General features: G+C 73.9%; 48 protein-coding genes and 1 riboswitch (1 of these 49 cut by a window edge). Of the genes, 23 read left to right on the top strand and 25 right to left on the bottom strand.

Annotation, left to right across the window (positions count from 1 at the left end):
- The 3 genes in view from ABZ885_RS01595 to ABZ885_RS01585 are tightly spaced (each overlapping or abutting the next) and all read right to left on the bottom strand, a layout consistent with a single transcriptional unit that may run on beyond the window.
- A protein-coding gene (locus ABZ885_RS01595) for a methyltransferase domain-containing protein (protein ID WP_360181956.1) crosses the window boundary here: on the bottom strand, positions 1 to 605 show its 5' portion. 334 nt of this gene lie to the left of the window's left edge; 605 of the gene's 939 nt are visible here — the first part of the coding sequence; the start codon lies at positions 603 to 605; the stop codon falls past the left edge of the window.
- The gene (locus tag ABZ885_RS01590) at positions 602 to 1243 is read right to left on the bottom strand and encodes a hypothetical protein (RefSeq protein ID WP_360181953.1); all 642 of its coding nucleotides are present in this window, start codon (positions 1241 to 1243) and stop codon (positions 602 to 604) included. The genes ABZ885_RS01595 and ABZ885_RS01590 overlap by 4 nt, the downstream gene beginning before the upstream one ends.
- The gene (locus ABZ885_RS01585) at positions 1240 to 2439 is read right to left on the bottom strand and encodes an aminotransferase class I/II-fold pyridoxal phosphate-dependent enzyme (protein WP_360181950.1); all 1200 of its coding nucleotides are present in this window, start codon (positions 2437 to 2439) and stop codon (positions 1240 to 1242) included. Before ABZ885_RS01585 ends, ABZ885_RS01590 begins: the two co-directional genes overlap by 4 nt.
- A 645-nt stretch (positions 2440 to 3084) precedes the next feature.
- On the opposite strand from ABZ885_RS01585, the gene ABZ885_RS01580 reads away from it, so the two are divergent.
- Genes ABZ885_RS01580 through ABZ885_RS01570 form a run of 3 tightly spaced genes read left to right on the top strand, consistent with a single transcriptional unit; the run spans position 3085 to position 4449 of the window.
- Positions 3085 to 3615 (top strand): TetR/AcrR family transcriptional regulator, encoded by a 531-nt coding sequence (locus tag ABZ885_RS01580; protein WP_360181947.1) that lies wholly within the window; start codon positions 3085 to 3087, stop codon positions 3613 to 3615.
- A gap of 24 nt (positions 3616 to 3639) precedes the next feature.
- Complete coding sequence (locus tag ABZ885_RS01575; RefSeq protein ID WP_360181944.1) at positions 3640 to 3972, top strand: multidrug efflux SMR transporter; 333 nt, start codon at positions 3640 to 3642, stop codon at positions 3970 to 3972.
- Positions 3973 to 3993: 21 nt separating this feature from the next.
- A complete protein-coding gene (locus ABZ885_RS01570; protein WP_360181941.1) occupies positions 3994 to 4449 on the top strand; it encodes a DUF5360 family protein in 456 nt (151 codons plus the stop codon).
- Positions 4450 to 4497: 48 nt separating this feature from the next.
- Here the strand turns inward: ABZ885_RS01570 and ABZ885_RS01565 are convergent, their stop codons facing one another.
- Positions 4498 to 5571 (bottom strand): hypothetical protein, encoded by a 1074-nt coding sequence (locus ABZ885_RS01565; RefSeq protein WP_360181938.1) that lies wholly within the window; start codon positions 5569 to 5571, stop codon positions 4498 to 4500.
- A 242-nt stretch (positions 5572 to 5813) separates the two neighbouring features.
- Positions 5814 to 7976 carry a protease pro-enzyme activation domain-containing protein gene (locus ABZ885_RS01560; protein WP_360181935.1) on the bottom strand — a complete coding sequence of 721 codons (2163 nt, stop codon included), beginning with the start codon at positions 7974 to 7976 and terminating at the stop codon, positions 5814 to 5816.
- Positions 7977 to 8278: 302 nt separating this feature from the next.
- Here ABZ885_RS01560 and ABZ885_RS01555 point away from each other — a divergent pair, with 302 nt between their 5' ends.
- Complete coding sequence (locus ABZ885_RS01555) at positions 8279 to 8845, top strand: CGNR zinc finger domain-containing protein (RefSeq protein WP_360181932.1); 567 nt, start codon at positions 8279 to 8281, stop codon at positions 8843 to 8845.
- Between the two features lie 99 nt (positions 8846 to 8944).
- On the opposite strand, the gene ABZ885_RS01550 is transcribed toward ABZ885_RS01555, so the two are convergent.
- The 3 genes from ABZ885_RS01550 to ABZ885_RS01540 all read right to left on the bottom strand — a co-directional run bounded on the left by ABZ885_RS01550 (position 8945) and on the right by ABZ885_RS01540 (position 13733).
- Entirely contained in the window at positions 8945 to 10447 is a 1503-nt protein-coding gene (locus ABZ885_RS01550) for an FAD-dependent monooxygenase (protein ID WP_360181929.1), read from the bottom strand.
- Positions 10448 to 10593: 146 nt separating this feature from the next.
- Complete coding sequence (gene paaN, locus ABZ885_RS01545; RefSeq protein WP_360181926.1) at positions 10594 to 12294, bottom strand: phenylacetic acid degradation protein PaaN; 1701 nt, start codon at positions 12292 to 12294, stop codon at positions 10594 to 10596.
- Positions 12295 to 12464: 170 nt separating this feature from the next.
- On the bottom strand, positions 12465 to 13733 hold the full coding sequence (locus ABZ885_RS01540) for a hypothetical protein (protein WP_360181923.1): 1269 nt from the start codon (positions 13731 to 13733) through the stop codon (positions 12465 to 12467).
- 143 nt (positions 13734 to 13876) lie between these two features.
- On the opposite strand from ABZ885_RS01540, the gene ABZ885_RS01535 reads away from it, so the two are divergent.
- Positions 13877 to 14458 carry a TetR/AcrR family transcriptional regulator gene (locus tag ABZ885_RS01535; RefSeq protein WP_360181920.1) on the top strand — a complete coding sequence of 194 codons (582 nt, stop codon included), beginning with the start codon at positions 13877 to 13879 and terminating at the stop codon, positions 14456 to 14458.
- Positions 14459 to 14526: 68 nt separating this feature from the next.
- Here the strand turns inward: ABZ885_RS01535 and ABZ885_RS01530 are convergent, their stop codons facing one another.
- Positions 14527 to 14994 (bottom strand): Lrp/AsnC family transcriptional regulator, encoded by a 468-nt coding sequence (locus ABZ885_RS01530; protein WP_360181917.1) that lies wholly within the window; start codon positions 14992 to 14994, stop codon positions 14527 to 14529.
- Between the two features lie 149 nt (positions 14995 to 15143).
- Here ABZ885_RS01530 and pdhA point away from each other — a divergent pair, with 149 nt between their 5' ends.
- From pdhA to ABZ885_RS01510, 4 genes are all read left to right on the top strand, one after another.
- Complete coding sequence (gene pdhA, locus ABZ885_RS01525) at positions 15144 to 16283, top strand: pyruvate dehydrogenase (acetyl-transferring) E1 component subunit alpha (protein ID WP_360181914.1); 1140 nt, start codon at positions 15144 to 15146, stop codon at positions 16281 to 16283.
- Positions 16283 to 17281 (top strand): alpha-ketoacid dehydrogenase subunit beta, encoded by a 999-nt coding sequence (locus tag ABZ885_RS01520; protein ID WP_360181911.1) that lies wholly within the window; start codon positions 16283 to 16285, stop codon positions 17279 to 17281. Before pdhA ends, ABZ885_RS01520 begins: the two co-directional genes overlap by 1 nt.
- A gap of 5 nt (positions 17282 to 17286) precedes the next feature.
- Positions 17287 to 18624, top strand: a complete 1338-nt coding sequence (locus ABZ885_RS01515) for a dihydrolipoamide acetyltransferase family protein (protein WP_360181908.1) — start codon at positions 17287 to 17289, stop codon at positions 18622 to 18624.
- A gap of 288 nt (positions 18625 to 18912) precedes the next feature.
- Positions 18913 to 20586: a globin domain-containing protein gene (locus tag ABZ885_RS01510; protein WP_360181995.1), complete on the top strand. Its 1674-nt coding sequence runs from the start codon at positions 18913 to 18915 to the stop codon at positions 20584 to 20586.
- A gap of 23 nt (positions 20587 to 20609) precedes the next feature.
- On the opposite strand, the gene ABZ885_RS01505 is transcribed toward ABZ885_RS01510, so the two are convergent.
- Complete coding sequence (locus ABZ885_RS01505; RefSeq protein ID WP_360181905.1) at positions 20610 to 21161, bottom strand: NUDIX hydrolase; 552 nt, start codon at positions 21159 to 21161, stop codon at positions 20610 to 20612.
- Between the two features lie 458 nt (positions 21162 to 21619).
- Here ABZ885_RS01505 and ABZ885_RS01500 point away from each other — a divergent pair, with 458 nt between their 5' ends.
- A complete protein-coding gene (locus ABZ885_RS01500; RefSeq protein ID WP_360181902.1) occupies positions 21620 to 22039 on the top strand; it encodes an SsgA family sporulation/cell division regulator in 420 nt (139 codons plus the stop codon).
- A 91-nt stretch (positions 22040 to 22130) separates the two neighbouring features.
- On the opposite strand, the gene ABZ885_RS01495 is transcribed toward ABZ885_RS01500, so the two are convergent.
- The gene (locus ABZ885_RS01495) at positions 22131 to 22508 is read right to left on the bottom strand and encodes a phage holin family protein (RefSeq protein ID WP_360181899.1); all 378 of its coding nucleotides are present in this window, start codon (positions 22506 to 22508) and stop codon (positions 22131 to 22133) included.
- Between the two features lie 121 nt (positions 22509 to 22629).
- Between ABZ885_RS01495 and ABZ885_RS01490 the strand changes: the two genes are divergently transcribed.
- From ABZ885_RS01490 to ABZ885_RS01480, 3 genes are all read left to right on the top strand, one after another.
- The gene (locus ABZ885_RS01490; RefSeq protein WP_360181992.1) at positions 22630 to 22947 is read left to right on the top strand and encodes a cupin domain-containing protein; all 318 of its coding nucleotides are present in this window, start codon (positions 22630 to 22632) and stop codon (positions 22945 to 22947) included.
- A 67-nt stretch (positions 22948 to 23014) separates the two neighbouring features.
- Positions 23015 to 23683 carry a thiaminase II gene (gene tenA / locus ABZ885_RS01485; RefSeq protein WP_360181896.1) on the top strand — a complete coding sequence of 223 codons (669 nt, stop codon included), beginning with the start codon at positions 23015 to 23017 and terminating at the stop codon, positions 23681 to 23683.
- A gap of 214 nt (positions 23684 to 23897) precedes the next feature.
- Complete coding sequence (locus ABZ885_RS01480; protein ID WP_360181893.1) at positions 23898 to 24098, top strand: DUF5326 family protein; 201 nt, start codon at positions 23898 to 23900, stop codon at positions 24096 to 24098.
- Between the two features lie 78 nt (positions 24099 to 24176).
- On the opposite strand, the gene ABZ885_RS01475 is transcribed toward ABZ885_RS01480, so the two are convergent.
- A complete protein-coding gene (locus ABZ885_RS01475; protein WP_360181890.1) occupies positions 24177 to 25643 on the bottom strand; it encodes an SPFH domain-containing protein in 1467 nt (488 codons plus the stop codon).
- Positions 25644 to 25760: 117 nt separating this feature from the next.
- Positions 25761 to 25967 (bottom strand): hypothetical protein, encoded by a 207-nt coding sequence (locus ABZ885_RS01470; protein WP_360181887.1) that lies wholly within the window; start codon positions 25965 to 25967, stop codon positions 25761 to 25763.
- Positions 25968 to 26148: 181 nt separating this feature from the next.
- Positions 26149 to 26283, top strand: a riboswitch (TPP riboswitch).
- On the opposite strand from ABZ885_RS01470, the gene thiC reads away from it, so the two are divergent.
- On the top strand, positions 26279 to 28096 hold the full coding sequence (gene thiC, locus ABZ885_RS01465; protein ID WP_360181884.1) for a phosphomethylpyrimidine synthase ThiC: 1818 nt from the start codon (positions 26279 to 26281) through the stop codon (positions 28094 to 28096). Its footprint overlaps the riboswitch before it by 5 nt.
- A 91-nt stretch (positions 28097 to 28187) precedes the next feature.
- Here the strand turns inward: thiC and ABZ885_RS01460 are convergent, their stop codons facing one another.
- The 4 genes from ABZ885_RS01460 to ABZ885_RS01445 all read right to left on the bottom strand — a co-directional run bounded on the left by ABZ885_RS01460 (position 28188) and on the right by ABZ885_RS01445 (position 32315).
- Entirely contained in the window at positions 28188 to 28580 is a 393-nt protein-coding gene (locus ABZ885_RS01460; RefSeq protein WP_360181881.1) for a VOC family protein, read from the bottom strand.
- Positions 28581 to 28684: 104 nt separating this feature from the next.
- Positions 28685 to 29557, bottom strand: coding sequence for a hypothetical protein (locus tag ABZ885_RS01455; protein WP_360181878.1), 873 nt, complete (start codon positions 29555 to 29557; stop codon positions 28685 to 28687).
- Between the two features lie 234 nt (positions 29558 to 29791).
- Positions 29792 to 30991 carry a metallophosphoesterase gene (locus ABZ885_RS01450; RefSeq protein WP_360181875.1) on the bottom strand — a complete coding sequence of 400 codons (1200 nt, stop codon included), beginning with the start codon at positions 30989 to 30991 and terminating at the stop codon, positions 29792 to 29794.
- Between the two features lie 166 nt (positions 30992 to 31157).
- Complete coding sequence (locus ABZ885_RS01445) at positions 31158 to 32315, bottom strand: LacI family DNA-binding transcriptional regulator (protein WP_360181872.1); 1158 nt, start codon at positions 32313 to 32315, stop codon at positions 31158 to 31160.
- A 382-nt stretch (positions 32316 to 32697) separates the two neighbouring features.
- Here ABZ885_RS01445 and hisC point away from each other — a divergent pair, with 382 nt between their 5' ends.
- The gene (gene hisC, locus ABZ885_RS01440) at positions 32698 to 33774 is read left to right on the top strand and encodes a histidinol-phosphate transaminase (RefSeq protein WP_360181869.1); all 1077 of its coding nucleotides are present in this window, start codon (positions 32698 to 32700) and stop codon (positions 33772 to 33774) included.
- A gap of 148 nt (positions 33775 to 33922) precedes the next feature.
- Here the strand turns inward: hisC and ABZ885_RS01435 are convergent, their stop codons facing one another.
- Complete coding sequence (locus ABZ885_RS01435) at positions 33923 to 35305, bottom strand: MFS transporter (protein WP_360181866.1); 1383 nt, start codon at positions 35303 to 35305, stop codon at positions 33923 to 33925.
- A 219-nt stretch (positions 35306 to 35524) separates the two neighbouring features.
- Here ABZ885_RS01435 and ABZ885_RS01430 point away from each other — a divergent pair, with 219 nt between their 5' ends.
- Positions 35525 to 36445, top strand: coding sequence for a helix-turn-helix transcriptional regulator (locus tag ABZ885_RS01430; RefSeq protein WP_360181863.1), 921 nt, complete (start codon positions 35525 to 35527; stop codon positions 36443 to 36445).
- On the opposite strand, the gene ABZ885_RS01425 is transcribed toward ABZ885_RS01430, so the two are convergent.
- The 4 genes from ABZ885_RS01425 to ABZ885_RS01410 form a co-directional block, all read right to left on the bottom strand.
- Complete coding sequence (locus ABZ885_RS01425; RefSeq protein ID WP_360181860.1) at positions 36435 to 37736, bottom strand: HAMP domain-containing sensor histidine kinase; 1302 nt, start codon at positions 37734 to 37736, stop codon at positions 36435 to 36437. The genes ABZ885_RS01430 and ABZ885_RS01425 overlap by 11 nt on opposite strands.
- Before the next feature lie 143 nt (positions 37737 to 37879).
- Complete coding sequence (locus ABZ885_RS01420) at positions 37880 to 38716, bottom strand: response regulator transcription factor (protein ID WP_360181857.1); 837 nt, start codon at positions 38714 to 38716, stop codon at positions 37880 to 37882.
- Positions 38713 to 39663, bottom strand: a complete 951-nt coding sequence (locus tag ABZ885_RS01415; protein WP_360181854.1) for a hypothetical protein — start codon at positions 39661 to 39663, stop codon at positions 38713 to 38715. Before ABZ885_RS01415 ends, ABZ885_RS01420 begins: the two co-directional genes overlap by 4 nt.
- Before the next feature lie 214 nt (positions 39664 to 39877).
- Positions 39878 to 40525, bottom strand: coding sequence for a class F sortase (locus tag ABZ885_RS01410; protein ID WP_360181851.1), 648 nt, complete (start codon positions 40523 to 40525; stop codon positions 39878 to 39880).
- A 135-nt stretch (positions 40526 to 40660) separates the two neighbouring features.
- On the opposite strand from ABZ885_RS01410, the gene ABZ885_RS01405 reads away from it, so the two are divergent.
- Both ABZ885_RS01405 and ABZ885_RS01400 read left to right on the top strand, forming a co-directional pair.
- Entirely contained in the window at positions 40661 to 43477 is a 2817-nt protein-coding gene (locus ABZ885_RS01405) for an alpha/beta fold hydrolase (protein WP_360181848.1), read from the top strand.
- Positions 43474 to 44331, top strand: a complete 858-nt coding sequence (locus ABZ885_RS01400; RefSeq protein ID WP_360181845.1) for an ABC transporter permease subunit — start codon at positions 43474 to 43476, stop codon at positions 44329 to 44331. The genes ABZ885_RS01405 and ABZ885_RS01400 overlap by 4 nt, the downstream gene beginning before the upstream one ends.
- 57 nt (positions 44332 to 44388) lie before the next feature.
- On the opposite strand, the gene ABZ885_RS01395 is transcribed toward ABZ885_RS01400, so the two are convergent.
- Positions 44389 to 46023 carry an alkaline phosphatase D family protein gene (locus ABZ885_RS01395; protein ID WP_360181989.1) on the bottom strand — a complete coding sequence of 545 codons (1635 nt, stop codon included), beginning with the start codon at positions 46021 to 46023 and terminating at the stop codon, positions 44389 to 44391.
- A 151-nt stretch (positions 46024 to 46174) separates the two neighbouring features.
- Between ABZ885_RS01395 and ABZ885_RS01390 the strand changes: the two genes are divergently transcribed.
- The gene (locus ABZ885_RS01390; RefSeq protein ID WP_360181986.1) at positions 46175 to 46804 is read left to right on the top strand and encodes a dienelactone hydrolase family protein; all 630 of its coding nucleotides are present in this window, start codon (positions 46175 to 46177) and stop codon (positions 46802 to 46804) included.
- Positions 46805 to 46903: 99 nt separating this feature from the next.
- Positions 46904 to 48172 (top strand): hypothetical protein, encoded by a 1269-nt coding sequence (locus tag ABZ885_RS01385; RefSeq protein WP_360181842.1) that lies wholly within the window; start codon positions 46904 to 46906, stop codon positions 48170 to 48172.
- On the opposite strand, the gene ABZ885_RS01380 is transcribed toward ABZ885_RS01385, so the two are convergent.
- Positions 48142 to 49470, bottom strand: a complete 1329-nt coding sequence (locus ABZ885_RS01380; RefSeq protein WP_360181839.1) for a DUF2252 domain-containing protein — start codon at positions 49468 to 49470, stop codon at positions 48142 to 48144. The genes ABZ885_RS01385 and ABZ885_RS01380 overlap by 31 nt on opposite strands.
- A gap of 180 nt (positions 49471 to 49650) precedes the next feature.
- Between ABZ885_RS01380 and dnaE the strand changes: the two genes are divergently transcribed.
- Positions 49651 to 53187, top strand: a complete 3537-nt coding sequence (gene dnaE / locus ABZ885_RS01375; RefSeq protein WP_360181836.1) for a DNA polymerase III subunit alpha — start codon at positions 49651 to 49653, stop codon at positions 53185 to 53187.
- Positions 53188 to 53281: 94 nt separating this feature from the next.
- Here the strand turns inward: dnaE and ABZ885_RS01370 are convergent, their stop codons facing one another.
- Complete coding sequence (locus ABZ885_RS01370) at positions 53282 to 54169, bottom strand: LysR substrate-binding domain-containing protein (RefSeq protein ID WP_360181833.1); 888 nt, start codon at positions 54167 to 54169, stop codon at positions 53282 to 53284.
- A 71-nt stretch (positions 54170 to 54240) separates the two neighbouring features.
- Between ABZ885_RS01370 and ABZ885_RS01365 the strand changes: the two genes are divergently transcribed.
- Complete coding sequence (locus tag ABZ885_RS01365; protein ID WP_360181825.1) at positions 54241 to 55131, top strand: dihydrodipicolinate synthase family protein; 891 nt, start codon at positions 54241 to 54243, stop codon at positions 55129 to 55131.
- Positions 55132 to 55240: 109 nt separating this feature from the next.
- Entirely contained in the window at positions 55241 to 56287 is a 1047-nt protein-coding gene (locus ABZ885_RS01360) for an aspartate-semialdehyde dehydrogenase (RefSeq protein ID WP_360181822.1), read from the top strand.
- The last annotated feature ends 12 nt before the right edge of the window (positions 56288 to 56299 follow it).

Here is a 56299-nt window from a genome sequence, read left to right as displayed (position 1 = left end):
TCCTTCGGCAGGTTCACCCGGACCAGGCCGGTGAGCAGCGACGGGTCGGCGGCGAAGACCTTCTCCAGCTGGTCGATCAGGGTCTTGAGGGCGTCGCCGCGGGTCTCGATCACCATCACCCGGCCGCCGGGGCGCAGCACCCGCTTGACCTGCTCCAGCAGCTTGACCGGCTTGCTGTAGCAGATCGCCCAGCCGACCACGACCAGGTCGGCGGAGGCGGTCCCCCGGCTGCGCAGGAACTCCTCCATGTCCCCCTCCCGCAGGGACACTTCGAGCTCCGCCGAGCGCAGCGCCACGGGCTGGACCTTGGCCTGGGCGACGGCCAGCATGCCGGGCGACTTGTCCACCGCGTGCACCGACCCGCGGCCCTCCAGCCGGCGGACGATCTCGTAGGTCAGGTGCCCGGTGCCGCAGGCGAGTTCGAGCACGTCGTCGCCGGGGTTGATGACCACCTGGTCGAGTGCCGCGATCGAGTGGACCCCCATCACCGGGCTGAAGTACGTGTCGTAGCTGGAACTCGCGGCGTCGTAGTCGGGGGTCGGGTCGGCGTGGGTGCGGCTCAGGTGGAGGCGCAGGGCACGCGCGGCGAGTCCGAGGCGACTCATGGCTGGCTCCTTCGGGAGTGGTCGGTTTCCGGGCTCTCCGCGGCCGGTGCCGCGGAGGCGACGAGCAGGAGGCCGGCCAGGCCGGCCAGGGCGCCGAGGACGGCGGCGGACACCGAGGGGGCGGCCGCGCCGACGACGGTCCCGCCGGCCAGGGCGGCCAGGGCGGCCAGGGCGGTGGCTCCGGTGGGCGCCCGGAGGCCGGCGGGACCGGCCGGTCCGGGAGCCACCGCGGCGGTGAGCGCCGCGAGGGCGGTGACGAGCGCCGCCAGGACGGGGTTGGCGGCGGTGGCGGAGGCGGGCAGGGCGGCGCCGAGCAGCAGCAGCCCGGCGGCGGGGGCCCGGTGGGACGGGCCCGGCGGCAGCAGCCGGCCGGCGAGGGGCCGGCCGGTGCGGGGGCGGCGGAGCAGGCCGGCCGCGAGCGCCAGCCCCGCCCCGGTGGCGGCGGCCGCGCACCAGGGCCAGTCGGGCGTGCCGCCGCCGGCGGGGGGCAGGCCCGCGCCGAGGACGGCGCCGGCCGATCCGCCGGCCAGTGCGGCGACGGCCAGGGCGACCGGCGGCGCGACCGGTCCGGCGGCCGGTCCGGCGGCCGGGGTGGCGGCCGCCGGGGTGACCGGCGCGGGGCCGGGTGGGCGGTTCACGGGCGGGCGGCGGCCGAGTCGGCGAGCTCGGCCAGCTCGGCGAGGCCGGTGACCTCGTCGGTGGCGTCCGGCTCGTCGTCCCGCAGGAACATGTCCGCCTCGGCGCTCAGCTCGGCGATGACCCGGTCCAGGTGCTCGGTGGTGTGGGTGGCCATCACGCTGAGCCGCAGCCGGGGCGAGGCGGCGGGCGGCACCACCGGGTTGGTGTAGACGCCCCTGTCGATGAGCCGCCGCCAGAGCAGCAGGGTGTCGATGACCCCCCGGGTGCGCAGCGGGACGACCGGGGTGCTGCTCTCGCCCGGGCTGATGCCGGCCGCGCGCAGGCCGGCCCGCAGGTGGTCGGCGTTCTGCTGGGCCCGCTCGGGCCGCCAGGGCTCCTCGCGCAGGATGCGCAGCGCGGTCAGCGCGGCGGCCATGCTGGCCGGGGTGGCGGAGGCACTGAAGATCAGGCTCCGGGCGTGGTGCTTGACGTAGTGGATGACGTCCTCGTCGCCGAGCACGGCGCCGCCGAGCGAGGCCAGCGACTTGCTGAAGGTCACCGTGATCAGGTCGACCTGGTCGGTGAGGCCGAAGTACGAGCAGGTGCCGCGGCCCTGGTCGAGGACGCCGAGGCCGTGCGCGTCGTCGACGATCAGGCGGGCGCCGTGGCGCTTGCAGACCTCGACGATCTCCGGCAGGGCGCACAGGTCGCCCTCCATGGAGTAGACGCCGTCGACCACGACCAGCGTGCCCATCCCGGCGGGGACGGCGGCCAGCCCGCGGTCCAGCGAGCGCGCGTCGTTGTGCCGGAAGCGGCGGTGCTTGGCGCCGCTGAGCACGCAGCCGTCGACGACGGACGCGTGGGCGTCGCGGTCGGCGAAGACGACGTCGCCGCGGCCGGCCAGGGCGCTGATGGTGCCGAGATTGGCCTGGTAGCCGGTGGAGATCACGGCCGCCGCGGGCTTGCCGTAGAAGTCGGCGAGTTCGCTCTCCAACTGGTCGTGGAGCGCCAGGTTGCCGTTGAGGAAGCGGGAGCCCGTGCAGGACGGGCCGTAGCGGTCGAGTGCCTCGGCGGCGGCCTTTCTGACCCGGGGGTCGGAGGTCAGGCCGAGGTAGTTGTTCGAGCCGCACATCACCAGCTCGCGGTCACCCAGGGTGACGGTCGTGCCCTCGTGGCCGGTGAGCGGGAGGAAGTAGGGATAGATCCCCGCTGCCATGGCATCCCGGGCGGCGGTATAGCCGGATACCTTGGAGAAAATGTCCACCAGAGTCCCTCAAATTCGATGATCGGTGTATTCGGCGCATCGGTTCACACGAATTTTGATCCTGGTTCGAAAAGCAGCGCCCGTTGTGCGGCAGGGCGGGCCGGGTGAATGGGGGTGCGGACGTGCGGAGGCGTGCCGGAGGCGGGCGCGTCGTTGCGCAACGTGCCCCGGGCGCGGAAGGGTGTCGGGCCGGGGCGGCGTGGACGGGCCTGCGTTGAGGTTGACGTGGCCCGATCATTGCCTGCTGTGGCCTTGTTGACGAACTGTCAGCTGCGGCTCGGAGTGGCCGGCGTACGCGGACATCGTCGAATCCGTACGTCTCGCATGATCCCCCGTGGATGTCGAGCAGCGTTCCCCCTGGCGCGGTGGAAAATCCCCGGCGCCGCTTCTTCGATCATCATGCACATGAATCCGTGGCCGCCGGCGATCCGTCGGGCCTCCCCGGTTTTCGGCCGAGGAAACGTAAGCACGGCTCATTCCAAACTGTCAACACCCTTCCCTATCGGGCAACTTGGATTTCCGGGCGGCTCCGCGGGCGCTCTGCTAGGGTGAGTTCCGACCGTCTGGACGGTCGGTAACACGGAGAGAGGGAAGACGGTGCGTGATCACCTGCTCGACGCCGTCGAGCGGCTGCTGGTGCGGGGAGGGCTCGACGCGGTGCGCCTGGACGCGGTGGCCGCGGAGGCCGGCGTCAGCAAGGGCGGGCTGCTCCACCACTTCCCCAGCAAGCGGGCGTTGGTCCAGGGGGTCGTCGAACGGCTGGCCGACCGGTTCGAGGCCGTCCTGCCGGGCCCGGACGCGCCGCCCGGTGCGTTCGCCCTCGCCTGGCTGGACGCCAGCATCCCGGCGGAGTCCCCGGCCGGGGACACCAGCGGCGTCGACCAGGTGCCGGCCGCCCTGCTCGCCGCCGCCGGCGGCCCGGAGGTGCTCGGGGTGCTGCGGGAGCGGTACGAGCGCTGGCAGCAGCGGCTCGCCGAGGACGGCCTGGACCCCGCCGTGGCCACGCTCGTCCGGATGGCCGTGGACGGCTGGTGGCACGCCCGGCTGCTCGACCTCAGCCCGCCGCACGACGAACTGCACCGTGGACTTCGCGACCTGTTGGTCGAACTCATCGGCGGCAGACGCTAGCCGCCACAGGACGGGGGAACGGACATGACGGCGTACCTGCTGGTCGGCGCGGCCATCGCGGCCGAGGTGACCGCCACACTGGCCCTGCGGGCCTCGCACGGACTGACCAGGCTCGCCCCCAGCGCGGTCGTCGCGCTCGGGTACGTGGCGGCCTTCGTCCTGCTGGCGCAGGCGCTCAAGTCACTGAACGTCGGCCCGGTCTACGCCGTCTGGTCGGGGCTCGGCACGGTCGGCGCCCTGGCCGGCGGTGCGGTCCTCTTCGGCGAGCCGGTCAAGCCGGCCTCGCTGATCGGCGCGGCCCTGGTGGTCGGCGGGGTCGCCGTGATGTACCTCGGCGGGGGGCTGAGCCACGAGTGAGCACCTGACGGAGGAGAGGCCGTGAGCGACACTCCCGGCGCCCGGGGCAGGGTGCTGCGGTTCACCAAGGCGTCCATGGTGGCCACCGACGTCGGCTTCCTCGTGTACTGGGCGGTCACGCTGCTCGCGCTGATCCCGGCCGAGTACGCGTACAAGGACTACCTGAACCCGGTGCTCAGCGACTGGAACTACTCGTTCGTCCTGCTCGACGTGCTGGCCAGCGTCACGGGGCTCACCGCGCTGCGGCTGGGGCGTTGTGGGTCGGCGGGGACGGCGGGGCAGGCGCAGCCGCTGATGCTGCTCTCGCTGGCGCTGACCAGCACCGCGGGGCTGCAGGCGGTGGCGTTCTGGGCGCTGCGGGGCGACTTCTCGCCGGCCTGGTGGCTGCCCAACCTGTTCCTGCTGCTGTTCCCGATCCCGGGGATCGTCACCCTGGTCCGGGCCCCGGGTGCCGGGCCCTCGGCGGGCCGCTCCTGACCCGCGGCGCGCGCCGGGCGCGCAGGCGTGCCCCGGGGGCGGGAGGAGCTACTCCCACTCCCAGCGGATGCCGACGTGGCCCGGCTGCTGGTCCGGGGCGAGCACGTGGGCGCTGGCGGAGGCGCCGATCCAGAGCTGCTCGCGGCGCCGGTCGACGTCCTCGCCCGGGGCGCGGTCGTAGCGCTCGCAGTGCACCGGGACGGCGGCCGGGTCGAAGTGCACCTGGAGCACGTACTCGCGCACCGGGATGGCGAAGCGGCGGCTGTACTCCATGGTCGGGCCGCCGGGCGGGATCTCCACCTCGTACTCGAAGACCGTGCTGTCGCCGAGCGCGAGCGGGCGGTCCAGCATCAGCTCGCCGACCACCAGGCCGACGTGCGGGCGGCGCCGGACCCGGCCGAGCCGGCCGTGCCGGACCGAGGTGATCTCGGGGCAGCCGGTGGCCTCCTCGTCGGCCTTGTGCACGACCAGGCAGCGGGCGACCCCGCCGACGGTCGCGCGGACCACCTGGCGCATCCGCAGCAGGTTGCCGCGCCGCTCGGCGTCGACGTAGTACGAGTCGTGGATGGAGAGCCGCTCCAGCTCGCCCACCGGCGGGGCGTCCAGCTCGGCGAAGACGTCGGCGATCTCCTGCTCCCCGGGCCAGACGTCCTCCAGCCGCAGGTGCGCGGTGTTGGCGGCGGCGGCCCAGCGGCCGCGCGGCCGCGGCGGTCCGAGCAGCGCGGAGAGGGTGGAGTGCGGCAGGCCGAGCAGCTCCTCCAGCAGGTGGACGGCGCGCAGCGAGCTGGCCCGCTCGGGCTGGCTGCGGCCGCGCCGCCAGTAACTGAGCGTGGTCACGCTCACCCTGACACCGCGTTGGGCCAGTGCGGCGCGGATCCGGTCCAGGCTCAGTCCGCTGGCCTCGATCGCCAGGTTCAGGGTGTCGGCGAAGCCCCCGGCGGGCGCGGGGCGGCCGGCCGCGGCGGCGGCGACCGCGGGCGGGACGGGCGCTGCGGCAGGGGTGGCGGCGGGTGCGGCGGCCGGCACGGGGGCAGCCGGAACCGCCCCGGCGCCGGGCGTGGGCGTGCCGGGGTGCGGGCCGACCAGCCGCAGCCGGGCGTCCTGGGGTTGCTGTGAGCCCATGCGGTTACCTTCCCCAGCAGGTGGGATCGGCGCGGCCGGTCCGACGCCGAGGCGCGCCGAGAGCGGCTTCACCGAGCTGTGGGGCACCCTATGCACGGTCGAGAGGCTACGTCATCAGTCGTGCGTATGACAGTGGTCACGAGTCTTCGACCACAGGGTTAGCGATCTTGAAACAGTGCGGAAACACAACGCCGGGGCGGTCCAGGTGCGGACCGCCCCGGCGGCGTGGTTGCGGAGAGTGATCAGGAGACGTTGAGCGCGGCGTCGTCGATCACGAAGCTGGTCTTCAGCGAGGAGTCCTCGGTGCCGGTGAACTTGACCGTCACCGTCTGGCCGGCGAAGGCCGACAGGTCGAAGGTCTTCTGCACGAAGCCGGTCGCCGCGTTGGCGTTCGACAGCGTGGCCAGCGTGGTCGAGCCGGCCTGGACGGTCAGCTTGTCGAACGCGGTGGAGCCGGTCTCGGCGGTGTCGATGTGCACCCAGAACGAGAGGGTGGCCTTGCAGCCGGCCGGGATCGAGACGGTCTGCGCCAGGGTGTCGCTGTGGCTGCTGCCGTAGCCGTCCAGCCAGGCCTTCCAGGAGCCGGTGCGGGCGGCCTCGCCGGTGCTGTTGTCGACCACGCCGCTGGAGGCGGTCCACGGCGCGGCGGTGCCGGTCTCGAAGCCGCCGTTGCCGATCAGCTGGGCCGGGGTGCAGTTGCCGGAGGGCGGCGGGGTGGTGCCGAGCAGCGCGGTGTCCAGGGCGTCGGCGATCGGGCTGCCCCAGCCGGTGACCTGGTCGTACCCGGCCTTGGTGGAGAAGTCCTGGTTCTTGCCGGTGGTCACGTCGTGGAAGGTGCTGCCGTAGCTGCTGCTGTTGGCGACCGCGTACAGCTTCGGGCTCGCCTCGCCGAGGACGGGCTGGCCGGCGGCCTTGGCCTTCTGGTTGAACTGGGCCGCGTAGCCGGACCAGAGCGGCGCGGCGGCGCTGGTGCCGCCGTACACCTGCCAGCCGCCGGCGGTGTAGATCGCGAAGCCGCTGGCCGGGTCGGCGTTCGAGGAGACGTCCGGGACGGTGCGCATGGTGCCGGAGACGCCGGTGCCGGTCTGCCAGCTCGGCTTGGCGAAGACGGTGGAGACGCCGCCGCCGGCCGTGCTCCAGGCGCTCTCCGAGGAGTAGGCGCTGCCGGAGACCTTGAGGTTGGTACCGCCGACACCGGTCTGGTGCGGGCTGGACGCCGGGAAGTCGACGGCCTTGACGCCGGAGCCGCTGGTGGAGCGGGTGCAGTCGCGGGAGCCGTCGTCGCCGGAGGCGGAGAAGATGGAGATGCCCTGCGCGGCGGCCTGCTTGAACGAGTTGTCGACCGCCGTCATCGAGGAGGCGGTGGTGTCCGGCTCGCAGGAGCCCCACGAGATGGAGATGACCGAGACCCGGTTGTCCGCGACGATCTTGGCGGCCATGTCGATCTCGCCCTGGTCGCTGTTGGGGGCCTCGTAGACCAGCTGGGTGGCCTTGGGCGCGACGCCGCGGACGATCTCGCTGTCCAGCTCGACCTCGCCCTGGCCCTCGCCGGGCGCGGAGTCGTAGTTGGCGCCGTCGACGGAGACGGTGGAGACGGCCGGGCCGGTCAGGCCGTACTGGGAGTCGTAGGTCTTCAGGTTGCCGGAGCTGTAGCCGTCGAACTCCCACAGCGCGACCGTGACGCCGGTGCCGTCGGCGCCGGTCTTGTCCAGGTTGTACGCGCCGTCGTACTGGGCCGGGCCGAAGCCGCCCGGGGTGGCGGCCGCGGCGTTGGGGGCGGCGGCCGGCGGGGTGGCCGGCTTGACGTTGCGGGTCGTCCGGACGGTGTGGTTGTTCAGGCCGGATATGCCCTGCACCACGTCGGCCAGGTCGGCCGGGACGGAGGCGGCCGCGTCGTTGGCGAAGAAGGTGCGCTGCTGCTGCGGGTCCAGGTAGGCGCTCTCGTGGGTGCCGAAGGCCTTGGCGATCTGCTCGGCGGTGCCGTGCGCGTTCACCACCTGGCGGTTGTCGCTGACGCCCGAGACGGCCAGGCCCTGGGCGGCCAGGTAGGCCTTGACCTGCTCGACGGCGGCCTGGGTCGGGCCGAAGCGCTCGGTGAACTGCTGCGGCGTCAGGTAGCGGCCGTACTCCGGGGTGCCGGGCGTGGCGATCGCGCCGAGGAAGCGGTCCAGTTCGGCGGTGTTGCGCAGCTTCAGGCTGACCGCGACGGACAGCTGCTGGTCGGCCGGGACGTCGCCCTTCTTCTCGGAACGGGCCACCGCGGGGGTCACCGTGTTCGGCAGCGAGACGCGGGGCGCGGCGGCGTTGGGGACGGAGGCCGCCTGGGCGGCGCTGACGCCGAGCGAGACGGCGGTGAGCGGCAGGACGGCAAGGGCCGCGGCAAGGGCAAGGGAGCGGGGGCGCACGGAATCCTCCTCTGGCCGGCGTGTGGGGGCCGGCAGGGGCCAGGGCGTCGCTGGGGTGAGACGCTGGCTAGAACATGACAGAGGGGGTAAGGGAATTGGCTCATGGTCAAGCAATTCGTTGCTAAAAAACAGTCAACTGTGGAGAACCGAATGGAGAAGGCTCCATACAGTTAAGGGGCGGAATTCCCGGTACCGGACCCGGCCGATTCCGGGCCTTTCCGCCAACGGCCGCGAGCGGGCCAATTCGGGACAGACCGGGGCGGACGTAGAATCGGATACCGGGTGAGACCGAGGGAGAACCGATGACGGACCGGAAGGCAGACCCGCGGGACCCGCGGCCGCTGATCGGCGAGCCGCTCTCGCTGGACCTGCTGAACACGCGGTGGGCGGGCACGCCGGTGAACGACCTGCTGGGCGAGCCGGACGGCTACGGGATCTGGCTCGCCTCGGCCGGGCTGGCCGGGCGCTGCGAGGCCGGGGAAGCCGGGCTGGCGGCCGTCCTGGAGGCCCGGGAGGCACTGGCGGCGGCGGTCCGGGACCTCGACCTGCACGGGGAGGCGGGGCCGGCGGCGGTCGCCGGGCTGAACGAGGTGCTGCGGCACGGGCGGCTGCGGCGGGAGCTCGGGCCGCAGGGGCCGGCCGAGCACGTCGAGGTGGACCGGCCGGAACGGCTGGCGGCCTGGCTGGCGGTGGACGACTTTCTCGGATTGCTCGGGCAGGGGGCGCACCGGATCAGGAAGTGTGCGCACCAGGCCTGCATTCTGCACTTCTTCGACACGTCGCAGAACGGGCGCCGGCGATGGTGCTCGATGGCGGTGTGCGGGAACCGGGCGAAGGCGGCGCGGCACTACGAGAAGGTCAAAGCCTAGGGCTCGTCTTCAAACCCCCGCCTGCGGGGCGACGCCGGGCCCTAGGAGCCTGCCGGAGGGGCGCGGGGCGGGCCGGACCCGCCCCGCGCCCCCGGGCGGTCAGTTGTCGCCGGGGGTGCCGAGCCAGTGGGCGAGGGCGGCGCGGAGCTCGCCGCGGCCCGGGTCGACGGCGGCCCAGGCGGCGTAGCCGTCGGGGCGGATCAGCAGGACGGTGTCCCGCAGCTTGCCGTGCGGGTCGGCCGGGGCGGCGGTGACCACGCGGTCCGCCCACGGGTCGGCCGCGGACAGCTCGTCATTGCTGACCAGCACGAACTTCCCGCCGCGCAGGGCCTCGTAGAGCCGCTCGGGCGAGGCCGGCCCGTCCTCGCGGGGCTCTTCCAGACCGGTCAGCCGCAGGTCGGGGACACGCCGGCCGGCCAGCGGGTGGGCGTCCTTGGGCGCGGCGTACCGGATGCCGATGCCGGAGACCAGCTTGGCGCCGCGCGTGGCGACCACGTCGAGGTGCTCGGCGATGGTGGTGAGGGCGCCGCGCAGGGCCCGGGTGGGCGCGGAGTGCGCGAGGGCGAGCCGGACCAGTGCGCCGGAGCTGCGCAGCACCGCCTTGCCGACCGGGTGCCGCTCGGTCTGGTAGGTGTCGAGCAGCGCGTCGGTGGCCCAGCCCTGGACGGCGGCGGCGAGCTTCCAGGACAGGTTGGCGGCGTCCTGCAGGCCGGTGTTCATGCCCTGGCCGCCGGCCGGGGAGTGGCAGTGCGCGGCGTCGCCGGCCAGGAAGACCCGGCCGGAGCGGTAGTTGGGGGCCTGCCGCTCGTCGCTGTGGAAGGTCGAGCTCCACCGGGCGTCGTGCAGGCCGTAGTCCTGGCCGAGGGTGTTGCGGGTGAGCTCGGCGATCCGCTCGAGCGGGGGCGGGGTGCCGTCGGGGTGCTGCTCGTGCCGGTCCCAGGCGATGACCCGGTACCAGCCGTCGCCGAACGGCGCGAGGAAGGCGAAGCCGTCCTCGGTGGCCCCGACGGTGATGACCTCGGCGGGCTCGCGCTCCAGCCGGACGTCGGCCAGCACCACGGAGTTGACCACGGACTCGCCGGGGAAGGGGATGCCGAGCAGGTCGCGGACGGTGGAGTGGACGCCGTCGGTGCCGACCGCGTACCGGGCGCGGTAGCCGGTGGTGCGGCCGTCCTCGCGGGCCTCCAGCGTGACGCCCTCGGCGTCCTGGCGCAGCCCGGTGACCTCGACGCCGCGCAGGATCGTCGCGCCGGCCTTCTCCGCGCGCTCCTGGAGCAGGCGTTCGGTGTTGGACTGGGGGGTGATCAGGACGAACGGGAAGCGGGTGGGGAGGTTCGAGAGGTCGACCCGGACCTTGTCGAAGAGCCGCAGCGAGCCGAGCGGCCGCCCGGTCGCGATGAGGTCGTCGGCCAGGCCGCGGGCGTCCAGCATCTCCAGGCTGCGGGCGTGCACGGCGAAGGCCCGGGTGAGGTTGGACTCGGTGCCGCGCTTCTCCAGGACGGTGACCCGGACCCCGGCGGTGGCCAGGTCTCCGGCCAGCAGCAGTCCGGTCGGTCCGGCGCCGACGATCAGGACGTCGGTGACGGTCTGCTTCGCGGTCATGTGTCAGCTCCCGGTGTTCGGACGGAGGTTGGACGCCGCTCTCGGCGCGCTTCCGGCCTCCATCATCGCGGTCCGGGACGGGGCTGTGAATCTCCGGGGTCCCGGCGTCGTGGCGCCGGGGCCCCGGAGGGGTGGGGCGGCGGGGATCAGCTGTGGCGGCGGATCTCCACGGTGCGGAACCGGTTGGCGACGAACGCGCCGTCGCAGTAGGCGGAGTTGGCGGCCGGGTTGGCGCCGGTGCCGTGCAGGTCGGAGAAGGCGGCAGTCTGGTTGGCGTACACCCCGCCGGTGAGGTTGAGCGAGAGCGAGACGCCGGAGTCGAGTGCGGCCTCGACCAGCGCGGCCTCGACCTCGGGCGAGGTGGTGTAGCCGGAGGCGGTCATCGCGCCCTGGGCCCGGACCGTGTCGCGGAGCAGCTCGACCGCGGCGGCGGTGTCCTCCACGGCGACGGCGAAGGAGACCGGGCCGAAGCACTCGCTGCGGAAGACCGCGCGGTCGTCCGGCTTGTCGGCGTCCAGCTTGACCAGGGCCGGGGTGCGGACGGTCGCGGCGGGGAACTCGGGCGAGGCCACCACCCGCGGGGCGAGGGCGAGTTCGCCGTACTCGCCGCCGGCCGCGGCGACCGTGCGCTGCAGCACGCCGGGGTTGACCACGGCACCGAGGATGGCGGCGGCGCGGGCGTCGTCGGAGAGCAGGCCCTCGATCGCGGCGGCGAGGTCGCCGACCACCTCGTCGTAGGTCTTGGCGCCCTGCTCGGTGTCGATGCCGGTGCGCGGGATCAGCAGGTTCTGCGGGGTGGTGCACATCTGGCCGCTGTAGAGCGAGAGCGAGAAGGCCAGGTTGGTGAGCATCCCGCGGTAGTCGTCGGTGGAGTCGACGACCACGGTGTTGACGCCGGCCTTCTCGGTGTAGACCTCGGCCTGCCGGGCGTTCTCCTCCAGCCAGTCGCCGAAGGCGGTCGAGCCGGTGTAGTCGATCAGCTTGATCTCGGGGCGGACGGCGAGGGTCTGGGCGACGGTACCGCCCTCGTGCTCGGCGGCCAGGCAGACCACGTTGGGGTCGTAGCCGGCCTCGGCGAGCACCTCGCGGGCGATCCGGACGGTCAGCGCGAGCGGGAGCATCGCGCGCGGGTGCGGCTTGACCAGCACCGGGTTGCCGGTGGCCAGCGAGGCGAACAGGCCCGGGTAGCCGTTCCAGGTCGGGAAGGTGTTGCAGCCGATCAGCAGCGCGAGGCCGCGCGGGACGACGGTGAAGTCCTTGGTCATCACCAGCGGGTCGCGCTTGCCCTGCGGCTTGCTCCAGCCGGCGCTGCGCGGCAGCCGGGTCTGCTCGGCGTACGCGTAGGCGACGGCCTCCAGGCCGCGGTCCTGGGCGTGCGGGCCGCCGGCCTGGAAGGCCATGCCGTACGCCTGGCCGGTGGTGTGCATCACCGCGTGCGCGAACTCGTGCGAGCGGGCGTTGATCCGGGCCAGGATCTCCAGGCAGACCGCGGCGCGGTCGAGCGGGGTGGCGGCGGCCCAGCCGGGCCGGGCGGCGGTCAGCGCGGCGATCAGCGCGTCCGGCTCGGCGTGCGGGTACCCGATGCCCAGCTCGACGCCGTACGGGGAGGCCTCGCCGCCGACCAGGTCGCCGTCGGCGGGTTGCCGGTCGAGGGCGAACGGCTGGTTCAGCAGGGCCTCGAAGGCGGCCTTGCCGTCCGCGGCGCCGCTCTCGCCGTAGGCCTTCGGGAACTCGGGGTAGGGCGACCAGTAGTCGCGCTTCGCCGCGGCGGCGAGCGCGGCGTCCAGGGTGGCCTGGTGGCGTTCGACCAGCTCGGCGACGAGGGGGTGGGTGACCGCTGCGGACATGGTGTGCGCTCCTCAGAGGGGAGGACGGGACACGTCACAGAGTAACCGAACGATCGGTCGGCTCAAGAGGGTGTGACGAACCCGGACCGGGTTTGTCCGGCGGGGGTCCGTGGAAGCAGACGGGGGCGCGTCCGTGGTGGACGCGCCCCCGGAGTGGTTCCGGAGCCGGTTTACGGGATGCCGAGCTCGAAGATCACGTACCCGCCGTACCAGCCCGAGGCGACCGCGCCGGTGCCGAGCACCGCCGCCAGCACCGGCCAGCTGAGCTTGCGCATCGCCACCGCCAGGGCGATGAGCAGCGGGAACGCCGGCAGCAGGTAGCGCGAGGTGTTGCCGAAGATGCCCAGGCTGCCGAGCACCGAGACGATGGTGGCCAGGGTGTAGGCGGTCAGCACCAGCGGCGGGCGCAGCCGGACCAGCAGCACGATCAGCACCGGCAGGGTCAGCACGATCAGGGTGGACAACTGGTCCGCGACCGGGAACGCGAACGGGTAGTCCGACCGCCCCAGCATGACCCCGCGGACCGCGTGGAAGGTGCCCACGCCGAAGTCGAAGTAGTGCAGCCAGGCGTCGTGCTGGATCTTGAAGTAGCCGCCCCAGTCGCCGGTCTTCCAGCCGACCCAGCCGACGTAGCCGAGCAGGCCGGCCGGGGCCAGCAGCATCGCCGTCACCGGGCGGGCGATACCGCTCTCCCGCCGGAACAGCGCGACCAGCGCGGCCAGGCCGACGGCGCCGATCAGCGCCGCCGAGGTCGGCCGGTTGAGCCCGGCGACCAGGGTGATCACCCCGGCCGCGACCCACTGCCGGGTCATCACGCAGTAGCAGGCCCAGGCGGCCAGGGCGACGAACAGCGAGTCGGAGTAGATCGCCCACTCGGCGCCGGAGCCCGGGGCGATCGCCCAGAGCCCGGCCGCGATCACACCGGCCCGCGGCCCGGCCATCCGGTCCACCACCGCGTAGATGCCGGCCGCGGCGAACAGCGAGGCCACCACCGAGACCAGCATCCCGGCGCCGTACAGGCCGAGGCCGGTGCCGTCCGAGACCAGCCGCATCAGGCCCGGGTAGAGCGGGAAGAACGCGGCCGAGTTCTGCTCGATGGTGAAGCCGGGCGTGCCTCCGGGGATCGGGACCAGCGCCGGGTGGTAGCCGAACTCGGCCACCTGCTGGTACCACCAGCCGTCCCAGCTGGCCAGGACGTCCCACGGGTTGGCGCCGCCGCCGAACCGGGGGTGCTTCCCGGCGTACTCGCCGGAGAACGAGAGCAGCTTCATGAAGACGGTGAATCCGACCAGCTTGAGCACCGCGTAGCACCAGACGGCCGGTCCGAACCGGACGGCCAGCGCACGGGCGCGCTCCTGCCAGCCGGTCTCCGTGCCGCTCTCCGGCTCGCCGCTGCGCTGCTCGGGCACGTCGGAGGCGACTGCCGGTATTGCGCTCATGCTCCCCACCCTGTGTGGACGATCGTCCGCCGAGTCTAGGGCCTGTGCGGCCCGGAGCGGGGCGGCGGCGGTGCGGGGCGGCGGCGGTGCGGAGCGGCCGACCCGATCGCGTGGGGCCGAGCGGGGCCGGGGATACTCGGAGGATGGCCGATCACACCACGCGCACCGCCTACACCGTGGAGTCGCTGCTCGCGGTGACCGTCGACGTCTTCAACGAGCGCGGCTACGACGGAACCTCGATGGAGGACCTGTCCCGGGCGGCCGGCATCTCCAAGTCGTCGATCTACCACCACGTGCGCGGCAAGGAGGAGCTGCTCCGGCTCGCCGTCGGACGCGCGCTGGACGGTCTGTTCGGGATCCTGGCCGAGCCGGCCGCGGTCGCGGGCCCTGCGGTGGAGCGGCTGGAGCACGTGGTGCGGCGGACCGCCGAGGTGCTGCTGGAGGAACTGCCCTACGTCACCCTGCTGCTGCGGGTGCGCGGCAACACGGCCACCGAGCAGTGGGCGCTGGAGCGGCGCCGCGAGTTCGACCACCAGGTCGCCGAGCTGCTGCGGGCGGCCGTCGCGGACGGCGCGCTGCGGGCGGACGTCGAGCCCCGGCTGGCCACCCGGCTGCTCTTCGGCATGATCAACTCGATCGTGGAGTGGTACCGCCCGGGCCTCAAGGCGGCCGACGGCGTCGCCGACGCGGTGGTCCACCTGGCCTTCGACGGCCTGCGGGCGTGACCGGGGGCGCCCGCTGACCGGGGGCGCCCGCTGACCCGGGGCGCCCGCCAGGGCGGGTCGGACCCGCCTCAGGGGCTGTCCGGCGGCACCTGGTCCGTCTCCTCGAAGACCAGCATCGTGCGGGTGCCGAGCACCTGCGGGATGGACTGGATGCTGCCCAGCACCAGCTCCCGCAGCGCGTGGTTGTCGGCGGTGTGCACCAGCAGCAGCACGTCGAAGTCCCCGCCGACCAGGGCGATGTGGGCCACCCCGGGCAGCTCCAGCAGCTGCTCGCGGACCGAGCGCCAGGAGTTCTGCACGATCTTCAGGGTGACGTACGCGGATGCGCCCTGACCTGCCTTTTCGTGGTCGACCCGGGCCGTGAAGCCGCGGATGACGCCGTCCTCGACCATCCTGGAGATCCGGGCGTACGCGTTCGCCCGGGACACGTGCACCCGCTCGGCCACCGAGCGGATCGAGGCGCGACCGTCCTGCTGCAGCAGCCGCAGGATCGCCCGGTCGACACGGTCGAGTCTGGACGTCTGTTCAGCCGACATGACCCCCCACCCTCACTGATTGGACGCACTGCCACCAGTCGACCGCCGCCCGGGCCGATTGTCCAGCACCTTGTCACGCTTCTGGTCAAGATGAACAGACGACCGAACAATCGGTAGGGAGCCCCCGCCACCCCTGGAGGTGCCCCGAGATGACCGTTCTCGACCACAGACACCACACGGCGGTGCCGGGCTGGCTGCCCGGGGCGACCGCCCCGCGCACCGACCCGGCGCCGCTGCTCCCGGACGCCTCGCCGGTCCGCGTGCTCGGCACTCCCGAGCTGGAGAAGTACGACCCGGCGCTGCTGCGCGAGCTGTACCGCCGCCTGGTGGTCGGCCGCCGCTACAACCAGCAGGCCACCACCCTGACCAAGCAGGGCCGGCTCGCCGTGTACCCGGCCTCCACCGGCCAGGAGGCCTGCCAGGTCGCCGCCGCGCTGGCGCTCGGCGAGCACGACTGGCTCTTCCCCAGCTACCGGGACACCCTCGCGGTGGTCTCCCGCGGGGTCGACCCGCTGGAGGCGCTGACCCTGCTGCGCGGCAACGCCCACACCGGCTACGACCCGCGGGCCACCCGCACCGCGCCGCTGTGCACCCCGCTCGGCACCCAGGCCCCGCACGCCGTCGGGCTGGCGCACGCCGCGAAGCTCGGCGGCGAGCCGGTGGTCGCGCTGGCGCTGCTCGGCGACGGCGGGACCAGCGAGGGCGACTTCCACGAGGCGCTGAACTTCGCCGCCGTGCTCCAGGCCCCGGTGGTCTTCCTGGTGCAGAACAACGGCTACGCGATCTCCGTCCCGCTGACCGCGCAGTCGGCCGCGCCCACCCTGGCCCACAAGGCCGTCGGCTACGGCATGCCGGGCCGGCTGGTGGACGGCAACGACGCTCCGGCCGTGCACGGCGTGCTCGCGGAGGCGGTCGAGCGGGCCCGGACCGGCGGTGGCCCGACCCTGGTCGAGGCGCTCACCTACCGGATCGAGGCGCACACCAACGCCGACGACGCCACCCGCTACCGGGACGAGGCCGAGGTGGCCGCCTGGCGGGAGCACGACCCGATCCTGCTGATGGAGCGCCACCTGCGGGCCCTCGGCCTGCTGGACGACACGCTGGTGCAGGAGGCGGCCGACGAGGCCGAGGCGCTGGCGGCCCGGATGCGGGCCGAGTTCCACGCCGACGCCGAGCTGGACCCGATGTCGCTCTTCGCCCACGTCTACGCCGAGCCCACCCCGCAGCTGCGGGAGCAGGCCGCCCAGTTGTCCGCCGAGCTGGCCGCCGAGGCCGAGGTGCAGCACTGATGAGCAACACCGCTGTCTCTTCGCGCACCGCCACCATGGCGCAGGCGCTCAACTCCGCGCTGCGGGACGCCATGCGCGAGGACCCGGCCGTGCACGTGCTCGGCGAGGACGTCGGCGCGCTCGGCGGCGTCTTCCGGATCACCGACGGGCTGACCGCCGAGTTCGGCCCGGACCGTTGTCTCGACACCCCGCTGGCCGAGGCGGGCATCCTCGGCACCGCGATCGGCATGGCCATGTACGGGCTGCGCCCGGTGGTGGAGCTGCAGTTCGACGCCTTCGCCTACCCGGCGCTGGAACAGCTCTTCTCGCACGTCGCCAAGATGCGCAACCGCACCGCGGGGAAGCTCCCGCTGCCGATCACCGTCCGGATCCCGTACGGCGGCGGGATCGGCGGCGTCGAGCACCACAGCGACGCCTCGGAGGCGTACTACACCAGCACCCCCGGCCTGCACGTGGTCACGCCGGCCACGGTGGCCGACGCGTACGGGCTGCTGCGGGCGTCGATCGCCTCCGACGACCCGGTGGTCTTCCTGGAGCCGAAGCGGCTCTACTGGGGCAAGGCGGAGTTCGACCCGGCCGCGCCGGTGGAGCCGGTCGGCAGGGCGGTGCTGCGGCGCCCCGGGACCTCCGCGGTGCTGATCACCTACGGGCCCTCGCTGCCGGTCTGCCTGGAGGCGGCCGAGGCGGCCAAGGCCGAGGGCTGGGACCTCGCGGTGCTGGACCTGCGCACGCTGGTCCCGTTCGACGACGAGACGGTCTGCCGGGTGGTCCGCTCGCTGGGCCGGGCCGTGGTGGTGCACGAGGCGAGCGGCTTCGGCGGCACCGGCGCGGAGATCGCCGCCCGGGTCACCGAGCGCTGCTTCCACCACCTGGCCGCGCCCGTGGTGCGGGTCACCGGCTTCGACATCCCGTACCCGCCGCCGATGCTGGAGCACCACCACCTGCCCGGGGTGGACCGGATCCTGGACGCGGTCGCCCGGCTGCAGTGGGAGGACTGAGGATGATGCCCGTCGTGCGTGAGTTCACCCTGCCCGACCTCGGTGAGGGATTGACCGGGGCCGAGGTGGTCCGCTGGATGGTCGAGGTCGGCGAGGTGATCGCCGTCGACCAGCCGGTGGTGGAGGTGGAGACCGCCAAGGCCGTGGTCGAGGTGCCCTGCCCGTACGGCGGGGTGGTCACCGCCCTGTTCGGCGAGCCGGGCGAGGAGGTGGCGGTCGGCGCGCCGCTGGTGACGGTCGCGGTGGCGCCCGGGGAGGGCGAGCAGCCGCTGGTCGCGGAGGTCCTGGCCGCCGCGGTGGAGCGGCCGCTGGTCGGGTACGGCGTCGCCGAGCCGGACCGGGGCGGCCGTCGGCGGCGGGTCGGGGTGCCGGCCGGCGCCCGTGCCGCCGCCCCCGTCGCGGTGCCGGCGCCCGCGGCCCCGGTGCTGCCTCCGGCCCCGGCGGCTCTTTCGGCTCCTTCCGCTCCGGCGGCTCCGGTGGTCGTGCCGGTGATCTCGCCGCTGGTGCGCCGGCTGGCCCGGGAGCAGGGGGTCGACCTGGCCGCGGTCACCGGCAGCGGACCGGACGGCCTGATCATGCGTGCGGACGTCGAACGGGCGGTGGCCGCCAAGGTCGCGGCTCCGGTGGTCCCGGCGGCCGCGGCACCCGCCGCAGTGGACGGCGTCGTCCCGCTGCGCGGGCTGCGCCGGGCGGTGGCCGAGAAGCTCACCCGCAGCCACCGGGAGATCCCCGCGGCGACCTGCTGGGTGGATGCGGATGCCACCGAACTGATGGCGTTGCGGCGGCAGTTGAATGCCACACCCGGCCCGAAGGTGAGCGTGCTGGCGCTGCTGGCCCGGATCTGCACGGTCGCACTGGCGCGCTTCCCGGAGCTCAACTCCAGCGTGACGGAGGACGGTTCGGGAATCCTGCGGCACTCCGCGGTGCACCTGGGCTTCGCCGCGCAGGGCGAGCGCGGGCTGGTCGTCCCGGTGGTGCGGGACGCGCAGGCACTGAGCACCGAGCAACTCGGCGCCGAGTTGGGCCGGTTGACCGAGGCGGCCCGGGTCGGCTCGCTGACTCCGGCCGAACTCACCGGCGGCACCTTCACGTTGAACAACTACGGGGTGTTCGGCGTGGACGGGTCCACCCCGATCCTCAACCACCCCGAGGCGGCGATGCTCGGGGTCGGCCGGATCGTCGCCAAGCCCTGGGTCCACCAGGGCGGGTTGGCGGTGCGCGAGGTGACCCAGCTGTCGTTCACCTTCGACCACCGGGTCTGCGACGGCGGGACGGCGGGCGGCTTCCTGCGGTTCGTGGCGGACTGCGTCGAGCAGCCGGGGATGCTGCTGCGGCAGCTCTGACCTGGGACCGGTCGCCCTGCGTGGTGCTTTCGTCGCGCAGGGCGGCCGCGGGTCGGAGGAGAGTAGCGCGTCCCGGGGGCGGGTGTCCGGGCTTCGCGCGATTTGTCGGATGAGCACTTCGGGCGTGCCACGCTGCCTAGGCGTCAACAGGGACAAGCCAGGTGGTGGCACAGGCCGGCCGGAGGCGAAACGATTCTCTTGGGTACTCGAAACGTTGCGGTGAAGTCCCGCAGAACACTTCTGGTCCGTACCGGGCACGGCTCGGCAGGAGCGGCGGCCGTGCCCGGGATGCCGGACATCGCCCCGGACCTCACGCCGGACACCGCCCCGGCCACCGCCCCGGACACCGTCCCGCAGATCGCGTCGGGCGTCCGGCCGGCCGTCGTCCCGGCCGCCCTGCCGGCCGCCGCCGCCCAGGCCACCGGCCCCCGGGCCGCCGCCGCCCAGGCCGCCCCGGGCGGTACCGCCGTCACCGCCGTCCTGCCGCCGATGCCGCTGGACCCGCCCGACCTCCCGCCGATGCCGCTGGACCCGCCCGACCTCCCGCCGCTGCCGGCGATCCCCGCCCCGCCGTCCGAGCCGCCCGCCGTCCCCGCGCCGAGCCGGCCGCCGGGCGCCGGGCCCGCCGGGCCGCCCGCCCCGGTGGTCGAGCCGCTGTTCAGCCGCGCCCCCGGCCTGAACTGGGCCGGCCCGGGCGACGCCCCCGAGCCCGCGGCCGGGCGGACCGCGACGAGCCGCGGCCGGGCGCTGCAGACCCCGGGCGACCCGGGCCCGGCCTCCGCCGTCGCGCCCGCGCCCTTGTTGCACACCGCCGCCGACCAGCCGCCCACCGCCCGCGACATCGAGCTGATCCGGGCCAGCCTGGCCGTGGTCGAGCCGGTCGCCGACCGGGCCACCGCGCACTTCTACGCGCTGATCTTCCTGCACCACCCCGAGGTCCGCGCCCTGTTCCCGGCCGCCATGGACGTCCAGCGCGACCGGCTCTTCCGCGCCCTGCTGACGGCCGCCCGCAGCGCCGACGACCCGGAGGGGCTCCGCACCTACCTGAGCGCGCTCGGCCGCGGCCACCGCCGGTACGGCACGGTGACCGGCCACTACGGCCCGGTGGGGGAGTGCCTGGTGCAGGCGCTGGCCCGGTATGCGGGCAACCGCTGGGACGCCGACACCGAGCTGGCCTGGCGCCGGGTGTACCGGCTGGTCTCCTCGATCATGATCGAGGCCGCCGAGGAGGCCGCCCGGACGTCCCCGCCCTGGTGGCAGGCCGAGGTGGTCGGCCACGAGCGCCGCACCCCGGACGTCGCGGTGATCACCGTCCGCCCGGACCAGGCCTATCCGTACCGGGCCGGGCAGTACACCAGCCTGGAGACGCCCTGGTGGCCGCGGGTCTGGCGGCACTTCTCGTTCGCCACCGCGCCCCGGCCGGACGGCCTGCTGACCTTCCACGTGAAGGCCGTCCCGGCGGGCTGGGTGAGCAACGCGCTGGTGCACCGGGCGGTGCCCGGGAACGTGCTGCGGCTGGGGCCGGCGGCCGGCGCGATGACCGTCGACCACGCGCGCGGCGCGGACCTGCTCTGCCTGGGCGGCGGCACCGGCATCGCCCCGGTCCGGGCGCTGGTCGAGGAGGTGGCCGAGTACGGCGCGGCCGGCCGCTCGGTGAAGGTGTTCTACGGCGCCCGGCAGGCCGCGGAGCTGTACGAGCTGGAGGCGTTGAGCGCGCTGGCCGCGCGGCACCCGTGGCTCTCGGTCCACCCGGTGCTGTCCGGTGCCGGCGCCTCGGGCGGTGGTGCGCTCGCCGGTGAACTGCCCGAGGTGGTGGGCCGGTTCGGGCCGTGGACCGGCCGGGACGCGTATCTCAGCGGGCCGGCCGCGATGATCCGGCGCGGGGCCGCCGTGCTGCTGCGGGCCGGGGTCGCGCCGGAGCGGATCCGGCACGACCTGGTGGGCGACCTGGCGGCGGGCTGAGCGGGCCGGCCGGGCGGGCGGGCTCAGCCCAGGTCGGGGGCGAGCAGGGCGAGGACGCCCTCGATGTTGGCCGCCAGGTAGGCGCGCAGGCTGGGCGGGACGACGTTCACCGAGGTGACGCCCTCCCGGGTGAAGGGCAGCCGGACCACCTCGTACTCCCCGTTGGGCTCGTCCACTTCGGGCCCGTGCCGCCGGCTGAGGTCCATCGAGGCGAGCCGGCAGACGAAGAAGTGCTGCACCTTGACCCCGTGCGGGTTGAGCATGTCCTCGTCGCCGGGCGTCCCCCCGCCCGGGTGGTGGTGGAGGGGGTGGCTGACGGTGTCGACGAAGGCGGGGACGACGTCCACCACCTTGCCGCCGAGTTCCTCGTCCACCTCGCGGTGCAGGGCGTCGACCACGCTGCGGTCGTCGTGCTCGACCCCGCCGCCCGGGGTGATCCAGTACGGGTGCGGGGAACCGGGCCGGGTCCGTTTGATCAGCACGATGGAGGCCGGGGAGTGCGGGTCGTCCGGGTCGAGTTCCAGCAGGATCGCCCGCGCGGTGCGTTTGACGACGGGGCGGGGCGGGGTGCGCATGGCGACCTCCGGGGCTGGAGCGTTGTGCGGGAGTCTCCCGCAGGCCGCCGGGGCCGAAACCCCGGGCCCGCCCGGGTGCGTCCGATCGGGCCGGGCCCGCAGTACGGCCGGGTCTCGGAGGGGTGCAGGCGAAGGATAAGCCGAACATGAGATTATCAATCATTTCCGACAATGTTCCTTCGATTCGAAGGATTTTACCGAATGATCGCCGACGAAGTCATTGCGGCCTCGCGCCGCCTGTGCTGCAATGAGCGCCTGTCGGACCAATCGGAGCGGTTCGCTCCGGATGTCCTCCCGCGCACGGACCCGGGCTGGGGGCCGGGTGCGGCCATGGACCGGATCGCGGAGCGCACGGACCGACCCAGCTGCTTCCCCTCCCATGTCAGCGAACTGCACATGCCCGGCCGGCGGCGGATCCACGGCACGCACGGCCCGGCAGATCGAGAGGTACTGGCGCCATGCAGCACAGCACAGTCCAGGGGCACCTGACGATGAACCTGGTGGTCTCCCACGAGCTCTCCTTCCGCATCGTGGCCGGCCTCGGGTACGACCCCGCCGACCCGTACGCGGTCCGGTTCACCTTCCACCTGCCCGGCGACGAACCGGTCACCTGGGTCTTCGCCCGTGAGCTGCTGCTGGACGGCCTCAGCGGGCCCTCCGGCGAGGGCGACGTGCACATCCACCCGGTCGGCGGGGACCTCGCCGAGGTCGGCATCGTGCTGCACTCCCCCGGGGGCGACGCCCTGCTGCGGGCCTCCGCGGCCCCGCTGGTCGCCTTCCTGGCCAGGACCGCCCGGCTGGTGCCGATGGGTCAGGAGCTCACCGGCGGGGAACTCGACGCCCAGCTCGCGGACATCCTCGGCGGGTGCGGGAGGTGACCACCGCTCGCCCGGCCGGAACGGCGGAAGGGGCCCGTACCCGGTGACGTCCCGGGTGCGGGCCCCTTCGGTGCCGCCTGCACGGCGCCGCTCAGTCGTCGTCGCCGAGCGCCAGGTTGAGCCCCCAGGACACCAGGCTGATGATCAGCGCGCCGAACAGCGCGGCCCAGAAGTCGTCGACGTGGAAGTCCAGGTTCAGTTTGTCCGACGCCCAGGAGGTCAGCCAGAGCATCAGGGCGTTGACGACGAAGGTGAACAGCCCCAGGGTGAGGATGAACAGCGGCAGCGAGAACAGCTTCACCACCGGCTTGATCAGCCAGTTCACCACGCCGAACAGCAGCGCCACGGCGACCACCGTCAGCGCCTTGTGCTGCCAGTCGTCACCGGTCAGCGTGATGCCGGTGACGATCCAGGCGGCCACCCAGATGGCGGCCGCGTTGATAAGTGTCTTGATGACGAAACCCTTCATGGGGCCAGCGTGGCAGGCGGACCAGGGCGGGGGAAGCTCCCGGTGGGCACGGGTGGTGTTGAATGCCCTGGTGACCGCCCGGGGGGCCCGGCCCCGGAGCACCGCGGAGGAGAGCGCCCCGATGAAGCTGTTCCGGCTCGACGAACTGGACGCCGAACGCGCCGCCAACGACGGTGCCTACCTGCGCTTCCTGCGCGAGCCGCGGATGTCCGCCGGCCTGTACGCGCTCTCCCCCGGCGACACCGACCCGCAGACCGCGCACGCGCAGGACGAGATCTACCAGGTGATCAGCGGCCGGGCCGAGTTGACCGTCGGCGACGAGACCACGACGGTGGGCCGCGGCACCGTGGTGTACGTCCCGGCCGGCGTGCCGCACCGGTTCCACCGCATCACCGAGGAGCTGCGGGTGCTGGTGGTGTTCTCCCCGCCGGAGGACTGACCCGCGCCCCCGTACCCCCGGGTGGACGGGCCCGCTCCGGCCCGGCCGGCCCCGTTAGGGTCGAGGCATGAGCCTGAGCCTGACGGAAGAACTCTGGGCGGCGATCGAGCCGGTCTACGCCGAGATCCTCGACCACCCCTTCATCGGCGGCCTCACCGACGGCACCCTGCCGCGGGAGGCGTTCCGCCACTTCGTCGTCCAGGACTCGCACTACCTGCGCGACTACGCCCGCGCACTCGCCGTCTGCGCCGCCAAGGCGCCCGGCGAGGAGGACGTGCGGGCCTTCGCGGACGACGCGGTCGGCGCGCTGGCGGCCGAGCAGGGCATGCACGCCGAGTTCCTGACCGCCTTCGGCGGCAGCGCCGAACAGGCCGCCGCCGAACCGGTGTTGCCCACCACCCGGGCCTACACCAGCTACCTGCTGGCCACCGTCTACGGCGGCTCCTTCGCGGAGGCGCTCGGCGCGGTGCTGCCCTGCTACTGGATCTACGCCCGGGTCGGCGGGGAGCTGCTGGCCAAGGGCTCCCCCGAGCCGCTGTACGCCCGGTGGATCGCCACCTACGGCGACGAGGCGTTCCAGTCCGTGGTCCGCCGGGTGCTCGCGCTCGCCGACCGGATCGGCGAGGAGCTCTCCCCGGCCGAACGCCGCCGGGTGGTGGAGCACTTCACCACCACCTCGCGGTACGAGTGGATGTTCTGGGACGCCGCCTGGCGCGGCGAGACCTGGCCGGTCTGAGCCGCCCGCACGCCGTTCGCCCGCGCCCGCACCCCGCCCGCGCCCTGCCCGAACCAGGGGTTACCCCGGGGCCGGGAGTCGGGGTGTTCTCCGGGTTCTCTCCGGGCTGCAGACCCTCGTTCCGGCCCTCCCGCCCCCGTACGATCGACATATCGAAAGCAAGCGGGATGCGGCACCGGACGGCAGCCGGCCCGAGGGGAGAGAAGGAACGGACATGGCTGAGTTCTGGAAGTCGCTGCCCTCCTGGGTGCGCAACATCGTCGTCCCGGTGCTGGTGCTGATCCTCGCCTGGAACATCGTCGGGTTCGTCTTCGGCGTGGTGGGCGCGCTGCTGGGCCTGGCCATCAAGCTGCTGGTGGTGGTGGGGATCGCCGCCGCCGTGTGGACCCTGGTGAAGAAGGCCGCCAGGAACTGACCCGCCGGCTCCCGGACGCCCGTACCCCGTGGGGGTGCGGGCGTCCGGTGTTTCACCCGTGCCGCGGCTACGCCTCGCTCACTCCTCGACCGGCACCCGCTGGACCGGCACCGGGCCGGCCGGCTCCACCGCGGCCGTCCCGGCGGGCTGGGCCGGCCCCTGCAGGGTGGTGAGCAGCTGCCGGGCCAGCCCGAGCCCGGTCCCGCCCATGGTCAGCGCCTTGGTGAAGAGGTCCCCCACGCCCTCGGCGCCGTTGAGCAGCACCATGTGCTCGACGTTGCCGAAGGACTCCGACGCGGCCAGCACGATGTCCGGCCACTTCTCCGCCAGTTCCTGGGCCACCACGGCGTCCGGGTTCGCGGTGAGCGCCGCGGCCCGGGCCTTGAGCCCCTCGGCCTTGGCGAGCCCGATCGCCCGGGTCGCCTCCGCGTCCGCCAGACCGCGGGCCTCGGTGGCCGCGGCCTCCGCCTGACCGGTGGCCTTGGTCGCCTCGGCGTCCGCCAGCCCGCGCAGCTTGGTGGCGTCGGCCGCGGCCTCGGCCGCGATCCTGACCTGGCTGGCCTCGGCCGCCGCCCGCAGCTCGGTCTCCCGGGCCTGCGCCTGCGCGGCGGAGATCCGGGCGTCGCGATCCGCCTCGGCCCGGGTGCGGGTCTCGTACGCCTTGGCGTCGGCCGGCTTGCGGATGTCGATCTGCAGCTGCTGCTCCTTGCGGCGCGCCTCCAGCTCGGCGACCTTGGTCTCCTGGACGACGACCTCCTGCCGGGCGGCGGCCAACGCGAGCGGTCCGGCCTGCTCGGCCCGGGCGTTGGCGGTGTCCCGCTCGGCCTGGTACGCGGACTGCTGGATCGCACTGTTGCGGGTCGCCTCGGCCTTGCGGGCGGCGGCCTCCTGCTCCGCCTCGGTGGCCATCCGGTCCGCCTCGGCCTGGGCGATCCGGGCGTCCCGCTGCACGGCGGCGGCGTGCGGGATGGCGAGGTTCTTGATGTAGCCCGTCGGGTCGATGATCTCCTGGATCTGCAGGGTGTCGATGATCAGGCCGAGCTTCTCCATCTCCAGTCCGGAGGCGGCCCTGGTCTCCCCGGTGAGCCGCTCGCGGTCGCGGATCATGTCCTCGACGGTGAGTCCGCCGACGATCGACCGCAGGTGCCCGGCGAAGACGTTGTGGACGCGCTGGCTGATCAGCTTCTGCTGGTCGAGGAAGCGCCGGGCGGCGTTGGCGATGGAGACCTGGTCGTCGCCGACCTTGAAGATCACCACGCCCTTGACCCGCACCGGGATGCCCTGCGTGGTGACGCACTCGACGTTCAGTTCGGCCTCGTTGAGATCCAGCGAGAGCCGGCGGACGCCCTGCAGGCCCGGCGTGACGAAGGTCCCGCGCCCGGTGACGATCCGGAACCCCAGCCCGTCGCCGACCCCCTCGGTGCGGTGCTTGGAACCGGAGATGATCAGGGCCTCGTTGGGCTCGGCCACCCGCCACATGAGCTTGAAGAGCGTGACGCCCATCAGCAGCACCGCGGCGACCGCCCCGGCGATGACGTACAGCATGGTTCAACTCCCCCTTCCGGCACATGAGATGCGCCGTTTCGGATTGTCCGCCGGGGCCAACCCGAAGAAAAGGGAGCGGACATGACGTGCTGTCACAACATCGTCACGTCGTCGTCGTCACGGCAGGATCGGCGCCACGTAGACCGTGCGCGGCGGCTGGTACTCGACCACCACCACCGGCGTTCCGACCGGCAGCCGGTCGCCCGGCACGGCCAGGTAGGCGAGGAACGCCTCCGTCCCCTGGCGCTCGACCACATGCACCATCACCTCGCCGACCAGACCCGCTCCCACCGCTCCGCTGACCCGCCCGGTGCTCCCGACCACTCGGCCCTCCCTCGTCGCCCCGCCGGCCGCCCGCCCGGCCGGTCCGACTGCCAGTGTGCCCGCCCCGCCCCGTCGCCGGGCGCCCCGCCGGGATCCCCGCCCGGATCCCCGTCCGTGGACCCCCTCTGGACCAGCGGCGATTCGGTCGCTACGGTGTTGGACGTCTTGTGCAGGCAACACCGCCTGCGGACACGGGAGCTCGGAGCACCGGGCTGAGAGGACGCTGACCGGGACGTCGTCGGACGTGCCGAACGCTGCGTCGACCGCAGGAACCTGACCGGGTAATGCCGGCGTAGGGAGTAGAGGGTCAGATGACCACGTTCGATGCACAGCCGCAGTCTGCCCGGAACTCCGCCCCCAGCAGCGCGGGCACCGGCTACCCCACCCCGGCCTGGCGCAAGGCCTACCGCGACGGCTCCCGCCCCGACCTGCGGGTTCCGTACCGCGAGGTCGTGCTCACCAACGGGAAGACCGTCCCGCTGTACGACACCTCCGGCCCGTACACCGACCCGGCGTACCAGCCCGACGTCCGGCGCGGCCTGCCGCCGCTGCGGGACGCCTGGATCCGCCAGCGCGGCGACGTCGAGGAGTACGACGGCCGCGAGGCCCGCCCCGAGGACGACGGGATCAAGCACACCTCGCCGCGCGGCGGGAACCTGCGCAACCTCGACGCCGTCTTCCCCGGCCGCCCGCGCCGCCCGCTGCGCGGCCGCGACGGCGGCGCCGTCACCCAGCTCGCGTACGCCAAGCGCGGGATCGTGACGCCGGAGATGGAGTTCGTGGCCCTGCGGGAGGGCCTGGCACCGGAGTTCGTCCGCTCCGAGGTGGCCCGCGGCCGCGCCGTCATCCCGGTCAACGTGAACCACCCCGAGGTGGAGCCGGCCGTCATCGGCACCAACTTCCTGGTGAAGATCAACGCCAACATCGGCAACTCCGCCGTCACCTCCTCGATCGAGGAGGAGGTGGAGAAGATGACCTGGGCCACCCGCTGGGGTGCCGACACCGTCATGGACCTCTCCACCGGCCGCAACATCCACACCACCCGCGAGTGGATCCTGCGCAACTCCCCCGTGCCGATCGGCACCGTGCCGCTCTACCAGGCGCTGGAGAAGGTCGACGGCAAGGCCGAGGAGCTGAGCTGGGACGTCTACCGCGACACGATCATCGAGCAGTGCGAGCAGGGCGTCGACTACATGACCGTGCACGCCGGCGTGCTGCTGCGGTACGTGCCGCTGACCGCCCGCCGCAAGACCGGCATCGTCTCGCGCGGCGGCTCGATCATGGCCGCCTGGTGTCTGGCGCACCACCAGGAGAACTTCCTCTACACCAACTTCGAGGAGCTCTGCGACATCCTCGCGCGCTACGACGTCACCTTCTCGCTCGGTGACGGCCTGCGCCCCGGCTCGATCGCCGACGCCAACGACGAGGCGCAGTTCGCCGAGCTGCAGACGCTGGGCGAGCTGGGCCGGATCGCCCGCGAGCGCGACGTCCAGGTGATGATCGAGGGCCCGGGCCACGTCCCGATGCACAAGATCAAGGAGAACATGGATCTCCAGAAGGAGATCTGCGACGAGGCGCCGTTCTACACGCTCGGCCCGCTGACCACCGACGTCGCGCCCGGCTACGACCACATCACCTCGGGCATCGGCGCCGCGATGATCGCCTGGTGGGGCACCGCGATGCTCTGCTACGTCACGCCCAAGGAGCACCTGGGCCTGCCCAACCGGGACGACGTGAAGACCGGCGTCATCACCTACAAGATCGCCGCGCACGCCGCCGACCTGGCCAAGGGCCACCCCGGCGCCCAGGAGTGGGACGACGCCCTCTCCGACGCCCGCTTCGAGTTCCGCTGGGAGGACCAGTTCAACCTGGCCCTCGACCCGGAGACCGCGCGCGACTTCCACGACGAGACCCTCCCCGCCGAACCCGCCAAGACGGCCCACTTCTGCTCGATGTGCGGCCCGAAGTTCTGCTCGATGAAGATCAGTCAGAAGATCCGCGACGAGCACGGCGAGGGGTCCAGCGCGGTGGCGAGCGGGTTCGACGCCGAGGCCCTGGCCGGCATGCAGGCCAAGTCCGAGGAGTTCGCCGCCCAGGGCAACCGGGTCTACCTGCCGCTGGCGGACTGACGCCGGAACCGGTCGTGCCGCGCTGGGAGGTGGAGGGGGCTTCCCAGCGCGGCGCCACGGCATCCGGCTGCCGGGGGCGGTCCCGCGGACGTCAGCGGACGTCCTCCTCGTACCAGCGGAGCTCGACGGTGTTGCCGTCCGGGTCCGCGACGTAGAGCGAGGTGCCGGTGCCGCGGGCGCCGTAGCGGGGGCCGGGCCCGTCGAGGACGGTGAAGGCGCCGGAGTCGACGACCTCCTGCCAGTCCAGGGGCTCGACGGTGAGGCAGATGTGGTCGACGTTGGACTCGCCGCGGGGGCGGGAGAACAGGTCGATGATGGTCTCGTCGGTGACCCGGACGGAGGGGAAGGAGACCTTCCCGTCCCGCCACTCGTCGACCCGGACCGGGGCCAGGCCGAGCAGTCCGGTGTAGAACTCCAGCGACTTCTCTATGTCCTGGACGTTGAGGACGAGGTGGTCGAAGGCCTTGACGCGGATGGCGGTCATGGGCGGGCTCCCCGGGGTGGTGGCGGTCCTGGTGACGTTTCCATGATCCCCTTTTCCGGATGCCGCATCAATATCCTCCTGCGACCGGCTCGTTGGGCAGGCGGTCAGACGTCGTCGGGGCCGGTGAAGGCCGGGGGCGTGTAGCCGGGGCCGGTGAAGTCGGGGGTGCTGAAGCCGGCGGTGCGCGGTTCCCGGCCCTCCGGATCGGTGAGGCCCTCGGCTCCGGGGCTGCTGAAGCCCGGTCCGGTGTAGCCGGGGCCGCCGCCGTCGGGCCGGTGGCGCTCCCCGGCCTGCGCGGGGACGGAGGGCGGCGGCGCGGGCCGGGCCGCCGGGTCGGCGCGCAGGGCGGCGTGCAGGTACGGCAGCAGCGCCCGGTCGCGCAGGGCGTGCTGCCACTCGCGCCGGGCGTCGGCGAGCTCGGCCGCCAGCTCGGGGTCGGCGCCGGCCGGGGCGGGCACGGTGGAGCCGTCCCGCAGCGCGGTGAGGACCAGGCCGACGATGCCCACCACCATCGCGGCCACCCCGGCCGCCAGGGCCAGCCAGCCGGCGGTCAGCACCGAGCGGGCCAGCGTCGACCCGGCGTCGGCGGCGCGCAGGACGTAGCCGACCAGGAGCAGGACGAGGGCGGCGGCCCAGGCCAGGATCGGGGTGAGGACGGTGAGCACCGGGAACAGTCCGGCCCCGCCGTCGGCCGAGCGGAGCTGGCTGAGCAGCCCGGGCGCGGTGGGCTCGTGGTCCGGGTCGGGCGGGGGTGTGCTGCGCAGGTTCTCCCGCAGCCGGAGGTAGTGGTCGTACTCGGTGGCCGCCGCGGTCGCGACGCCGTCGGCGGCGCGCAGGGCCTGGATGCGCAGCTCGCCGCCGGTGAGGGCGCCGGGCGCGCGCAGGGCGGTGAGGATGGTGCCGTCGCGCAGTGCTTCGTCGAGGATGCGCTCGAAGTCCGGGCGGTCCTCGGCGAGCAGGTGCGGGGCGTTGTTCATGGGGACCCCGTTCAGCGAATCCCGGTCGCCCAGCGGTGTCACGGGCACGGACCCGCGGTTGTCGCGGGCACGGAGAAGGGGCTCCACACGGGCGGCCGGGTGTGGTGTGCCTCGATGGTAGGGGCGGGTGCGGTCGTGCTGACAGTGGCTTTCCGGAATTTCGCGCCCCGGGCCGCGCGTGCGGCCCGGGGCGGGCGCCGGGAACGGGTGTTCGGGAGCCGGACGGACGGGCCGTCAGATCGGCAGCCGCGCGACCAGCAGCCGTCCCTCCATGGTGACGCCGCCGTCCATCGCCACGGCGAGGTCGTCCGCGTAGATGTAGGGGCCGGGGATGTGCGGCGGCGCGCCGTCGTCGGCGTGCACCGCGCCGGTCAGGTACGGGATCGGGCTGTGCCCGTGCACGATGCGCGCACCGCCGTAGGTGTCGAGCAGCTCGTGGACGGCCTGCGGCCCGGCGTCGCCGCGGAAGGCGAAGCGCTTGGTGAACCGGCGGAAGCAGTCCCACCACTCGTCCACGCCCTCGTCGGCGAGCAGGTCGTGGACGGCGTCGTTGACCTCGGCGATGGACGCGCCGTACTCGAGGTACGCGGTGGTGTCGGAGTGCAGCAGCAGGTGGCCGTCCTCCAGCGCGATGGCGGGGAGGCGGGAGAGCCAGCTGATGTGGTGCGCCTCCAGCCGGTCCAGGTCGTGCTGCTGGCCGCCGTTGAGCCGCCAGGCGGCGAGGAAGGAGGCGGTGCCGGCGGTGGACTGGACCGGCTCGTCGCCGTACCGGGCGGCGCCGAGGAAGAGCAGTTCGTGATTGCCCATCAGGGCCCGGCAGTAGCCGCCCGCGGCGGCGGCCTCGGCGGCGAGCTGCATGACCAGGTCGATGACGCCGATGCCGTCCGGGCCGCGGTCGGTGAAGTCGCCGAGGAACCAGATCCGGGAGCGGCCGGCGGCCCAGTGGCCGTCGGCGTCGATCAGGCCCTGGTGGCGGAGCGCGGCGAGCAGTTCGTCGAGGTAGCCGTGCACGTCGCCGACGACGTAGAGCGGGCCGGGCGGCTCGTTGGGGACGGGCGCGGGGTACGGGTGGTACGGCATGCCGGGCTCGGGCAGCGGCGGGCCGAGCTCGATGGTCGGCGGGTCGTCGCCGTGGTGCACGGCCTGGAGGGCGGGCGAGGGCTGGTCGGGCAGGGTCGGCTCGTACCCGGGGTGGGTGTGCGGGTCGGGCCGGCCGTGCTGGCCGAGCGGGTCGTGCCCGCCGGACGGCCAGTGCTGTTCGAGGTACCGCGCGCCGCCGTAGCCGCTGTACGTCTCCGACTCGTACGCGGCCTCGGTGTAGCCCGCCGGCTCCGGTTCGTAGTAGGTGCCGAAGGGCAGCACGTCGAGGTCCGGCTGGTGGCGGGGGCCTGAGTCCTGGTGTTCAGGCCCGGGGAAGCGGTCCTCGGGTGTCATTCGCCCATCATAGGAAGACCACTCTCCCGGCGTCGTCACCTGGTGGGTATCCAATCCTCCGGAGCGTCAGCCGGGCGGTCCGTCAGGTCCGATTTGTCCCGACTGGTCATGGTCCAGACCCCTCCGGGACGGCTGCGAGCCGGTCCCGGACGCGCCTGCGGCCCGCCTACACCTCGCCCGGCGGGCGCGGCGGGTTGATCGTGGTGCGCGGGCTCCGGGGCTGGGAGGACGCGCGGACGATCAGCTCGGTGGGCATCAGGGTGCCGGGCGGCGGACCGTTGCCCGCGGTGCGGAAGCGCGGCGGGAAGAGCCGGGCGATGTCGACGCCGGTGCCGGAGTCGACCCCCTCGATGGCGTCGATCAGCAGGTTGACGACGGTGGTGCCGATCCGCCGGGGCTTGAGCGAGAGCGTGGTGATCGGCGGCTCGGTGGCCGCGTACACGTCGCTCTCGCTGCAGCAGACCAGCAGCAGGTCGTCCGGCACCCGCAGGCCGTACCGGCGGGCGGCGGCGAGCAGGTCGGTGCCGTTGGGGTCGAACAGGCCGTAGACGGCGTCGGGGCGGTCGGGGCGGGCGAGCAGCCGGTCGGCGGCGACGGCGCCGGCGGCCGGGTCGTGCGCCGGGTAGGCCTCGTAGACCGGCTCCTGGCCGACCTTGCCGCACCAGCCGAGGTACGCCTCGGTGGAGAGCCGGGTGTAGGTGTCGGTGCTGGTGCCGGTGAGCAGGCCGATCCGGCGGGCACCGGCCTCGGAGAGGTGGTCGAGGATGCCGAGCACGGCCGCCTCGTGGTCGTTGTCGACCCAGGCGGTGACCGGGCAGTTGCCGGGCTTGCCGTCGCTGACCACCGGTACGCCGGACCGGTACAGCTCGCTGACCAGCGGGTCCTGGTCGGGCGGGTCGATCACCACGGTGCCGTCGAGGGCGATGTTGCCCCAGACGTCGTGCCGGGAGGAGGCGGGCAGCACCACCAGTGCGTAGCCGCGGCCGAGGGCGGCGCTGGTGGCGGCGCGTGCCATCTCGGCGAAGTAGGCGAACTCGGTGAAGGTGAACGGCTCTTCGCCGTAGGTGGTGACGGTCAGTCCGATCAGGCCGGAGCGTCCGGTCCGCAGGGTGCGGGCGGCGGCCGAGGGGCGGTAGCCGAGGCGCTCGGCGACCTCGCGCACCCGGCTTCTGGTCTCGTCGGGCAGGCGCCCCTTACCGTTCAGCGCGTCGGAGACGGTGGTGATCGACACTCCTGCGGCTGCTGCCACATCCCGGATGCCGGCCCGCTCCAGGCGCCGTGAGGTGGTGGGTCGCCGACCGCTCTGGTTGGCTGCTGCTGTCATGGCGGACCGATCGTATGGCTCCTGACAAGGGTCTGTGACCGGCGCATCGGGGGTCTGTGGAGATACGTTTCTCCAAGAGTGAGCCCGTGTGCGCCCCTTGGATACCCGCACGAAACCAGCCGTCTTACCTCTGACATGTGCCAAAGGAACCCGGCAGAATGGCTGATCTGCGCCCGTAACCCGACCGGGCATCTCACTCCTACGGGTGAGCGCGATCGGTATCGTTCAGGGCACCCGACCGGGGTGGTCCGGGTGCGTGGCGAGTTCCCGGTGCCGGCGGCGATCCCGTCCGGACGGGCGCGGACGCACCGGGGGCGGCTCGCGCACCAAGGACGCGCCGGGCCCGACGGACCCGACGGAGATGAAGAGAAGGAGCAGGACCGTGAGTGGAACGGCACCGCAGGGGCCCCGGCTGAGGCCGACCCTGGACGGCATCCCCACCTACAAGCCCGGCAAGCCGGCCGGCGCCGACGCCTACAAGCTGTCCTCCAACGAGAACCCGTACGACCCGCTGCCCGGCGTGCTGGAGGCGGCGGTCAAGGCGGCCGGCAAGCTCAACCGGTACCCGGACATGGCGGTCACCGAGCTGACCGCCGAGCTGGCGGCGCACTTCGGCGTCCCGGCCGAGCACATCGCCACCGGCACCGGCTCGGTCGGCGTCGCCCAGTCGCTGATCCTCTCCACCGCCGGCCCCGGCGACGAGGTGATCTTCGCCTGGCGCTCCTTCGAGGCCTACCCGATCATCACCCAGGTCGCCGGTGCGACCCCGGTCCCGGTCCCGCTCACCGCGGGCGGGGACCACGACCTGGACGCGATGCTGGCCGCGGTGACCGAGCGGACCCGGCTGATCTTCGTCTGCAACCCGAACAACCCCACCGGCAACGTGATCCACCGCGCCGAGCTGGAGCGCTTCCTGGACGCGGTGCCCGCCGACGTCCTGGTGGTCGTCGACGAGGCGTACATCGAGTTCATCCGCGACCCCGAGGTCCCGAACGGCATCGAGCTCTACCGGGACCGCCCGAACGTCTGCGTGCTGCGCACCTTCTCCAAGGCGTACGGCCTGGCGGGCATGCGGGTCGGCTTCGCCATCGCGCACGAGCCGGTCGCCAACGCGCTGCGCAAGACCGCGGTGCCGTTCGGCGTCACCCAGCTCGCCCAGGACGCCGCCGTCGCCTCGCTGCGGGCCGAGGAGGCGCTGATGGTCCGGGTCGAGGCGCTGGTCGAGGAGCGCGCCCGGGTGGTGGCCGGGCTGCGGGCCCAGGGCTGGGAGATCCCGGACTCGCAGGCCAACTTCGTCTGGCTGGCGCTGGGCGAGAAGTCCCAGGAGTTCGCCGCGCGGTGCGCCGAGGCCGGCGTGATCGTCCGCCCGTTCCCGGAGGGCGTCCGGATCTCTATCGGCGAGACCGAGGGCAACTCGATCTTCCTCTCGGTGGCGGAGGCCTTCCGCAAGGAGATCTGATCCGGCGCAACCGCTGGTGCACGACGACTGGTGCATGACGACGGCCGGCCCCCGGGGACGTTTCCCCGGGGGCCGGCCTCGTTTGTCGTGCGCGGCCGGCGCCGCCCGCGGCGGGCGCCCGTTGCGGCGGGTGCTCGGCGGTGCCGGGTCACCGGCGCCGCAGGAAGAGCGCCGAGGCCGCGCCGGCCAGCAGCACCAGGGCGGCGTTGACCGCGACCGCCCAGGTCACGCCGGTGAGCACGGTGGCGCCCGCGGCCGCCGCGGTGGCGACGGTGCTCATCACCGGGGTGCCGAGGGTGATCCCGACCTGCTGGGTCATCGTGGCGACGCCGGTGGCCAGCCCCTGCTCCCCGTCCGGCAGGCCCGAGGTGGCGGTCACCATGAAGCCGACGATCGCCAGCATGTTGCCCACGCCGCCGACGAAGGTCGCCGCGAGCAGCAGCCCCAGCCAGGCCCGGTCGGCGCCGAGCAGGACCAGCGAGGCGGTCGCCGCCGCCTGCACCAGGAACCCGGTGAGCAGCGCGCCCCTGCTGCCGAACCGGCCGATCAGCCGCGGCGCCGCCACCCCGCCGAGCACGGTGCCCGCGCCGAGCACGCCGAAGGCGAGGCCGGTGGCCAGCGCCGAGAACCCGAGCACCCGCTGCAGGTAGAGGGTCAGCAGGAAGACCAGCGAGGTCTCGGTGGCGAAGGCCAGCAGCCCCGCCGCGTTGCCCCAGACGACCGTGCGCCGCCGCAGCACCCGGACCGGCACCAGCGGCGCCGCGGCGGACCGCTCGACGAACCAGAACGCCACCAGCAGCACGACGGCCACGGCCAGTGCCCCCAGCGCGACCGGGTCGCCCCAGCCGTGCTCCCCGGCCGTCGTCAGGCCGTACACCAGGGCGAGCAGGCCGCCGGTGACGGTGACCGCGCCCGGCAGGTCCATCCGGGTGCGCCCGGCCGGACCGGTGCCCCCGGACGCGGGGACGGGGCGGCTCTCGGGGATCAGCCGGGGCGCCGCCAGCAGGACGGCGAGCGCGACCGGCACGTTGACGAAGAACGCCCAGCGCCAGCTGAGCAGGTCGGTGAGCAGCCCGCCGAGCACCGCGCCGGAGGTGAACCCGGCCGACATCAGCGCCCCGTTCAGGCCGAGCGCCCGTTCGCGCAGCGGACCCTCGGGGAACGCCGTGGTGAGCAGCGCCAGCCCGGCCGGGGTGACGGCGGCGGTGGCCAGGCCCTGGGCGACCCGGGCGGCCAGCAGCAGCTCCGGGCCGGTCGCCAGCCCGCCGGCCAGCGAGGCGGCGGCGAGCACCGCCAGTCCGACCAGGAACACCCGGCGCCGCCCGACCAGGTCGGCCACCCGCCCGAAGAGCAGGGTGAAGCCGGCCGCGCAGAGCGCGAACGCGGTGGCGATCCACTGCAGGTCGCCGAGCGGGAAGCCGAGGCCCTGGCCGATCACCGGCAGGGCGACGTTCAGGATCGAGAAGTCCACGGCCAGCATGAACTGGGCGGCCAGCAGGACCACCAGGACGAGCCGCCGGCGGCCGGTCATTCCGGTGGGCGGCGCCGCGGCTGGTGCTCCGGGGGCGGCTGGTGCTTCGGGGACGGTGGCGTTTCGGGGACGGTGGCGGTCATCGCAGTGCTGCCTTTCGACGGGTTCTCCCGGGGACGGCAGCAGCCTGCGCGGCTCCGGGCGGCCCACCCAGACCCCCGCGGAGGGTGGCACCGGCAGGGGCAGGCTCGGCGGCGCCCGCCGGTGTTGACTGGGTCCATGACCGCACCGGAGACACCCACCGGGCTCGGCGCGTTCCTGCGCACCCGCCGCGCCCGCCTGCAGCCCGAGGACGTCGGCCTGACCGCGTACGGCACCCGCCGCCGGGTGCCCGGGCTGCGCCGCGAGGAACTGGCTCAGCTGGCGGGCGTCAGCATCACCTACTACACGCGGCTGGAGCAGGGCCAGAGCCGGAACGTCTCGGACGAGGTGCTCGACGCCATCGCCCGGGCGCTGCGCCTGGACGGCGACGAGCACGCCCACCTGCGCAACCTGGCCCGCCCGGGCCGTCCGGCGAAGGGCCGCCCGGCCGAGCGCTTCGAGCGGGCCCGCCCGGCCGTCCGGCAGCTGATCGCGGCGATGACGGACGTCCCGGCGGTGGTGGTCGGCCGGCGCAACGAGGTGCTGGCCTGGAACCCGCTCGGCCACGCGCTGCTGGCCGGGCGGCTCGACCCGGCCGCCCCGGACCGCCCGGCGGACCGCCCCAACCTCTCCCGGCTGCTCTTCCTCGACCCGCGGACTCGTGCGCTGTACCCGGAGTGGGAGTCCGAGGCGCGGGCCCAGGTGGCGTTCCTCCGGCTGGCCGCCGGGCGGCACCAGGACGACCGGCAACTGGCCGAGCTGATCGGTGAGTTGTCGATGAAGAGCGCGGAGTTCGCGGCCCTCTGGTCGCGCCACCCGGTGCACGACTGCCTGTTCGGGACGAAGGAGTTCCGGCACCCGGTGGTCGGCGGGCTGACGCTGGACTTCGAGGCGCTCCCGCTGCCCGAGGCCTCCGGCCACCGGATGCTGCTCTACAGCGCGGCGCCGGGCTCGCCGTCCGAGGCCGGGCTGCGGCTGCTGGCCGCCAGTGCGGCCGGGGCCGCCGACCGGAGGGCGGTGGACGGGTGGGCGCCGCTCGGGGGTGCGGTCAGCGAGTGACCGCGTGGGCGGGCGGTCCGGCGGAGCCGGGGTCGCCGACGGGTCCTTCGTCCGGGCCGTCGTCCGGACCCGGGGCCGCGCCGGGCGGCAGCTCCAGGGTCGCCACCGCGCCGCCGTCCGGATGGTTGGCGAAGGTCAGGACCGCGCCGATCACCCGTGCGTGGCCCTGGGCGATCGTCAGGCCGAGCCCGTGGCCGCGCCCGCGCTCGCGCACGCTCGTCCGGAACCGCTGCGGCCCGTGCCGCAGCAGGTCGTCCGGGAAGCCGGGCCCGTGGTCGCGGACGGTGATCCGCAGGCCGTCCACCGCCAGCCGGACCGGGCCGCCGCCGTGCCGGTCGGCGTTGACCAGCAGGTTCCCCAGGATGCGGTCCAGCCGGCGCAGGTCGGTGCGCACCGAGGCGTCGGCCGCGGACGGCCGGACGTCGACCTCCACCGCCAGCCCGGTCAGCCCGACGGTGCGGCGGACCGCCCGCTCCAGCGGTACGGCCGACAGGTACGGCGTCTCCGCGTCGGCGTCCAGCCGGGACACCTCCAGCAGGTCCTCGACCAGCGAGCGCAGCGCCTGCACCCGGTTCTGGACGAGCTGGGTGGGCCGGCCGGGCGGCAGCAGCTCGGCCGCGGTGACCAGCCCGGTCAGCGGTGTGCGCAGCTCGTGGGCGACGTCGGCGGTGAACTGCTGCTCGTCCGCCAGCCGGCGGTGCAGCGCCCTGGACATCTGGTCGACGGCCGCCGCGAGGTCGGCGACCTCGTCCCGCCCGTCGACCAGCTCGCCGATCCGGGCGTCCGTCCGCCCGTCGGCGATCCCCCGGGCGGCCGTCGCCGCCGTCCGCAGCCGCCGGCTGATCCGGTCCGCGACCAGCACGCCGACCAGCACCGTCGTGAAGACGGAGGCGACGACGGTGATCAGGATGATCCGGTCCAGGTCGGCGATCGCCGTCCGGTCCTGGGTGAAGTCGACCCGGACGGAGAGCACCCGGCCCTGGACGGCGCCGGCCGCCCACATCGCCTCGCCCTCGGGCCCGCCCGCCAGCAGCGACCCCTGTCGGCCGTCCGCCGCGAGCGCGCGCAGCCGCGGCGGCAGCGCCGGGTCGTCCAGCGCGGCGGTGCGGCCGGTGACCCCCTCGCCGCGCCCGTAGGCGGCCACCGCGGAGTCGAGCGCGGTGAGCGCCGACTCGCGGGCCTGGTCGACGTGCTGGCGGATCATCGCCTGGTGGACGAGCAGGCCGACCGCCACCGCGACCAGGACGGAGATGGCGGCGACGGCGGTGGCGATCTGACGGCGCAGGGTCATCCGGCGCAGCGTGAGGCGGCGCAGTGGTGCGCTTTGCGGCTCCGCGCTCCCGGGCGTCCCCGGGGCCCCCGGTGCGGTGGTTCCCGAGGCCGCCGACGCGGTGGTCTCCGGCGTCGTGCTTCCCGGCGTCGTGGCTCCCGGTGTCATGCCGGGCGCCGCAGCTTGTAGCCGAAGCCGCGGACGGTCTCGATCCGTCCGCTGCCGATCTTGGCCCGCAGCCGCTGCACGTGGACGTCGACCACCCGGGTGTCGGCGCCCCAGTCGTAGTCCCAGACCCGCTCCAGCAGGGCGGAGCGCTCCAGCACGATGCCGGGCGCGGCGGTGAACTCCAGCAGGAGCCGCAGCTCGGTCGGGGTCAGCGGGACGAGCCGCCCGTGCACCCGGACCTCCATGCTCTCGGTGTCCACCTCCATGCCGTCGAAGCTGCGGAGGCTGCGCGGGGCCGGGTCGGCGGGGGCCTGCTCGGCGGGGCCCGCTTCGGCGCGCGCGGGCGCAGCGGGGGCCCGCTCGGCGGGGGAGCCGGGTGCGGGTGCCGGGGCCTCGGCGGCCGGGACCGTGCGGACCCGGCGCAGCACCGTCCGGATCCGGGCCACCAGCACCGCACTCTCGAAGGGCTTCACCACGTAGTCGTCCGCCCCCGCCTCCAGGCCGGACACCACGTCGATCGGATCGGTGCGGGCCGACATCATCAGGATCGGCAGCTGGCTCTCCTCGCGGATCCGCCGGCAGAGGCCGACCCCGTCGAGGAGCGGCAGCATCACGTCCAGCAGCATCAGGTCGGGGCGCACGGCGTGGAAGGCCTCCAGGCCCTCCAGGCCGTCGGCCGCGGTGGAGACCGGGAACCCGTAGCGCTCCAGGGCCATCCGGGTCGCCTCCCGGATCACCTCGTCGTCCTCGACGATGAGGATGTGCGGGTGCGCGGGCGCAGCGGCCGGAACGGGCGCGGACGCGGACTCGGGGACGGGCGCTGCGGGGTTCATGGCTTGGCCTCCGGGGGAGCCGCGGTCGGACGGGCGGGCTGGGAAGCGACGGGGCGCGGGACGACGAGCCCGGCGCCGCCCTGCGGCTGGGGCGTCGCGGCCCAGCCCGGGACGGCGGGGCTGGGCTGGGCCCGGCTCGTGGCGGGCGGTTCCGACGGCCGGCTGACCTTCGGCCCGGGCGTGGTGGCGGGCGTGGTCTCCGGGTCCGAGCCGTTCCCCTGCGCCGGGCCGGTGATCGGGCTGATGCCCTCGACCCGCTGCTCCAGCAGGCCCAGCCGGATGCCGTCCCAGTGGTAGTGGCTGCTGGTCCGGGTGGTCACGGTGGTCGGCTCGTGCAGCCAGAGGTCCGTGCCGACGGTCTCCGCGCCGAACCCCTTCAGTATCTGCACCCGCAGGACGGGCAGCAGGCGGTCGCCGGAAGAGGTGTAGACGTGCAGGACGACCGGTCCGGCAGTGCCGACGGCGGCGATCAGCTCGGGCTGGCCGTCACCGGTGAGGTCGCGGAACTCCGGGGTGCGGACCTCGCAGCCCGGGCAGCCGTCGAGCGCGCGCCGTTCGTCCTGGCTCACCGCGGGGTCCTTCGCCAGGACGGCGCGGACGTCCACGGCGGTGAGGTCCGGCCCCGGGGCGGTCACGTCCGGGACGGGCTGCGGAGGGGGCTCGGAGGAGCGGCCGGGCGCGGGTGAGGTCGGCGGTGGGGCGACGGCGAGGCCGGACCAGAGCGGCTGGGGCACCGGTGGGGGCGTCACCTGCTGGGCGGGGCCGTGGTCGCGCAGTTCGCCGGGCGCGCCGCAGGCGGTGAGCAGGAGGGCGGCCAGGACGGCGGGCACGGCGAGGAGGGCGGAGAGGACGGCGCCGGCCGGCCCGGTGGCGGGCGCGCTGGTGGGCCGGGCCGCCCGGGGCGGTGCGGCACCGGCCCGGCGACGGGGCGGGGGTGATGCTGCCACGGCTGGTACTCGTCCTCCCGGTCGGCGGCGTCTGCGGTGGCGCGTCCGCCCTGCGTGCGTCCAGTCTCCGTGCTGCCGGCGTGCGGCGGTGCACCGGTTCCTCCCCGGTGGACAGGTCGCCCGGGCGGCGGCCGGCGGTTCCGTCGGGCGGGCCGTCCCCTCCGGGCCACCCGCCCGACGGCCTGTGCGGGCGGGTGGCCCGGCCGACCGTCCCTCAACCCGTCGGGGCGGCCAGGTCCGCCTGGACGATGACGTTGTCCGTCCAGTGGCCGTCCGCGCCGATCCGGCCCCCGCAGGTGATCAGCCGCAGTTCGGGCGCGGCCGTGTCGCCGTACACCGCCTCGGTCGGGAACCGGTCCTTGGCGGCCTGGAGCAGCGAGCGGACCCGGAAGTCCACCGTGCTGCCGTCCGCCCGCCGGACCTGGATCCGGTCGCCCGGCCGGAGCTTCGGCAGGCCGCGGAAGACCGCCGGGCCGTGGGCGGTGTCGTAGTGCCCGATCAGGACGGCCGGCCCGGTCTCCCCCGGCGTCGGGCCGTTGCGGTACCAGCCGACCTCCTGGGCCCGGTCGGCCGGCGGGACCTCGACCGTGCCGTCGGCGTTCAGGCCGAGGCCGGTGACCGGCGCGTCCACCCCGGCGGCCGGGATGAGCAGGCGGGTCGGCGGCGAGGCCGCGAACGGTCGCGGCGCGCCGGCCGGGGCCGTGCCGCCCCCGGTCACGGCCTGCGTCGACGGGGCGGGAGCCGTGGGCGCGGCGCTGCCGGGCTGGTGCGCGGAGGTCTCGATGCGGACCACCGGGGTCTGCCGGCCGGACAGCGCCACGGAGGCGCCGAGCACCAGGCAGAGCAGGCCGGCCGCGCCCAAAGCGGTCCGGCGCAGCGCGGTCCGGTGCAGGCCGGCCGGTCCGCGGTGGCCGGTCCGGTCCCCGCCGGGGTGCTCGTCGCACGGGGTGCTGCCCTTATCAGGCCCCTACCCGAGGGGCGGATACGATCGCTCTCCATGAGGCTCGCAGGAGCAGGGCGCCGCTGGCGCGAGAGGCTGACGACCCGAAGACTGCCGGCGGCCGTCCTCGCGCTGGTGGTGCTCGCCGGGGCCGGCACCTGGACGGTGGCCGCCGCGGGCGGCGAGCAGCCGGTCCGGCAGGAGGACCACTCCCTCCCGATGCCCGAGACACCGGGCAGCGAGCAGCGGATCGACCTCGACACCTCCTTCTTCACCACCGGGACGAGCCCGCGCCCGGCGGTCCTGCTCGCTCACGGCTTCGGCGGCTCCAAGGAGGGCGAGCGCGAGCGGGCCGAGCAGCTCGCCCGGCAGGGCTACGCGGTGCTGACCTGGTCGGCGCGCGGTTTCGGGCACTCCGGCGGGCGGATCGGCCTCAACGCCCCCGACCGCGAGGTGGAGGACGTCCGGCACCTGGTCGACTGGCTCGCCCAGCGGCCCGAGGTGCAGCTGGACGGGCCTGGCGACCCGCGGGTGGGCATCACCGGTGCCTCGTACGGCGGGGCGGTGGCGCTGCTCGGGTCCGCGTACGACGGCCGGATCGACGCGGTGGCCAGCCAGATCACCTGGTGGAACCTGGCCGACGCGCTGTTCCCGCAAGGGGTGCAGGGCTCGGGCGCGGCGGACGGGGTGTTCAAGAAGCTCTGGGCCGGGATCTTCTTCACCACCGGCTCGGCGGGCGATCTCGGCCCGTCCGGGGGTGCGCCGCGGGCGACGGCGAGTGCGAAGCCGGGCCCGGGCGGCCCGGCGGCCACTCCGGCGGACGGCCCGGTCGGCTGCGGGCGGTTCACCGACGAGCTCTGCCGGATGTACGACCGGGTGGCCACCGCCGGGCACGCCGATCCGGAGGCCGTCGCGCTGCTGGAGCGGTCCAGCCCCTCCTCGGTGGCGGCGCGGCTCAAGGCGCCCACCCTGGTCGTCCAGGGCCAGCAGGACTCGCTGTTCCCGCTCGACCAGGGCGACGCGATCGCCCGGGCCGTCGCCGCCAACGGCGCGCCGGTGGCGGTGGACTGGTTCGCCGGCGGTCACGACGGCGGCACCGACACCAGTGCCCGGGTGGACGGCCGGGTCGGCGCCTGGTTCGACCATTTCTTGAAGGGCGTGGGGACCGACACCGGCCCCGCGTTCCGGGTCACCCGCACCGGCGGGGTCGACTCCACCGGCTTCCAGGCCGTCCTGCGCGGCGCCACCGCCGACGCCTACCCGGGTCTCGGCGGCACCGGCTCGCGCACCGTCGAGCTGACCGGCGCCGAGCAGGCCTTCGCCAACCCGGCCGGCGGCGCCCCGCCGAACATCTCCGCGCTCCCCGGCGTCGGCGCGCTCAGCCAGGCCGCCGCCCTGGGCGCCGGGCTCTCCCTGGACTTCCCCGGCCAGCACGCCGGCTTCGACAGCGCGCCGCTGGACTCCCCGCTGCACCTGACCGGGCAGCCGACGATCGCCCTCAAGGTGCAGTCCGACAAACCGGACGCCGTGCTCTTCGCCAAGCTGTACGACGTCGCGCCGGACGGTAAGCAGACCCTGCCGCAGCAGCTCGCCGCCCCGCTCCGGGTGACCGGCGCGGACGCTGACGGAGGGCGCACCGTCACGGTGGTGCTGCCCGCCGTGGACCACACCTTCGCCGCCGGCCACCGGCTGCGGCTGGTGCTGGCCGCGACCGACCTGGCGTACGCCTCGCCCGTCGAACCGGCCACCTACCGGGCGGCCGTCGCCGGGGGGCTCACCGTGCCGACCGTCGACGGGCTGGTCACCGAGGCCGCCCCGCTGCCCGCCCGGACCTGGGTGCTGCCGCTGGTCGCCGTCGCTGCGGCGGCCGCGCTGCTGCTGGTGCCGCGGCTGCGCCGCCGCCGCGGGCGGGCCGCCGCCGGTCCGGCGTACGACCCGGCGCTGGCCGGGGTGCCGTTGCAGATCACCGGCCTGAGCAAGCGCTACAAGGGGTCCGCCGACCGGTACGCGGTGCGGGAGCTGGGCTTCCGGGTGGAGCAGGGCCAGGTGCTCGGGCTGCTCGGCCCGAACGGCGCGGGCAAGACCACCACCCTGCGGATGCTGATGGGCCTGATCCGGCCGGACGAGGGCGAGATCCGGATCTTCGGCCACCTGGTGCGCCCGGGGGCGACGGTGCTCTCCCGGGTCGGCGCCTTCGTCGAGGGCGCCGGGTTCCTGCCGCACCTCAGCGGCCGGGCCAACCTGCGGCTCTACTGGCAGGCCACCGGCCGTCCGGAGGCGGACGCCCACCTGGAGGAGGCGTTGGCCATCGCGGACCTCGGCGAGGCGCTGGACCGGGCGGTGCGCACGTACTCGCAGGGCATGCGGCAGCGGCTCGCGATCGCCCAGGCCATGCTCGGCCTGCCGGACCTGCTGATCCTGGACGAGCCGACCAACGGTCTCGACCCGCCGCAGATCCGCGAGATGCGCGAGGTGATGATCCGGTACGCGGCCGCCGGGCGGACCGTCATCGTCTCCAGCCACCTGCTGTCCGAGGTGGAGCAGAGCTGCACCGACCTGGTGGTGATGGACCGCGGCCGGCTGGTCACCACCGGCGCCGTCGCCGAGATCGTCGGCGCGGGTGAGCTGCTGCTGGTCGGCACCCCGGCGTCGTTCGGGGCGGATGAGCTGGCGGCGGCCGCCGACAAGGTGGGCGCGCTGGACGGCGTCGGCTCGGCCGAGGCGGTCGACGGCGGGCTGCTGGTGCGGCTCGACGGCATGGCGGCCAGCCGGCTGCTGGCCGAACTGGTGCGCCTCGGGGTGCCGGTGGAGCGGGCGGGCCCGCACCGCCGGCTGGAGGACGCGTTCCTGTCGCTGATCGGAGGTGCGGGGTGACCACGGCCACTTCTCCCGACCACGCGTCGGGCTACCGGGCGGGCCGGACGCTGCCGCTGCGGGTCGAGGCGATGCGCCAGCTGCGCCGCCGGCGGACGATGGTGATCGGCGGGGTGCTGGCCGCGCTGCCGTTCGTGATCCTGGCCGCGTTCCAGATCGGCGGGAAGCCGGGCCGGGCCGACCGGACCACCTTCATCGAGCTGGCCACCGCCTCCGGGCCCAACTTCGCGACCACCATGCTCTTCATGGGCACCGGCTTCCTGCTGGTGATCCCGGTCGCGCTGTTCTGCGGGGACACGGTGGCCTCCGAGGCCAGCTGGTCCTCGCTGCGCTACCTGCTGGCCGCGCCGGTGCCGCGGGCCCGGCTGCTGGCCCGCAAGTTCGCGGTGGGGCTGGCGTTCTCGGCGGCCGCGGTGGTGCTGCTGCCGACGGTCGGGCTGGTGGTGGGCACCGTCGCGTACGGCTGGGGGGACCTCAGGCTGCCGGCCGGGGTGAGCCTGCCGGCGGGGGAGGCGCTGCCGCGGCTGGCGCTCGCGGTGGCGTTCGTCCTCCTCAGCGAGGTGGTGATCGCGGCGCTGGCGTTCTGGCTCTCCACCGCCACCGACGCGCCGCTGGGCGCGGTCGGCGGGGCGGTGTTCGCCTCGATCGTCACCGGGGTGCTGGACGCCGTCACCGCGCTCGGCGACCTGCGTGAGTGGCTGCCCGCGCACTGGCAGTACGCCTGGGCGGACGCCCTGCAGCCCCAGCTGGAGTGGGGCGGCATGGTGCAGGGCGTCTCGCTGTCGCTCTCGTACGCGGTGGTGCTGCTGGCACTGGCGTTCCGAGGCTTCGGCCGGAAGGACGTGGTGTCCTGAGAGCGGGTGCCCGAGGGGGTGCGTCCGGCGCACCCCCTCGGGACCGTTCCGGGAGCGTCACTTGACGGGCGAGTAGACCCGCTCGATCTGCTGGGTGCCGGACTTGGTGCGGTAGGAGCGCGTCCACTTGGTGGTGGCGTCCTTGCGGGTGCGGTCGGAGAGGACGTAGTAGTCCATCTGCGTCTGCGCGGGGGTGACCTCCAGGACGCCGTAGCCGTGCGAGTCCAGGTCCACCCACTTGATGTGGCGGTTGGCGGCCTTGAGCGCGGCGGCCGCGGCCAGCGAGACCGTCTGCGGCGCGACCTTGAGGATGTCGTCGATGTTGTCCGAGGTCACCGAGGTGACCACGAACTCGGTGGCGGCGCTGCCCGAGAACGGGTACGTGGCCGCCTCGTTCGGGACGTCGGCGGCCCAGGCCGAGTGGATGTCGCCGGTCAGGAAGACGGTGTTGGTGATGCCGTTCGACGTGAGGTGGCCGAGCAGCTCGCGACGGTCGTGGGTGTAGCCGTCCCACTGGTCGGTGTTGATCGCCAGGCCCTCGCCGGGCAGGCCGAGCAGCTTGGCCAGCGGGCGCAGGACGTAGTCGGGGAGGGCGAACAGGGCGACCGGGGAGATCATCACCTCGTTGCCGATCAGGCGCCAGGTGGTGTCCGAGGCCGACAGGCCGGCCTTCAGCCAGTCCATCTGGGCGCGGCCGGTGAGGGTGCGGTCGGCCGAGTCGACGTCGCCGTTGCCGACCTTGACCTGCTGCGAGCGGAACGAGCGCTGGTCCATCAGGTGCAGGTCGGCGAGCTTGCCGTAGCGCAGGCGGCGGTAGGTGGTGCCGGCGATGGAGGGGCGGACCGGCATCCACTCGAAGTAGGCCTGCTTGGCGGCGGCCATCCGGTCGGACCAGTCGCCCTCGGCGCCGGGGGTGTGGTTCTCGGCGCCGCCGGACCAGGCGTCGTTGGCGAACTCGTGGTCGTCCCAGATCGCGATGGTCGGGATCTGCGCGTGTAGCGTCTGGAGGTCCTCGTCCGTCTTGTAACGGCCGTGCCGGGTGCGGTAGTCGGCGAGGGTGAGGATCTCGTGGACGGGGGCGTGCGGGCGGACGACGGTGCCGCGGGCGCAGAACTCGCCGGTCTTGTACTCGTAGATGTAGTCGCCGAGGAAGAGGAAGGCGTCCAGGTCGCCGCGGGCGGCGAGGTGGCGGTAGGCGGAGAAGTAGCCGGCCTCCCAGTTGGCGCAGGACGCCACGCCGAAGCGGAGACGGTCGATGGCGGCTTCGGCGGCCGGGGTGGTGTGGGTGCGGCCCACCGGGGAGACGGTGCCGCCGGCGGTGAAGCGGTACCAGTAGGCGGTGTCCGGGGCCAGGCCGCGGACGTCGGCCTTGACCGTGTGGTCGGAGCCGGCGGTGGCGGTCACGGTGCCGGCGGCCATGATTCTGGTGAAGGCCTTGTCGGCGGCGAGCTCCCAGCGGACCTCGGTGTCCGGGCCGGTGGCGGAGCCGGGGACGGCCTCGGGGGTCGGGGTGACCCGGGTCCAGAGCAGGATGCCGTCGGGGAGCGGGTCACCGGAGGCGACGCCGTGCAGGAACTGCGGGGCGGTGGCCGCGTGGGCCGCGGTGCCGAGGGTGAGCGGCAGGGCGGCGGCGCCGGCCACGATGGCGGTGGCCTTCAGCACCTGACGACGGTGCGGGCGGGCGGCGGTCATGTCATCGACAAGGTCAGTCACGGCCGACAGGCTACCGGTCGGTAATGGCGTGTTCCATACGTTGAACTGACTGTTCGTTGCCGCTTCACCGGGGCGTGACGTCCCGCCACCGGCCCGGGCGCACGCGGTCACCCGGCGGTCGTACGGGATGATGGTGACGATCCGCCCTCCGCAGCCAGAAAGTTCACCCGTGGCCCAGATCCTGCTCCTGCACTCCGTCTACGGCCTGCGCCCCGCCGTCCACGCCGCCGCCGACCGGCTGCGCGCCGCCGGGCACACCGTGCACACCCCCGACCTCTTCGACGGCCGGACCTTCGAGGACGTCGAGGAGGCCACGGCGTACAAGGAGGAAGTCGGCAGCGACGAGCTGCTGCGCCGCGCGGTGGGTGCCGCCGCCCCGCTGCTGGCCCCGGGCACCGGGCTCGTCTACGCGGGCTTCTCCCTGGGCGGCGCGCTCGCCCAGAACCTCGCGCTCGCCGACGAGCACGCCCGCGGGCTGCTGCTCCTGCACGGCACCTCCGACATCCGGGAGGACGCGGCCACCTCGATCCCGGTCCAGCTGCACGTCGCCGAGCCGGACCCGTTCGAGTCCGAGGACTGGCTGAACGCCTGGTACCTGCAGATGCGCAAGGCCGGCGCCGACGTCGAGGTCCACCGCTACCGGGGCGCCGGCCACGTCTTCACCGACCCCGAGCTGGCCGACTACGACGCCGAGGCGGCGGAGCAGGCCTGGGCGGTGGCGCTGGACTTCCTGGCGGAGCTGGACGAGCAGGCCGGTTGACGGCCCGTCCGCGGACCGCGCCTCGCCGGCCGGTGGTGCCCGCCCCATGCCCGAGGGCGGGCACCGGGGCACGTGGCCGGGGTGGGGGAGGATGGCGGGGTGACGCAGCGGAGATTCGAGTACGCGCCGGCCGGGACGCTGGTCGGGCTGGTGCAGCGGGGGCGGGGGCTGGGCGCGCGGATGGCCGCCGAGGCCCCGGAGGCGGTCGCCGAGCTGGTGTACGGCTGCATCCGCCGGGACTGGCGGTGGGACGGGCAGGTGGACGACCGGCACCTCTACCTCGCCCGGCTGGTGCGGGATCTGGAGCTGCCGGTCGGGCCGGTGGCCGGACTGCTGGCGGCTGGCGAGGACGCCTGCCGGCGTGCCACCCGGGTGCTGGAGCTGCTGGCGCTCGACGGTTCGGCCGAGGCCCGGGAGGCGCTGCGGGCGCACGTGCGGGACGGTGAGCACTGGCGGGCCGTCCTGGAGTCGGTGGCCGACGCCTGGCCGGTCGGGTGGTGGGACGACCTGGCGGCCGTGGCGCGGGAGCGGCTGGAGCCGGGCACGGAGGAGCCGTGGGGAGAGCCGTGGGTCCGGTGGGGGCTGGTCGTGGCACGGCCGGAGCCGCAGCGCCGTCGCCCCGTACCGTGCGAGGGGGAGACGAGCGCGCGGCTGTTGGAGCTGCTCGCCGATCCGGCGGAGTCGGGGAGGTGGCGGGAGGCCGTGCGGGCACTGGCCGGGCGCGAGCCGGAGCCGGGGCTGTCGCCCCTGGTGCCGTCGCTGGGGCCGGCGGATGGTGAGTACCCGCTTCCGTTGCTGTCGAGGGCCGTGCTGGAGCTGGGCGTCGCGGCGGTGCCCGCCGCGCGGGAGTGGGCGGCGGCCGACGCCCCGTGGCTCGCCGGGCTCGGGCACGAGGTGCTGGCCCGGTACGGGGCGGTGCAGGACGTGCCGGTGCTGGTGGCGGAGCTGGAGCGGGCGTGGGTGGAGCAGCAGTGGTGCGGGCCGGACGGGCCGGCCCTTGGGTTGGCGCGGTTCGGGGCGGAGGCCGAGGGGGCGGTGTCGCTGCTGCGGCGGTTCTGGTTGTGGACGCCGCACTCGTACGAGCGGGCTGCGTACCTGGAGGCGCTGGCGGCGATCGGGCCGGCGGGGCTGGCGGAGACCTACGTTGAGTGCCTCTGGGGCTGTGAGGAGAACGAGAGGCTGCTGGCGGTGGCGCACGCCCCGGACCGGCCCGAGGTGCGGGAGCGGCTGGCCTACCTGCGGGACGATCCGATGGAGGAGCCCGCGGTCAGGGCCGCCGCCGGTGAGCGGCTGGCGGCCCTGAGCCCTGAGCAGGGCGGGAGTTTGAAGACGGGCCCCTACAGGCCGGGGATGCGGCCGTTGCGGTAGAGGTCCACGAAGAGCTGGTGGTCGGCGCGGGCCCGGGCGCCGTAGGCGTGGGCGAAGTCGACCAGCATGGCGGTGAAGCCGGCCTCGTCGCGGCTGACGGCCTCGTGGATGGCGTGCTCGGTGGAGAACGGCACCAGGGTGTGGCCGCTGGAGGACTCGTCGGCGGCCGCGTGCATGGTGGCGGTCGCGTGGCCCAGGTACTCGGTGACGGCGAGCAGGTCGGGCAGCTCGTTGAGGTCGGTCCAGTCGAGATCCGTGGCGTACGGGGAGACCTCGGCGACCAGCTGGCCGCGGCCGTGCAGGGTGGTGTAGCCGAGCCACGGGTCGCTGTGGGCCTGGAGGGCGCGCTGCGAGATCACCGTGCGGTGGCCCTCGTGCTCGAAGTAGCCGGCGATCGCCGGGTCGGTGACGTGCCGCGACACGGCCGGGGTCTGCCCCTGCTTCATGTAGATGATCACGTCGTTCTCGAGGGCGTCGGTGTGGCCCTCCAGCAGCAGGTTGTACGAGGGCAGGCCGGCGCTGCCGATGCCGATGCCGCGGCGGCCGACGACGTCCTTGACCCGCAGCGACTCCGGCCGGGTCCGGGAGGCCGGCGGCAGGGTGGCGAGGTAGGCCTCGAAGGCGGCGAGCACCTCGGCCCGGGTGGGCTCGTCCAGCTCGATCGCGCCGCCGCCGGTGCGGAAGCGCCGGTCGTAGCCCTCGACCACGGTCTCGGACTCCAGCAGCGAGACCCGGGTCTGGAGGCGGGCCTGCCGCAGGGTGTCCAGGATCGGGCCGGCGGCGGTGTCCAGGGTGAACGGGGTGGCGTCGCCCTGCGTGACGTGGGCGGCGATCCGGGCCCGGTAGGCGTCGGCGAAGGCGGTGACCAGCTGGGTGATCGTCTCGTCGGACAGCGCCTTGGCGTAGCCGATCAGCGCCAGCGAGGCGGCCAGGCGCTGGACGTCCCAGGTGAAGGCGCCGACGTAGGCCTCGTCGAAGTCGTTGACGTTGAAGACCAGGCGGCCCTCGGCGTTGAGGTAGCTGCCGAAGTTCTCCGCGTGCAGGTCGCCGTGGATCCAGACCCGGCTGGTGCGCTCGTCCAGGAAGGCGGCGCCGTGGTCCTGGAAGGGGGCGGAGGTGAGGTCGGCGTAGTAGAGCGCCGCGGTGCCCCGGTAGAAGGCGAAGGCGGAGGCCGCCATCTTCCGGAACTTCACCCGGAAGGCCGCCGGGTCCTTGGCGAGCAGGTCCCCGAAGGCCGTGTCGAAGACGCTGAGTATGGTCTCGGCGCGGTGCTCGGCGGTGGGCTGCTGGTGCGGCATGGGGTGCGTCCTTCGGTGCGGGAGGAGGGCGGGGCCGGGGGATAGAGTAGGGGTGTGAACGCATGAGTGCTGGTCCGGGCCCCGGGTGAGGCGGCTCGGACCTCATATGTTTCCAGGGCCCTCTGTGACCTGCGCGTTCGCCGGCCAACCAGACAAGCACGAGCATCCGGAGGCCCCGCCTTGAGCGACCAGCCGTACGCGCATCTGCACGTCCACACCGAGTACTCGATGCTGGACGGCGCCGCCCGGCTGAAGCAGCTGTTCAAGGAGGTCGAGCGGCTGGGCCAGACCCACGTCGCGATGACCGACCACGGCAACATGTACGGCGCGGCCGAGTTCCACAAGCAGGCCACCGCCGCGGGCATCACCCCGGTGATCGGCATCGAGGCGTACGTCGCGCCGGAGTCCCGCTCCAACACCAAGCGCATCCTGTGGGGCCAGCCGCACCAGAAGAAGGACGACGTCTCGGCGTCCGGTGCCTACACCCACAAGACCATCTGGGCCCGGAACAGGGAGGGCCTGCACAACCTCTTCAAGCTGACCTCGCGCTCGTACGCCGAGGGCTGGCTGGTGAAGTGGCCCCGGATGGACAAGGAGATCATCTCCGAGCACGCGGCCGGACTGATGGCCACCACCGGCTGCCCCTCCGGCGAGGTGCAGACCCGGCTGCGCCTCGGCCAGTTCGACGAGGCGCTGCGCTCCGCGGCCGACTACCAGGAGATCTTCGGCAGGGAGAACTACTTCCTGGAGCTGATGGACCACGGCCTGGACATCGAGAAGCGGGTCCGCGACGGGCTGCTGGAGATCAGCAGGAAGCTGAACATCCCGCCGGTGGTCACCAACGACTCGCACTACACCACCGAGGCCGACGCCGGCGCCCACGACCTGCTGCTCTGCGTGCAGACCGGCAAGAACCTCTCCGACCCGGACCGCTTCCGGTTCGACGGCACCGGCTACTACATCAAGTCGGCCGCCGAGATGTACGCGCTGGACTCCTCGGACGCCTGGCAGGAGGGCTGCCGCAACAGCCAGCTGCTGGTGGCCCAGCGGGTCGACACCGCCGGCATGTTCGAGTTCAAGAACCTCATGCCGCGCTTCCCGATCCCGGAGGGCTTCGAGTCCGAGGCGGACTTCTTCAAGTCCAAGGTCTGGGAGGGCATGGACTGGCGCTTCCCGAACGGGTACGACGAGGAGCACAAGAAGCTCGCCGAGTACGAGATGGACACCATCATCCAGATGGGGTTCCCGGCGTACTTCCTCGTGGTCGCCGACTTCATCATGTGGGCGAAGAGCCAGGGCATCGCGGTGGGCCCGGGCCGTGGCTCGGCGGCCGGCTCGCTGGTCGCCTACGCGATGGGCATCACCGACCTCGACCCGATCCCGCACGGCCTGATCTTCGAGCGCTTCCTCAACCCCGAGCGCATCTCCATGCCCGACGTCGACATCGACTTCGACGAGCGCCGGCGCGGTGACGTGATCCGGTACGTGACGGAGAAGTGGGGCTCCGACAAGGTCGCCATGATCGTCACGTACGGCACCATCAAGGCGAAGGCCGCCATCAAGGACTCCTCGCGCGTCCTCGGCTACCCGTACGCGATGGGCGACCGGATCACCAAGGCGATGCCGCCGGACGTCATGGGCAAGGGCATCCCGCTCTCCGGCATCACCGACTCCGCGCACCCGCGCTACGGCGAGGCCGGCGAGATCCGCGGGCTGTACGAGAACGACCCGGACGTCCGCAAGGTGATCGACACCGCGCGCGGCATCGAGGGCCTGATCCGGCAGCCCGGCGTGCACGCGGCCGGCGTCATCATGTCCGCCGAGCCGCTCACCGACCACATCCCGGTCTGGACCCGGCACACCGACGGCGTCACCATCACGCAGTTCGACTACCCCACCTGTGAGGGCCTCGGCCTTCTCAAGATGGACTTCCTCGGCCTGCGCAACCTGACGATCATGGACGACGCCGTCAAGGCGATCGAGAAGAACAAGGGCATCAAGATCAACCTGCTTGATCTGCCCCTGGACGACAAGCCGACCTACGAGCTCCTCGCCCGTGGTGACACGCTCGGCGTCTTCCAGCTCGACGGCGGGCCGATGCGTTCGCTGCTGCGCCTGATGAAGCCGGACAACTTCGAGGACATCTCCGCCGTCCTCGCGCTGTACCGCCCGGGCCCGATGGGCGTCAACTCGCACACCAACTACGCGCTGCGCAAGAACGGCCAGCAGGAGATCACCCCGATCCACCCGGAGCTGGAGAAGCCCCTGGAGGAGGTGCTCCGGCCGACGTACGGCCTGATCGTCTACCAGGAGCAGGTGCAGAAGGCCGCGCAGATCCTGGCCGGCTACTCGCTGGGACAGGCGGACCTGCTGCGCCGGGCGATGGGCAAGAAGAAGAAGGAGATCCTGGAGGCCGAGTTCGTCCCGTTCCAGAAGGGCTGCCGCGAGCGCGGCTACTCGGACGCGGCGGTCCAGGCGGTCTGGGACGTGCTCGTCCCCTTCTCCGGCTACGCGTTCAACAAGGCGCACACCGCCGGGTACGGGCTGGTCTCGTACTGGACGGCCTACCTCAAGGCCAACTACCCGGCCGAGTACATGTCCGGCCTGCTCACGTCCGTCAAGGACGACAAGGACAAGTCGGCGGTCTACCTCAACGAGTGCCGGAAGATGGGCATCAACGTGCTCCCGCCGGACGTCAACGAGTCGGACGCGGACTTCACCCCGCACGGGGACACCACCGTGCGGTTCGGCCTCACCGCGATCCGCAACGTCGGCGGCCCGGTGGTCGAGTCGATGATCCGGACGCGGAAGGCGAAGGGGAAGTTCGCCTCCTTCCCCGACTTCCTGGACAAGGTGGAGTCGGTGGTCTGCAACAAGCGGACCGTCGAATCGCTCATCAAGGCGGGCTCGTTCGACTCGCTCGGGCACACCCGCAAGGGCCTCACCGCGCAGTTCGAGCCGATGATCGACAACGTCGTCGGGGTCAAGCGCAAGGAGGCCGAGGGGCAGTTCGACCTCTTCGGCGGCGACGCGGTCAGCGACGAGCCGAGCTTCGGCCTGGACGTGGTCTTCTCCGAGGAGGAGTGGGACAAGTCCTTCCTGCTCACCCAGGAGCGGGAGATGCTCGGCCTGTACGTCTCCTCGCACCCGCTGCACGGCATCGAGCACGTCCTCGCCGACAAGGCGGACTGCGCGGTGGCGGACCTCGCCGAGCGGCCGGACGGCACCATCGTCACCATCGGCGGCATCATCTCGGGCCTCCAGCGGAAGATGACCAAGCAGGGCAACGCCTGGGCCATCGCGACGGTGGAGGACCTGGCCGGCTCGATCGACTGCATGTTCTTCCCCGCCAGCTACCAGCTGGTGTCCTCCCAACTCGTCGAGGACGCCGTGGTGTTCGTCCGCGGCAAGCTGGACAAGCGGGAGGACGTGCCGCGGCTGATGGGAATGGAGCTGTCCGTCCCTGACCTCTCGAACGCGCACGCCGAGGCGCCGATCGTGATCAACATCCCGAGCGTGAAGGTGACGCCGCCGCTGGTCGCCCGGCTCGGCGAGGTGCTGAGCAGCCACAAGGGGACGACCGAGGTGCGGCTGCGGCTGGAGGGGACGCGGAGCACCACGGTGCTGCGGCTGGACCGGCACCGGGTGAAGTCGGACCCGGCGCTGTTCGGGGACCTCAAGCAGCTGCTCGGGCCGAGCTGCCTGGCGGCGGGCTGAGCCGCCTGGTGGGGGCGGGTCGTGGCTCACGGCCCGCCGCCTCGCCGGTGCCCGGCCGTGACGCCACGGCCGGCGCGCCACCACGGCCCCGCCGTCAGGAGCCGCCGCCGAGGCCCGGGGGGACGGCCGCGTGGAGGGCCGAGACGAAGGCCGAGACCGCGGGGTGGGAGCCGGCGCCGGCGCGGAAGGCCGCGCGGGTGCGGCGGTACATCGGCAGCCGGGTGAGGACGACGCCGGGCGGGGGCTGCGCGGTGCCGAGGTGGGGGACCAGCGCCACGCCCTGACCCGCCGCCACCAGGGCCAGCACGGTGGCGAAGTCGTCGATCTGATGCCGGATCCGGGGGGCGAAGCCGGCGCTCTCGCAGGCCCGGACGGCCATGGCGTGGCAGAGCGTGCCCGGCGGCGACATGATCCACGGCGCGGAGCGCTGCCCGGCGACCGTGCCCGCCGTCCGGGCCGCCAGGTACATCGGCTCGGTGAAGACCGGGCGGGTCACCGCCAGGCCCGGCTCCGGATCGGCCGGGACGAGGTCGTACTCGTGCACCAGCGCGACGTCCAGCTCGCCCGCGCGCAGCGCCGCCGCGACGGCCGCCGGGTCCACCTCGGTGACCATCGGCTCCAGTCCGGGGTGCCAGCCGGCCAGCTCGGCGAGGACGGCCGGGATGATCGCGCGGGCCGCCGACGGGTAGGTGCCGATCCGCAGTGGCCCGGCCAACCCCCGCCTGGCGTGGGCGAGTTCGGCGCCGGCCTGCTCCAGCCGCTCCAGCACGGCCTCGGCGTGCCGGACCAGGTTTCGCCCGGCCGGGGTGAGGGCGACCCGCCGGCCGGTGCGTTCCAGCAGCGGGACGCCGGCCTCCTTCTCCAGCACGGACAGCTGCTGGGAGACCGCCGAAGGGCTGAACGAGAGCGCTTCGGCGACGGCGGCGATGGTGCCGAGATGGGCGAGTTCGCGCAGCAGGCGCAGGCGTCGGACGTCGAGCATCGGCTCAGCTTACGAGAAGCATCGGAAATGTGAACTGGACCTGCGGGATCGGCGCCCGCAGGATCGTGCCCATGGAACTCAAGGGCATCTACGTCCCGCTGGTCACCCCCTTCGCCGAAGACGGCTCGGTGGCCCTGGACGCGCTGGAGAAGCTGGCCGGTTCGGTGCTGGACGACGGCGCGGCCGGCCTGGTGGCGCTCGGCACCACCGGCGAGCCGGCCACGCTGAGCGCCGAAGAGCGGCGCGCCGTGGTCGAGGTCTGCGCGGCCGTCTGCGCCGGGCGCGGCGGTCGGCTGCTGGTCGGCGCGGGCGGTCCGGACACCCGGGCGGCCGCCGAGGAACTGGCCGGGCTCCGCGCCCGGGTGCCGGAGGCGGCGGCCGCGCTGGTCACCCCGCCGTCCTTCGTCCGGCCGGGCGAGGCCGGGACGGTCGCGTACTTCCGGGCGCTGGCCGAGGCGAGCTCGGTGCCGCTGGTCGTCTACCACATCCCGTACCGGACCGGGCAGCAGCTGTCGGCCGCCGCACTGCTGGAGCTGGCCGCCGTGCCCGGCGTGGTGGGCGTCAAGTACGCGACCGGCGGGCTGGACGAGGCCGCCGTGGAACTGCTGGCCGGCCGGCCCGAGGGCTTCGCGGTGCTGTCCGGGGAGGACGCCTTCCTCCCGGCGCTGCTGGCGCTCGGCGGCGCGGGCGGCATCCTGGCCTCCGCCCACCTGGCCACCGCGCGGTTCGTGGAACTGGCCGCCGCCTGGGAGGACGGGGACGTCCCGCGGGCCCGCGCGCTGGGCCACCGGCTGACCGCGCTGGCGGCCGCCGCCTTCGCCGCGCCGAACCCGGCCGTGGTGAAGGGCGTGCTGCACGCCCAGGGCCGGATCCCCACCCCGGACGTCCGGCTGCCGCTGCTGCCGGCCGGCCCGGTGGAGGTGGCGCGCGCCCTCGAACTGGCCACTGGTCTGGACCACTGATCGGGTCGGGCCCTCTCACACCGTGGAATACCAGGTCGCGCCACCCCGGTGGCAAGGCATGATGGGCGGAGTGCGGCTGTGACCAGCGACATCAAGAGGAGTAGTCGGAATGAAGATCGGCATTGTCGGGGCCACCGGCCAGGTCGGCGGCGTCGTCCGCGAGATCCTGGCGGAGCGGGCCGGCCGTCCCGGAGGACTGGGCCCGGTGGAGCAGCTGCGCCTGTTCGCCTCGGCCCGCTCGGCCGGGCGCACGCTGCCCTGGCAGGGCACCGAGATCACCGTCGAGGACGCGGCCACGGCCGACTACACCGGCCTGGACATCGTGATCTTCTCGGCCGGCGGCACCACCTCCAAGGCCCTCGCCCCCAAGGTCGCCGCGGCCGGTGCGGTCGTCATCGACAACTCCTCCGCCTGGCGCCGTGACCCCGAGGTCCCGCTGGTCGTCTCCGAGGTCAACCCCGGCGCCATCGCCGACCGGCCGAAGGGCATCATCGCCAACCCGAACTGCACCACCATGGCCGCCATGCCGGTGCTGCGCCCGCTGCACGAGGAGGCCGGCCTCGCCGCGCTGATCGTCTCCACCTACCAGGCCGTGTCCGGCAGCGGCGTGGCCGGCGTCGCCGAGCTGCAGGACCAGGCCGCCAAGGTCGTGGACGGCGCCGCCGCGCTCGCCCACGACGGCTCCGCGGTCGAGTTCCCCGAGCCCAAGGTCTACAAGCGCCCGATCGCCTTCAACGTGGTGCCGCTGGCCGGCTCCATCGTGGAGGACGGCTCCAACGAGACCGACGAGGAGCAGAAGCTCCGCCACGAGAGCCGCAAGATCCTCGGCATCCCCGAGCTCAAGGTGGCCGGCACCTGCGTGCGCGTCCCGGTCTTCTCCGGCCACTCGCTGCAGATCAACGCCCGCTTCGAGCGCCCGATCAGCCCCGAGCGCGCGGTCGAGCTGCTCACCGGCGCCCCCGGCGTCGAGCTGAGCGACATCCCCACCCCGCTCCAGGCCGCCGGCCGGGACCCGAGCTACGTCGGCCGGATCCGGGTGGACGAGACGGTGGAGAACGGCCTGTCGCTGTTCATCTCCAACGACAACCTGCGCAAGGGCGCCGCGCTCAACGCCGTCCAGCTCGCGGAGCTGGTCGCCGCCGAACTGACGGGCTGACCCCGCCCGCGC

Origin of the sequence: Kitasatospora sp. NPDC047058 (assembly GCF_040643935.1) — a bacterium.
Classification (GTDB): domain Bacteria; phylum Actinomycetota; class Actinomycetes; order Streptomycetales; family Streptomycetaceae; genus Kitasatospora.
Note: the sequence above shows the minus strand (reverse complement) of the source record. Positions and strands in the feature narration are given on the sequence as shown.

Coding starts and splice junctions, on each gene's coding strand:
- ABZ885_RS01585 (WP_360181950.1), bottom strand. CDS start 2,439: ATGGCAGCGGGGATCTATCCCTACTTCCTCCCGCTCACCGGCCACGAG.
- ABZ885_RS01575 (WP_360181944.1), top strand. CDS start 3,640: ATGACGGCGTACCTGCTGGTCGGCGCGGCCATCGCGGCCGAGGTGACC.
- ABZ885_RS01565 (WP_360181938.1), bottom strand. CDS start 5,571: ATGGGCTCACAGCAACCCCAGGACGCCCGGCTGCGGCTGGTCGGCCCG.
- ABZ885_RS01555 (WP_360181932.1), top strand. CDS start 8,279: ATGACGGACCGGAAGGCAGACCCGCGGGACCCGCGGCCGCTGATCGGC.
- ABZ885_RS01550 (WP_360181929.1), bottom strand. CDS start 10,447: ATGACCGCGAAGCAGACCGTCACCGACGTCCTGATCGTCGGCGCCGGA.
- paaN (WP_360181926.1), bottom strand. CDS start 12,294: ATGTCCGCAGCGGTCACCCACCCCCTCGTCGCCGAGCTGGTCGAACGC.
- ABZ885_RS01540 (WP_360181923.1), bottom strand. CDS start 13,733: ATGAGCGCAATACCGGCAGTCGCCTCCGACGTGCCCGAGCAGCGCAGC.
- ABZ885_RS01535 (WP_360181920.1), top strand. CDS start 13,877: ATGGCCGATCACACCACGCGCACCGCCTACACCGTGGAGTCGCTGCTC.
- ABZ885_RS01530 (WP_360181917.1), bottom strand. CDS start 14,994: ATGTCGGCTGAACAGACGTCCAGACTCGACCGTGTCGACCGGGCGATC.
- pdhA (WP_360181914.1), top strand. CDS start 15,144: ATGACCGTTCTCGACCACAGACACCACACGGCGGTGCCGGGCTGGCTG.
- ABZ885_RS01520 (WP_360181911.1), top strand. CDS start 16,283: ATGAGCAACACCGCTGTCTCTTCGCGCACCGCCACCATGGCGCAGGCG.
- ABZ885_RS01515 (WP_360181908.1), top strand. CDS start 17,287: ATGCCCGTCGTGCGTGAGTTCACCCTGCCCGACCTCGGTGAGGGATTG.
- ABZ885_RS01510 (WP_360181995.1), top strand. CDS start 18,913: ATGCCGGACATCGCCCCGGACCTCACGCCGGACACCGCCCCGGCCACC.
- ABZ885_RS01505 (WP_360181905.1), bottom strand. CDS start 21,161: ATGCGCACCCCGCCCCGCCCCGTCGTCAAACGCACCGCGCGGGCGATC.
- ABZ885_RS01500 (WP_360181902.1), top strand. CDS start 21,620: ATGCAGCACAGCACAGTCCAGGGGCACCTGACGATGAACCTGGTGGTC.
- ABZ885_RS01495 (WP_360181899.1), bottom strand. CDS start 22,508: ATGAAGGGTTTCGTCATCAAGACACTTATCAACGCGGCCGCCATCTGG.
- ABZ885_RS01490 (WP_360181992.1), top strand. CDS start 22,630: ATGAAGCTGTTCCGGCTCGACGAACTGGACGCCGAACGCGCCGCCAAC.
- tenA (WP_360181896.1), top strand. CDS start 23,015: ATGAGCCTGAGCCTGACGGAAGAACTCTGGGCGGCGATCGAGCCGGTC.
- ABZ885_RS01480 (WP_360181893.1), top strand. CDS start 23,898: ATGGCTGAGTTCTGGAAGTCGCTGCCCTCCTGGGTGCGCAACATCGTC.
- ABZ885_RS01475 (WP_360181890.1), bottom strand. CDS start 25,643: ATGCTGTACGTCATCGCCGGGGCGGTCGCCGCGGTGCTGCTGATGGGC.
- thiC (WP_360181884.1), top strand. CDS start 26,279: ATGACCACGTTCGATGCACAGCCGCAGTCTGCCCGGAACTCCGCCCCC.
- ABZ885_RS01460 (WP_360181881.1), bottom strand. CDS start 28,580: ATGACCGCCATCCGCGTCAAGGCCTTCGACCACCTCGTCCTCAACGTC.
- ABZ885_RS01455 (WP_360181878.1), bottom strand. CDS start 29,557: ATGAACAACGCCCCGCACCTGCTCGCCGAGGACCGCCCGGACTTCGAG.
- ABZ885_RS01450 (WP_360181875.1), bottom strand. CDS start 30,991: ATGACACCCGAGGACCGCTTCCCCGGGCCTGAACACCAGGACTCAGGC.
- ABZ885_RS01445 (WP_360181872.1), bottom strand. CDS start 32,315: ATGACAGCAGCAGCCAACCAGAGCGGTCGGCGACCCACCACCTCACGG.
- ABZ885_RS01435 (WP_360181866.1), bottom strand. CDS start 35,305: ATGACCGGCCGCCGGCGGCTCGTCCTGGTGGTCCTGCTGGCCGCCCAG.
- ABZ885_RS01430 (WP_360181863.1), top strand. CDS start 35,525: ATGACCGCACCGGAGACACCCACCGGGCTCGGCGCGTTCCTGCGCACC.
- ABZ885_RS01425 (WP_360181860.1), bottom strand. CDS start 37,736: ATGACCCTGCGCCGTCAGATCGCCACCGCCGTCGCCGCCATCTCCGTC.
- ABZ885_RS01420 (WP_360181857.1), bottom strand. CDS start 38,716: ATGAACCCCGCAGCGCCCGTCCCCGAGTCCGCGTCCGCGCCCGTTCCG.
- ABZ885_RS01405 (WP_360181848.1), top strand. CDS start 40,661: ATGAGGCTCGCAGGAGCAGGGCGCCGCTGGCGCGAGAGGCTGACGACC.
- ABZ885_RS01395 (WP_360181989.1), bottom strand. CDS start 46,023: ATGACCGCCGCCCGCCCGCACCGTCGTCAGGTGCTGAAGGCCACCGCC.
- ABZ885_RS01390 (WP_360181986.1), top strand. CDS start 46,175: ATGGTGACGATCCGCCCTCCGCAGCCAGAAAGTTCACCCGTGGCCCAG.
- ABZ885_RS01380 (WP_360181839.1), bottom strand. CDS start 49,470: ATGCCGCACCAGCAGCCCACCGCCGAGCACCGCGCCGAGACCATACTC.
- ABZ885_RS01370 (WP_360181833.1), bottom strand. CDS start 54,169: ATGCTCGACGTCCGACGCCTGCGCCTGCTGCGCGAACTCGCCCATCTC.
- ABZ885_RS01365 (WP_360181825.1), top strand. CDS start 54,241: ATGGAACTCAAGGGCATCTACGTCCCGCTGGTCACCCCCTTCGCCGAA.
- ABZ885_RS01360 (WP_360181822.1), top strand. CDS start 55,241: ATGAAGATCGGCATTGTCGGGGCCACCGGCCAGGTCGGCGGCGTCGTC.